The sequence below is a fragment of the Nocardia sp. 2TAF39 genome, from assembly GCF_052114905.1.
Lineage (GTDB): Bacteria > Actinomycetota > Actinomycetes > Mycobacteriales > Mycobacteriaceae > Nocardia.
Genome location: NZ_JBFRFQ010000019.1, coordinates 55,256 through 111,860 on the forward strand (window position 1 = coordinate 55,256; position 56,605 = coordinate 111,860).

At 66.3% G+C, this 56,605-nt stretch carries 56 protein-coding genes (2 of these 56 cut by a window edge); 28 read left to right on the forward strand and 28 right to left on the reverse strand.

Annotation, left to right across the window (positions count from 1 at the left end; genetic code table 11):
- The 5 genes from AB4Z47_RS14660 to AB4Z47_RS14680 all read right to left on the reverse strand — a co-directional run.
- Window positions 1-363: the beginning of an alpha/beta fold hydrolase gene (locus AB4Z47_RS14660; RefSeq protein ID WP_441951151.1), read on the reverse strand. It extends 477 nt beyond the left edge of the window; 363 of the gene's 840 nt are visible here — the first part of the coding sequence; the start codon lies at window positions 361-363; its stop codon lies off the left edge, out of view.
- Window positions 364-393: 30 nt separating this feature from the next.
- Window positions 394-690, reverse strand: a complete 297-nt coding sequence (locus tag AB4Z47_RS14665; protein ID WP_441951152.1) for a hypothetical protein — start codon at window positions 688-690, stop codon at window positions 394-396.
- A 116-nt stretch (window positions 691-806) separates the two neighbouring features.
- Window positions 807-1,532 (reverse strand): amino acid ABC transporter ATP-binding protein, encoded by a 726-nt coding sequence (locus AB4Z47_RS14670; RefSeq protein WP_441951154.1) that lies wholly within the window; start codon window positions 1,530-1,532, stop codon window positions 807-809.
- Entirely contained in the window at window positions 1,533-3,329 is a 1,797-nt protein-coding gene (locus AB4Z47_RS14675; RefSeq protein WP_441951156.1) for an ABC transporter substrate-binding protein/permease, read from the reverse strand.
- A gap of 148 nt (window positions 3,330-3,477) precedes the next feature.
- Window positions 3,478-4,272: an LLM class F420-dependent oxidoreductase gene (locus AB4Z47_RS14680; protein WP_441951157.1), complete on the reverse strand. Its 795-nt coding sequence runs from the start codon at window positions 4,270-4,272 to the stop codon at window positions 3,478-3,480.
- A 155-nt stretch (window positions 4,273-4,427) separates the two neighbouring features.
- On the opposite strand from AB4Z47_RS14680, the gene AB4Z47_RS14685 reads away from it, so the two are divergent.
- Both AB4Z47_RS14685 and AB4Z47_RS14690 read left to right on the forward strand, forming a co-directional pair.
- Window positions 4,428-5,681, forward strand: a complete 1,254-nt coding sequence (locus AB4Z47_RS14685) for a PucR family transcriptional regulator (protein ID WP_441951158.1) — start codon at window positions 4,428-4,430, stop codon at window positions 5,679-5,681.
- A gap of 359 nt (window positions 5,682-6,040) precedes the next feature.
- On the forward strand, window positions 6,041-7,021 hold the full coding sequence (locus tag AB4Z47_RS14690) for a phosphotriesterase family protein (RefSeq protein ID WP_441951160.1): 981 nt from the start codon (window positions 6,041-6,043) through the stop codon (window positions 7,019-7,021).
- Between the two features lie 73 nt (window positions 7,022-7,094).
- Here AB4Z47_RS14690 and AB4Z47_RS14695 read toward each other — a convergent pair whose 3' ends face one another.
- Window positions 7,095-7,313: a hypothetical protein gene (locus AB4Z47_RS14695; protein WP_441951162.1), complete on the reverse strand. Its 219-nt coding sequence runs from the start codon at window positions 7,311-7,313 to the stop codon at window positions 7,095-7,097.
- 457 nt (window positions 7,314-7,770) lie between these two features.
- On the opposite strand from AB4Z47_RS14695, the gene AB4Z47_RS14700 reads away from it, so the two are divergent.
- Window positions 7,771-10,686 carry a helix-turn-helix transcriptional regulator gene (locus tag AB4Z47_RS14700; RefSeq protein ID WP_441951163.1) on the forward strand — a complete coding sequence of 972 codons (2,916 nt, stop codon included), beginning with the start codon at window positions 7,771-7,773 and terminating at the stop codon, window positions 10,684-10,686.
- Window positions 10,687-10,913: 227 nt separating this feature from the next.
- The gene (locus tag AB4Z47_RS14705) at window positions 10,914-11,996 is read left to right on the forward strand and encodes an ABC transporter ATP-binding protein (RefSeq protein ID WP_441951164.1); all 1,083 of its coding nucleotides are present in this window, start codon (window positions 10,914-10,916) and stop codon (window positions 11,994-11,996) included.
- Window positions 11,997-12,206: 210 nt separating this feature from the next.
- Here the strand turns inward: AB4Z47_RS14705 and AB4Z47_RS14710 are convergent, their stop codons facing one another.
- Complete coding sequence (locus AB4Z47_RS14710) at window positions 12,207-12,776, reverse strand: winged helix-turn-helix transcriptional regulator (protein WP_441951166.1); 570 nt, start codon at window positions 12,774-12,776, stop codon at window positions 12,207-12,209.
- 99 nt (window positions 12,777-12,875) lie between these two features.
- Here AB4Z47_RS14710 and AB4Z47_RS14715 point away from each other — a divergent pair, with 99 nt between their 5' ends.
- Window positions 12,876-14,045 (forward strand): thiolase family protein, encoded by a 1,170-nt coding sequence (locus AB4Z47_RS14715; RefSeq protein WP_441951167.1) that lies wholly within the window; start codon window positions 12,876-12,878, stop codon window positions 14,043-14,045.
- A gap of 38 nt (window positions 14,046-14,083) precedes the next feature.
- Here the strand turns inward: AB4Z47_RS14715 and AB4Z47_RS14720 are convergent, their stop codons facing one another.
- Window positions 14,084-14,422 (reverse strand): hypothetical protein, encoded by a 339-nt coding sequence (locus AB4Z47_RS14720; protein WP_441951168.1) that lies wholly within the window; start codon window positions 14,420-14,422, stop codon window positions 14,084-14,086.
- A gap of 44 nt (window positions 14,423-14,466) precedes the next feature.
- The gene (locus AB4Z47_RS14725; RefSeq protein WP_441951170.1) at window positions 14,467-14,637 is read right to left on the reverse strand and encodes a hypothetical protein; all 171 of its coding nucleotides are present in this window, start codon (window positions 14,635-14,637) and stop codon (window positions 14,467-14,469) included.
- A gap of 74 nt (window positions 14,638-14,711) precedes the next feature.
- Between AB4Z47_RS14725 and AB4Z47_RS14730 the strand changes: the two genes are divergently transcribed.
- The gene (locus AB4Z47_RS14730; RefSeq protein WP_441951172.1) at window positions 14,712-15,695 is read left to right on the forward strand and encodes an o-succinylbenzoate synthase; all 984 of its coding nucleotides are present in this window, start codon (window positions 14,712-14,714) and stop codon (window positions 15,693-15,695) included.
- A gap of 300 nt (window positions 15,696-15,995) precedes the next feature.
- Here the strand turns inward: AB4Z47_RS14730 and AB4Z47_RS14735 are convergent, their stop codons facing one another.
- From AB4Z47_RS14735 to AB4Z47_RS14750, 4 genes are read right to left on the reverse strand one after another with little or no spacing between them, the layout of a single operon-like run.
- Entirely contained in the window at window positions 15,996-16,244 is a 249-nt protein-coding gene (locus tag AB4Z47_RS14735) for a hypothetical protein (protein ID WP_441951173.1), read from the reverse strand.
- Complete coding sequence (locus AB4Z47_RS14740; protein WP_441951175.1) at window positions 16,231-16,437, reverse strand: hypothetical protein; 207 nt, start codon at window positions 16,435-16,437, stop codon at window positions 16,231-16,233. Before AB4Z47_RS14740 ends, AB4Z47_RS14735 begins: the two co-directional genes overlap by 14 nt.
- Window positions 16,427-16,621: a hypothetical protein gene (locus tag AB4Z47_RS14745; protein WP_441951177.1), complete on the reverse strand. Its 195-nt coding sequence runs from the start codon at window positions 16,619-16,621 to the stop codon at window positions 16,427-16,429. The genes AB4Z47_RS14740 and AB4Z47_RS14745 overlap by 11 nt, the downstream gene beginning before the upstream one ends.
- Complete coding sequence (locus tag AB4Z47_RS14750) at window positions 16,618-16,794, reverse strand: hypothetical protein (RefSeq protein WP_441951179.1); 177 nt, start codon at window positions 16,792-16,794, stop codon at window positions 16,618-16,620. Before AB4Z47_RS14750 ends, AB4Z47_RS14745 begins: the two co-directional genes overlap by 4 nt.
- 377 nt (window positions 16,795-17,171) lie before the next feature.
- Here AB4Z47_RS14750 and AB4Z47_RS14755 point away from each other — a divergent pair, with 377 nt between their 5' ends.
- Window positions 17,172-18,551, forward strand: coding sequence for a helix-turn-helix domain-containing protein (locus AB4Z47_RS14755; protein ID WP_441951180.1), 1,380 nt, complete (start codon window positions 17,172-17,174; stop codon window positions 18,549-18,551).
- Here AB4Z47_RS14755 and AB4Z47_RS14760 read toward each other — a convergent pair.
- The 3 genes from AB4Z47_RS14760 to AB4Z47_RS14770 form a co-directional block, all read right to left on the reverse strand.
- On the reverse strand, window positions 18,524-19,054 hold the full coding sequence (locus AB4Z47_RS14760) for a GNAT family N-acetyltransferase (RefSeq protein WP_441951182.1): 531 nt from the start codon (window positions 19,052-19,054) through the stop codon (window positions 18,524-18,526). The genes AB4Z47_RS14755 and AB4Z47_RS14760 overlap by 28 nt on opposite strands.
- A gap of 399 nt (window positions 19,055-19,453) precedes the next feature.
- Window positions 19,454-19,966, reverse strand: a complete 513-nt coding sequence (locus AB4Z47_RS14765) for a TIGR04338 family metallohydrolase (RefSeq protein WP_441951183.1) — start codon at window positions 19,964-19,966, stop codon at window positions 19,454-19,456.
- 192 nt (window positions 19,967-20,158) lie between these two features.
- Entirely contained in the window at window positions 20,159-21,016 is an 858-nt protein-coding gene (locus AB4Z47_RS14770) for a DUF2786 domain-containing protein (RefSeq protein ID WP_441951185.1), read from the reverse strand.
- 121 nt (window positions 21,017-21,137) lie between these two features.
- Here AB4Z47_RS14770 and AB4Z47_RS14775 point away from each other — a divergent pair, with 121 nt between their 5' ends.
- From AB4Z47_RS14775 to AB4Z47_RS14800, 6 genes are all read left to right on the forward strand, one after another.
- Window positions 21,138-22,439, forward strand: a complete 1,302-nt coding sequence (locus AB4Z47_RS14775; protein ID WP_441951187.1) for an ABC transporter substrate-binding protein — start codon at window positions 21,138-21,140, stop codon at window positions 22,437-22,439.
- 99 nt (window positions 22,440-22,538) lie between these two features.
- The gene (locus tag AB4Z47_RS14780; protein WP_441951240.1) at window positions 22,539-23,510 is read left to right on the forward strand and encodes a carbohydrate ABC transporter permease; all 972 of its coding nucleotides are present in this window, start codon (window positions 22,539-22,541) and stop codon (window positions 23,508-23,510) included.
- Window positions 23,511-23,718: 208 nt separating this feature from the next.
- The gene (locus tag AB4Z47_RS14785) at window positions 23,719-24,597 is read left to right on the forward strand and encodes a carbohydrate ABC transporter permease (RefSeq protein WP_441951188.1); all 879 of its coding nucleotides are present in this window, start codon (window positions 23,719-23,721) and stop codon (window positions 24,595-24,597) included.
- Between the two features lie 488 nt (window positions 24,598-25,085).
- Window positions 25,086-27,362, forward strand: a complete 2,277-nt coding sequence (locus AB4Z47_RS14790; protein WP_441951190.1) for a transglycosylase domain-containing protein — start codon at window positions 25,086-25,088, stop codon at window positions 27,360-27,362.
- 176 nt (window positions 27,363-27,538) lie between these two features.
- Window positions 27,539-27,997 (forward strand): GyrI-like domain-containing protein, encoded by a 459-nt coding sequence (locus AB4Z47_RS14795; protein WP_441951192.1) that lies wholly within the window; start codon window positions 27,539-27,541, stop codon window positions 27,995-27,997.
- Between the two features lie 9 nt (window positions 27,998-28,006).
- Window positions 28,007-28,432, forward strand: a complete 426-nt coding sequence (locus AB4Z47_RS14800; RefSeq protein ID WP_441951194.1) for a GyrI-like domain-containing protein — start codon at window positions 28,007-28,009, stop codon at window positions 28,430-28,432.
- Window positions 28,433-28,590: 158 nt separating this feature from the next.
- On the opposite strand, the gene AB4Z47_RS14805 is transcribed toward AB4Z47_RS14800, so the two are convergent.
- Both AB4Z47_RS14805 and AB4Z47_RS14810 read right to left on the reverse strand, forming a co-directional pair.
- Window positions 28,591-29,691: an inositol-3-phosphate synthase gene (locus AB4Z47_RS14805; protein WP_441951196.1), complete on the reverse strand. Its 1,101-nt coding sequence runs from the start codon at window positions 29,689-29,691 to the stop codon at window positions 28,591-28,593.
- Entirely contained in the window at window positions 29,684-30,241 is a 558-nt protein-coding gene (locus tag AB4Z47_RS14810; protein ID WP_441951198.1) for a PadR family transcriptional regulator, read from the reverse strand. Before AB4Z47_RS14810 ends, AB4Z47_RS14805 begins: the two co-directional genes overlap by 8 nt.
- An 857-nt stretch (window positions 30,242-31,098) precedes the next feature.
- On the opposite strand from AB4Z47_RS14810, the gene AB4Z47_RS14815 reads away from it, so the two are divergent.
- On the forward strand, window positions 31,099-31,518 hold the full coding sequence (locus tag AB4Z47_RS14815; protein WP_441951199.1) for a DUF5318 domain-containing protein: 420 nt from the start codon (window positions 31,099-31,101) through the stop codon (window positions 31,516-31,518).
- Window positions 31,519-31,612: 94 nt separating this feature from the next.
- Window positions 31,613-34,366, forward strand: a complete 2,754-nt coding sequence (locus AB4Z47_RS14820; protein ID WP_441951200.1) for a transglycosylase domain-containing protein — start codon at window positions 31,613-31,615, stop codon at window positions 34,364-34,366.
- 251 nt (window positions 34,367-34,617) lie between these two features.
- Here the strand turns inward: AB4Z47_RS14820 and AB4Z47_RS14825 are convergent, their stop codons facing one another.
- Window positions 34,618-34,878 carry a hypothetical protein gene (locus tag AB4Z47_RS14825; protein ID WP_441951202.1) on the reverse strand — a complete coding sequence of 87 codons (261 nt, stop codon included), beginning with the start codon at window positions 34,876-34,878 and terminating at the stop codon, window positions 34,618-34,620.
- 205 nt (window positions 34,879-35,083) lie between these two features.
- Between AB4Z47_RS14825 and AB4Z47_RS14830 the strand changes: the two genes are divergently transcribed.
- On the forward strand, window positions 35,084-36,787 hold the full coding sequence (locus AB4Z47_RS14830; RefSeq protein WP_441951242.1) for a glycosyltransferase family 87 protein: 1,704 nt from the start codon (window positions 35,084-35,086) through the stop codon (window positions 36,785-36,787).
- A 4-nt stretch (window positions 36,788-36,791) separates the two neighbouring features.
- Here the strand turns inward: AB4Z47_RS14830 and AB4Z47_RS14835 are convergent, their stop codons facing one another.
- On the reverse strand, window positions 36,792-38,372 hold the full coding sequence (locus AB4Z47_RS14835) for a TerD family protein (protein WP_441951203.1): 1,581 nt from the start codon (window positions 38,370-38,372) through the stop codon (window positions 36,792-36,794).
- A gap of 32 nt (window positions 38,373-38,404) precedes the next feature.
- A complete protein-coding gene (locus AB4Z47_RS14840) occupies window positions 38,405-39,796 on the reverse strand; it encodes a TerD family protein (RefSeq protein ID WP_441951204.1) in 1,392 nt (463 codons plus the stop codon).
- 100 nt (window positions 39,797-39,896) lie between these two features.
- Between AB4Z47_RS14840 and AB4Z47_RS14845 the strand changes: the two genes are divergently transcribed.
- Window positions 39,897-40,088, forward strand: a complete 192-nt coding sequence (locus AB4Z47_RS14845) for a hypothetical protein (protein ID WP_441951205.1) — start codon at window positions 39,897-39,899, stop codon at window positions 40,086-40,088.
- Complete coding sequence (locus tag AB4Z47_RS14850) at window positions 40,085-40,534, forward strand: hypothetical protein (RefSeq protein WP_441951207.1); 450 nt, start codon at window positions 40,085-40,087, stop codon at window positions 40,532-40,534. The genes AB4Z47_RS14845 and AB4Z47_RS14850 overlap by 4 nt, the downstream gene beginning before the upstream one ends.
- A gap of 78 nt (window positions 40,535-40,612) precedes the next feature.
- Here AB4Z47_RS14850 and AB4Z47_RS14855 read toward each other — a convergent pair whose 3' ends face one another.
- Window positions 40,613-41,410 (reverse strand): MBL fold metallo-hydrolase, encoded by a 798-nt coding sequence (locus AB4Z47_RS14855; RefSeq protein WP_441951209.1) that lies wholly within the window; start codon window positions 41,408-41,410, stop codon window positions 40,613-40,615.
- Between the two features lie 47 nt (window positions 41,411-41,457).
- On the opposite strand from AB4Z47_RS14855, the gene AB4Z47_RS14860 reads away from it, so the two are divergent.
- On the forward strand, window positions 41,458-41,856 hold the full coding sequence (locus AB4Z47_RS14860) for a MerR family transcriptional regulator (RefSeq protein WP_441951211.1): 399 nt from the start codon (window positions 41,458-41,460) through the stop codon (window positions 41,854-41,856).
- A gap of 102 nt (window positions 41,857-41,958) precedes the next feature.
- On the opposite strand, the gene AB4Z47_RS14865 is transcribed toward AB4Z47_RS14860, so the two are convergent.
- The 4 genes from AB4Z47_RS14865 to AB4Z47_RS14880 are packed head-to-tail and all read right to left on the reverse strand — an operon-like array spanning window position 41,959 to window position 47,828.
- Window positions 41,959-42,738: an HAD family hydrolase gene (locus AB4Z47_RS14865; protein ID WP_441951244.1), complete on the reverse strand. Its 780-nt coding sequence runs from the start codon at window positions 42,736-42,738 to the stop codon at window positions 41,959-41,961.
- Between the two features lie 56 nt (window positions 42,739-42,794).
- The gene (locus AB4Z47_RS14870) at window positions 42,795-45,386 is read right to left on the reverse strand and encodes a phosphoribosyltransferase (RefSeq protein WP_441951213.1); all 2,592 of its coding nucleotides are present in this window, start codon (window positions 45,384-45,386) and stop codon (window positions 42,795-42,797) included.
- A complete protein-coding gene (locus AB4Z47_RS14875; protein WP_441951214.1) occupies window positions 45,383-46,597 on the reverse strand; it encodes an HpcH/HpaI aldolase/citrate lyase family protein in 1,215 nt (404 codons plus the stop codon). Before AB4Z47_RS14875 ends, AB4Z47_RS14870 begins: the two co-directional genes overlap by 4 nt.
- Window positions 46,598-46,610: 13 nt before the next feature.
- Complete coding sequence (locus AB4Z47_RS14880) at window positions 46,611-47,828, reverse strand: hypothetical protein (RefSeq protein ID WP_441951216.1); 1,218 nt, start codon at window positions 47,826-47,828, stop codon at window positions 46,611-46,613.
- Between the two features lie 144 nt (window positions 47,829-47,972).
- On the opposite strand from AB4Z47_RS14880, the gene AB4Z47_RS14885 reads away from it, so the two are divergent.
- The 3 genes from AB4Z47_RS14885 to AB4Z47_RS14895 all read left to right on the forward strand — a co-directional run bounded on the left by AB4Z47_RS14885 (window position 47,973) and on the right by AB4Z47_RS14895 (window position 50,523).
- On the forward strand, window positions 47,973-48,548 hold the full coding sequence (locus tag AB4Z47_RS14885; protein ID WP_441951218.1) for a TerD family protein: 576 nt from the start codon (window positions 47,973-47,975) through the stop codon (window positions 48,546-48,548).
- A 159-nt stretch (window positions 48,549-48,707) separates the two neighbouring features.
- Window positions 48,708-49,805, forward strand: a complete 1,098-nt coding sequence (locus tag AB4Z47_RS14890) for a DUF475 domain-containing protein (protein ID WP_441951220.1) — start codon at window positions 48,708-48,710, stop codon at window positions 49,803-49,805.
- A gap of 94 nt (window positions 49,806-49,899) precedes the next feature.
- The gene (locus AB4Z47_RS14895; RefSeq protein WP_441951222.1) at window positions 49,900-50,523 is read left to right on the forward strand and encodes a TerD family protein; all 624 of its coding nucleotides are present in this window, start codon (window positions 49,900-49,902) and stop codon (window positions 50,521-50,523) included.
- 1 nt (window position 50,524) lies between these two features.
- Here the strand turns inward: AB4Z47_RS14895 and AB4Z47_RS14900 are convergent, their stop codons facing one another.
- Entirely contained in the window at window positions 50,525-51,430 is a 906-nt protein-coding gene (locus AB4Z47_RS14900) for a DMT family transporter (protein ID WP_441951223.1), read from the reverse strand.
- A gap of 83 nt (window positions 51,431-51,513) precedes the next feature.
- Here AB4Z47_RS14900 and AB4Z47_RS14905 point away from each other — a divergent pair, with 83 nt between their 5' ends.
- Window positions 51,514-52,047 (forward strand): CGNR zinc finger domain-containing protein, encoded by a 534-nt coding sequence (locus AB4Z47_RS14905; protein WP_441951225.1) that lies wholly within the window; start codon window positions 51,514-51,516, stop codon window positions 52,045-52,047.
- Here the strand turns inward: AB4Z47_RS14905 and AB4Z47_RS14910 are convergent.
- A complete protein-coding gene (locus AB4Z47_RS14910) occupies window positions 52,044-53,435 on the reverse strand; it encodes a glycosyltransferase family 87 protein (RefSeq protein WP_441951227.1) in 1,392 nt (463 codons plus the stop codon). The two genes, AB4Z47_RS14905 and AB4Z47_RS14910, sit on opposite strands and share 4 nt — an antisense overlap.
- Before the next feature lie 297 nt (window positions 53,436-53,732).
- Here AB4Z47_RS14910 and rpsF point away from each other — a divergent pair, with 297 nt between their 5' ends.
- The 5 genes from rpsF to dnaB all read left to right on the forward strand — a co-directional run.
- On the forward strand, window positions 53,733-54,020 hold the full coding sequence (rpsF, locus tag AB4Z47_RS14915) for a 30S ribosomal protein S6 (RefSeq protein WP_327110998.1): 288 nt from the start codon (window positions 53,733-53,735) through the stop codon (window positions 54,018-54,020).
- Between the two features lie 92 nt (window positions 54,021-54,112).
- Window positions 54,113-54,652, forward strand: a complete 540-nt coding sequence (locus AB4Z47_RS14920; protein WP_441951229.1) for a single-stranded DNA-binding protein — start codon at window positions 54,113-54,115, stop codon at window positions 54,650-54,652.
- Window positions 54,653-54,709: 57 nt separating this feature from the next.
- Complete coding sequence (rpsR, locus tag AB4Z47_RS14925; protein ID WP_327121395.1) at window positions 54,710-54,961, forward strand: 30S ribosomal protein S18; 252 nt, start codon at window positions 54,710-54,712, stop codon at window positions 54,959-54,961.
- Window positions 54,962-54,978: 17 nt separating this feature from the next.
- A complete protein-coding gene (gene rplI / locus AB4Z47_RS14930; RefSeq protein ID WP_441951231.1) occupies window positions 54,979-55,431 on the forward strand; it encodes a 50S ribosomal protein L9 in 453 nt (150 codons plus the stop codon).
- Window positions 55,432-56,146: 715 nt separating this feature from the next.
- Window positions 56,147-56,605, forward strand: partial view of a replicative DNA helicase gene (gene dnaB / locus AB4Z47_RS14935; RefSeq protein ID WP_441951246.1) — the start only. 1,278 nt of this gene lie beyond the right edge of the window; only the first 459 of its 1,737 coding nucleotides appear in the window; the start codon lies at window positions 56,147-56,149; its stop codon lies off the right edge, out of view.

The window sequence follows — 56,605 nt, forward strand, 5'->3', positions numbered from 1 at the left end:
GAGCGTGCGGACCCGACCCGGCATCCGGTCCGCAACCGCCCATCCCACCAGGGCTCCGCAGTCGTGGCCGATCAGATCGAACCGCTCCCACCCCAGCCGGTCGGCGATCGCCACGACATCGCCGACCAATTCCTCGAGCCGATACTCGGCGGTCCGCTCCGGCCGCACCCTTGGCGAATACCCGCGCTGGTCGGGCGCCACGGCGTGGCATCCCCCTCCGCCGAGCGCGTCGAGCTGGAACTCCCACTCGACCGCGGCCTCAGGGAATCCGTGCAGCAGCAGCACTTCCCGGCCGCCGGGCGCTCCGGCGGCCAACGCGTCGAACGTCCCCGCCGCGGTCTGAAGCTCGAGTTGTTCGATCACCCGCCCGACTCTAGGGCCGGATACCGACAGTCAGTGCTCGTCGTAGTGCCCGTCATGGGGCGCGTGGCGGTGGCCGTCGTGCAGGTAGTCCACATGATCGCCGTGCTGGACCGCGTCGTGGCCGCAGTTGGGCCCGTGCTGGTGCGGGTGGTCGGCGTGTTCGGAATGCCCGGACGGCTCGCACTCGTCGTAGTGACCCTCGTGTTCACGATGCAGGTGGCCTTCGTGGGCATAGTCGACATGGTCTCCGTGCTGGACCGCCGTGTGACCGCAGTCCGGGCCGTGCTTGTGGTCATGACCGGTGTGCTCTACGTGTGCTGTGGCCATCAGACTTCCCCTCTTTCCTTGCTCGGAGAGCTGGGTACGTGACTCATGACACATTACCAGGTGCGCATCTATGCAGGTAGCCAGCGATGTGCTGGCTGAGCGGGAAGGGACGCGATTCAGAGCACCTGGGAGAGGAACCGCTGCAACCGCGACGTCTGCGCGGCGTCGAACAGTGCGTCCGGCGAACCGGTCTCGACAACCTGTCCCTCGTCCATGAACACCACGCTGTCGGAGACCGTGCGGGCGAAGCCCATCTCGTGCGTCACCACGATCATCGACATACCGCCGGAGGCGAGGTCGGCCATCAGGGCGAGCACGCCCTTGACCAGCTCAGGGTCCAGCGCCGAGGTGGCCTCGTCGAAGAACATGATCTCCGGCTTCATGGCCAGCGCCCGCGCGATGGCGACGCGCTGCTGTTGGCCGCCGGAGAGGTTGGCCGGTCTGCTGTCTGCCTTCTCGGCCAACCCGACGATCTCCAACTGCTCGACCGCGAGTGCCCGCGCCGCGTCCTTGGACAGGCCGCGCAGCTTGCGTGGCCCGAGCGCGACGTTCTCCGCCACAGTCTTGTGCGGAAACAGGTTGAAATGCTGGAACACCATGCCGATGCGCTGACGCAGCTTGTCCGGGTCTTCGGTGAGCACGGACTCGCCGTCCAGCAGCACGTCGCCCTGGTCCGGCTCGTGCAGCCGGTTCAGCACGCGCAACAGGGTCGACTTGCCGGAGCCGGACGGTCCGATGACGGTGACGGTCTTGCCCGCGTCGACATGGATGTCGATGCCGCGCAGCACATGGTTGTGCCCGAGCGTCAGGTGCAATCCGGTACCGGTGAGGGAGGCACTCATCTATCCGCGCCCTTCCGTGATCGTGGCCGCCTCGACCGGGTCGATGGGCCGGTCGGGGCGTCCGGTGCGCATACGGCGGTCGATGTAGTTCACCAGATGGGTGAGCGGGACGGTCAGCAGCAGGTAGACCAGGCCCGCGGCCACCAGCGGCGAGAGATTTCCGGTCTGCGCGTTGAGATCTCGGCCCACCGCGAACAGCTCGCGCTGGGTGGCGAGCAGACCGAGGAAGTAGATCAGCGAGGAATCCTTGATCAGCGCGATGAACTGGTTCATCAGCGCAGGCAGCACCCGGCGCACGCCCTGCGGGATCACCACAAGCGTCATCGACTGCCGGTAGCCGAACCCGATCGCGCGCGCCGCCTCCAGCTGACCGGCCTCGACCGATTGGATGCCGGAGCGGAAGATCTCGCCGATGTAGGCCGAGGCGAGCAGCGCGAGCGCGACGGCGCCGAGCCAGTACGGGTTGTTCCCGGTGACGTTGCGCGCCACCGGACCGATGCCGAGGCCGATCAGCAGGATGATCACCACGGCGGGCAGACCACGGAAGATGTCGGTGTAAACCCGGGCGGGCCAGCGCAACCAGCGGGTCCGGGAAATACCCGCGACCGCGAGCAGCATGCCGAGGACGGTGCCGAGCCCACCCGAAACCACCGCGAGGATCAGAGTATTCGGCAGCCCGGTCTTCAACAGATCGGGAAAAGCCTTGCGGTACAACGACCAGTCGAAGAACGTGTCCTTCAACTGACGCACCGTGAATTTCGGCGCGTTCTGCGCAGTGTCACCCTGCTGTTTTCCGGCGGCGAGCGCGGCGAAGTCCGGCAGCTGTGGCGGCGGTGCTGCCTTGGATCCCGGCTTCCAGCCCGGCGGCAGCTGGCGCGGTACCCAGTCGCTGTAGAGCCTGGCGTAGGTACCGTCGGCGATCACCGCGTCCAGGCCGCTGTTGAGCGCGTCGATCAGCGGCTGGTTGTTCTTGGCGACCGCCCAGCCGACGAAATTGTCCAGGCTGAAGGTGTTCTGCGATACCGACGTTCCGTCACCCGGCGCGATCGCGCCCTCCGCCTGCGCGGATGGCGCGACCCAGGCGTCCACCTGGCCGGACTTCAGGTTGGCGTAGGCGGTGTTGTAATCCGGGAACTTCACCGGGTCCAGGTGCAGCTGGTTCACCACGAACTCGTCCTGGACGGTGCCCTGTACGACGGCGATCCTGGTGCTGCGATTGAGGTCCGAAAAACCTTTGACCGCACCGCCGTTCGGCACAACGAGGGAGAAGTAGCCGAAGTCGTAGCCGTTGGTGAAGCCGACCAACCTGCGGCGCGCGTCGGTGGTGGTGATGTTCGACGAGCCGACGTCGAAGCGGCCGCCGGACACCTGGGCGAGCAGTCCGGCGAACTCGGTACCCGAGAATTCCACCTGCAGGCCGAGCTTGGCGGCGATCGCCTTCAACAGCTCGTTGTCGAAGCCGGTGAACGTCCCCTGTCTGTTGACGCAGATACTCGGCGGTGCGTCCGACAGGGTCCCGACGCTGAGCTTGCCCGGGGTGATCAACCCGAGCTTGGTGACATCGATCGATGGCAGCGGCGCGGTCGTGGCGGTGGTGTAGCGGTCGCTGCCCGCGGCTTCCGACGAGGCCAGGTTGGTCGGGGCGGCCGATGCGGCGGCCAGGCCGGGCGGGGCGCACAGGTTGCGCTCCGTGGACGCGTCATCGGAGCCGGAACCGCAGGCCGTGACGCTGAGACCGACAGCAAGCAATATCAGGGCGATCAACGAACGAGACCGCACAGCGGGCAGACGAGCCATGCTGGAACCCTAGCCGGATGAACCTGTTGATCCTCGGCTAGCCGAATGACTACGGCGTGAGAACCCTCGGCGCGCACGGCGGTCGATAGTTCGAATCACCCTGATTCGAACTCCGCGCCGATGTGCGTCCGCCGACCGGCGATCCGGCTCAGGCCAGCCCCCTGACCGGCTCCGGGTTGACCTCGTCGCGCCAGCGGACAGCGCGCTCGACCTCGCTCAGGTCGTAGTCCGGTCCGCTCACTCCGATGGTGAACGTCGTCACGCCCGCCGCCACGAACTCCGGCGCCTTCGCCGCGCCCGGCCACTGCACGGAGCGTTCGATACGCCCCTGGTCGGTGCCGACGGCGGCGCAGTGCTCGGCGAGCACCTTGTTCTTGTGCGCGAGCGCGTCCAGGTCGGCGAAGGTGTGCCAGATGTCGGCGTACTCGGCGACCAGCCGCAGCGTCTTCTTCTCGCCGCCGCCGCCGATCAGGATCGGGATCTCGCGAGTCGGCGGGGGGTTCAGCTTCCGCAGGCGGGCGGTGAGCCGGACCAGATTGTCCTTCAGCAGGGTGAGCCTGCTGCCCGGCGTACCGAACTCGTAGCCGTACTCGTCATAGTCCCTCTGGAACCAACCCGCCCCGATACCGAGTACCAGCCGACCGCCGCTGATGTGGTCGACAGTGCGCGCCATATCGGCGAGCAGGTCCGGATTGCGGTAGCCGCCACCGGTGACCAGCGCGCCGATTTCGACACGCTCGGTCTGCTCGGCCCAGGCGCCAAGCATCGTCCAGCACTCGAAGTGCGCGCCGTCCGGGTCGCCGGTGAGCGGAAAGAAGTGATCCCAGTTGAACACGATGTCGACACCCACGTCTTCGGCGCGCAGAACCGCGTCGCGGATGAGCCCGTACTCGGGCGCGTGCTGCGGCTGCAGCTGAACTCCGATACGAACTGGACGACTCATGACGTGCTCCTCGTCGTTCGATGAATACCCCGATCGAGGCTACCGGCGCGGTGGTGTTCACGCAGAGGCCCCGGCGAACACCGCACCCCGGGTGGACTGCCGCGGATTAGGTTGAGACCTCGATGGGCCCGAGATGGCGGACGGAGGTGTCGGGTGTGGCCGGGAGCAGCGGCGATGTGGTGCGCGGAGTCGTGCGGGAGATTCTGCGGAATCGCGACCAGTTGATCAGCGATCTGTCGTCGCAGATTCGCGCACAGGTGGAGGCGCTGGACCTGGACACACGAATGCGGGCGCTGTTCGAAGCAGCCACGACCGACAACCTGATGGCGGTCCTCGACTTCGTACAGAACGATGCTGCCGAGAAAGACGTGCAGGCTCCGACCAGGGCGCTGGTCTATGCGCGAACCCTCGCACAACGTGATGTCCCGGTGTCAGCGTTGATTCGGGGCTACCGCATCGGGCACGCCGAGTTCCTCGATGTCGCGATGCGGTTGGCCGTGGAGTTGGGTGGCGCCGACGGCGCAGCAGCCATTGTCCGCCTCGTCAATCGCACCGCTGTCTACATCGACCGGGTCTGTGAGCAAGTCGGGATCGCCTACGAGCAGGAACGCGACCGGTGGGTGGGCAGCCGCGGCGGGCTGCGTCACGAGTGGGTGGCGCGCGTGCTCGACGGCTCGGTCGCCGATATCGGTCAGGCCGAGCAGGTACTGCAGTATTCGCTGAGCGGCAACCACGTCGCGCTGAATGTGTGGACCGATCCCGAGATCTCACCGCGGGCAGCGGTCGATGTCCTGGATGCCGTTCGCGGTGCGCTGATTCCGCTGTTCGACGGTTCTCGGCGGCCGTTGCTGGTGCCGACCGACGAACGCGAGGTTCGGCTGTGGTTCTCGGTTCCCCGCGAGTTCGCGATCGACGTGACCGCCATCGAGCGCGCGATATCAGCGCTGCCAGGACGCGTGGCGATCGGCGATTGCGGAGTTGGTGTAGCGGGTTTCTGCCGTAGCCTGCGCCAAGCCGACCGGGTTCGGGAGATCGTGCTCCTGGCCGGCGAGAGCGCTCCCCGAGTGGTGTCACACGCCCAGGTGGCGGCCGTCGCACTGATGGTCGGGGATCTCGAGGCGCTGCGCGAGTTCGTAGCCGACTGCCTGGGTGAACTGGCCGTCGACAACCATCGCAACGTGTGGTTGCGGGAAACCCTGTGCGTCTTTCTGGCCAACAACCGCAGTTTCGCCGCCACCGCACAGGAATTGGCCGTGCACCGCAACACCATCCAATACCGCGTGCGGCAGGCGCTGGACGTGATCGGGGACGTGTTCGACGATCACGACCGCACACTTCATCTGCATCTAGCGCTCCAGGCCGCACGCTGGCTCGGGCCCGCGGTTCTCAGACCGACCGCAGCTCGCTGACCCGACAATCGACGAACCCGTCGGTGCGGAATGCGAAAGAGCGACCGTCAACTATGTGCTCTCCGCACAAAAGATGGACGAACTTTCATTCGCACAGGATATGGTCCGGCTCACACCACGGCCTCTAGCATGTCATACACCCAGCTCAACGTGGGTGCGCAAAGGAGAAGCCATGCATCACCCAGCACCGTGAGTTATGCGTTCCACCCAATTACGGGCTAGGCGATCCGCCGAACTGAATGCTCTTTCATTCCGCGAACCATTCGATTCGGAGGGGCAAGCGCTCGTGGAGTTGGGCCTTGCCCTGCCGCACAGCCGGCGGCTGGTAGAAAACCCTTTCCCCTAAGGAGACAACCGCTGTGACACGGATCGAAACCGTCCGCGGAGCTATCGACACCACCAATCTCGGCGTGACGTTGATGCACGAGCACATCTTCGTGCTCACCGGGGATCTCCAGCAGAACTACCCGGCGGAATGGGGTTCCGAAGACGAACGCATCGCCGACGCCGTGCAGCGCGTGCGCAGCGCCTACGACGCGGGCGTACGCACGATCGTCGACCTGACGGTGGTCGGCCTCGGCCGCTACATCCCGCGCATTCGGCGGATCGCCGAAGAGGTTTCGGTCAACTTGGTGGTCGCGACCGGCGTCTACACCTATGACGACGTCCCGTTCTATTTCCACTACCGGGGGCCGGCCCTGAACGCGATCGTGGGCGCGCGGGTCCCCGACCCCATGGTCGACATGTTCATCGGCGACATCCGTGACGGTATCGCAGGCACCGGGGTCAAGGCAGGCATGCTCAAGTGCGCCATCGACCAGCAGGGGCTGACCTCCGGAGTCGAACGTGTCATGCGCGCGATCGCCAAGGCCCACCTCGAAACCGGCGTGCCGATCACCGTGCACACCCACCCGAACTCCCGCACCGGCCTCGACGTGAAACGTGTCCTGTGCGACGAAGAAGGCGTCGACCCCGGCCGAATCGTGCTCGGCCACAGCGGCGACACCACCGACTGCGATCACCTCGCCGAACTGGCCGACGCGGGCTTCGTCCTCGGCATGGACCGCTTCGGCATCAACCTCGACACCACTTTCGAGGCCCGCGCGGACACCCTCATCGAAATGGTGCGGCGCGGCTACACCGACCGGATGGTGCTTTCGCAAGACGCGAGCTGCTACATCGACTGGATCGAACCGGCCGCGATGGCCGCCCTGCCACAGTGGCACTACACCCACATATTCGACGACGTGTTCCCCTACGTCCTCGAACGCGGCGTCAGCAAGGAGCAAATCGACACCATGCTGATCGACGTGCCACGTGCGTTCTTCGAAGGCCGCTGAACGCGCCTGACCGAACGAGAGGCACCCGGGCCGCGAGCGGCCTCTCCGTGGTGTACCGAACGACGTCCGGATGTCACCGTTCCAGGAACAGCCGTTCATTTGCCATCCGGGGCAACCCTCCGGTGTCACCGGGGAGCACTTTCACGTCGTCAGCGTAACGGCAGCGCAGATGCTCTTGGATGAACACTTTCGCGGCGGTCAGGCGGGCGGCGAAATGGAACTGGATACCGCGCAGAGACACGCACAGATGTACGTCCGGCTCGTCAGGCAGTGGTGAAAATTCGGTACTCAACTGCTCTCCTGCTCACCGCGCACGGCGGCCGATCAGGGACCACACCCAAGTCGGCGTGCCGGCGCCGACTTCGTGCGCCAGTGTGTCACGCATTGCGATCACGTCCGTTCGAACACGTCGGATGATGGCCGTACAGTGCCCGCCTCGTCTTCCTTGACGCAGCATCGTGTCGGCCACGACCCGACACTTCCACATCGCTGACCAGAGCGGCATGGGGGAAATCCCTACCCTTTCCCCGCGACCGGACACCTGAGCCGGGATCAGGTGCGCGGGCGGTGCCCAGCCCGAGCGTTGGCCAGCCGTATGCGCGCTACCTCGGCGGTAAGGTGAAATAAGAAATGTCGGTCGGTGCGTCGAGATCCTGGTCACACGACTTCAGGATCGGCGTCCGAAAGTAGGGATCGCTGAAAGGGTCGGCCACGGTCGTTCCGCATAGCTGCATCGTTCGGGAGTCTCGATGGCCCTGAGCTTCGTTGGCGAGGATCCGGACGCGAAGCTGGTCGGCAGGGCACCCGAACTGCTGAATATCGCAGAGGTGCTGGCTTCTGCCGGAGCGGGCTACGCGGAGGCTGTGACCGTGCTGGGCGAACCCGGCATCGGCAAGACGCGCATGCTCGGTGAGCTGTGTGAGCAAGCCTCCGCGGCGGGGTTCGACGTTTTGGCGGGGCGTGGGTCGGAGTTCGAGCAAGAGGTGCCCTACGGTCTGGTGGTCGACGCCCTCGATGAGCGGTTCCGGGTACTCGGGGCCGAGATTACCGCAGGCTTGGGGCAAGACCGATTGGCGGAGCTCGCCGCGGTACTGCCATCGTTGTCGGGACGTGGTGGCCGGTTGGCGACCCGACTGGAGGTGGAGCGATTCGAGTTCCATCGCGCGGTTCGAGCCACGTTCGAGCAGCTCGTGCGCGATCGGCCACTGCTGTTGGCGCTCGATGACGTGCACTGGGCAGACCCGGCTTCGGTGGAGCTGATCGGCTTCCTGCTGAGACGCCCAGTGCCCGGCGTTGTTCTGGCGCTGGCCTACCGGCCGCGACAGGCGCCGCGCCTGCTACTCGGTACCGTCCAGCAAGCCGGACGCGAAGGTCTGCTGCACGAACTCGATTTGGCGCCGCTGACCATGGACGAGGCGGCTGACCTGCTGGGGCAACGGTCAGGCTCGGCACTCGTCCGGTCATTGCATGCCGAGAGCGGCGGAAATCCTTTCTACCTCGAGCAACTAGCACGGTCGGCAAACAAGCCTGCGGCACCGACACCCCGAGCGTGGATCGGCGGCAAGCCCGAGACCGACATTCCTGCCGCAGTGCGCGCGGCGCTCGCCCAAGAATTGGCCATCCTGCCTCCGCACACGCTCGAGGTGCTTCAGGCTGCCGCCGTCGCAGGCGATCCGTTCGATGTGGACCTGGTAGCCGAGATCGTGGCTACCGACAAGACTCCGGTGTTGGAACGCATCGACTCTCTCGCCGCGGCCGACCTGGTCAGGGCAACCGATGTGGCAGGGTGGCTCCGCTTCCGACATCCGATCGTGCGCCATGTGGTGTACGACGGTGCGATGCCGGGCTGGCGCTTCGGTGCCCACAAGCGGGCGGCACGCGCACTGGCCCGCAGCGGTGCTTCCCTCGGCGTACAAGCGCACCATGTCGAGCGCTCGGCCACCGTCGGCGACGAGAAGGCTGTGGCGATCCTGACCGAGGCGGGGCACGCGGTGGCGGCCCGTGCGCCCGCGGCGGCTGCCGACTGGTTCGAGGCCGCGCTGCGGCTCCTGCCGGAAACCAGCGGGTCCGAACGGCTATTGCCGTTGGCGATCGCGCGTGCCGGTGCCCTCGCCGCCGCCGGCCGTTTGCGCGACAGTCGCACGGTGCTGGAGCGGGCACTGGAGTTCCTTCCGGCCGACGCGCTCGAGGACCGAGTGCGGATCATCGGGATGATCGTCCGAGCCGACCACGGATTGGGACGGGCCCAGGAGGCCCGCCACCTCCTCACCACAGCTCTCGAGCAGGCGGCCCCAGGCAGCCCGGATGCCATCGCCCTGCGCCTCGATCTCGCCGAGAACCACCTCATGATGGGCCGGGGGGCGCAGGCGGTCGAGACGGCTGCGGCGGCCCGCACCCAGGCGCAGGCCCTCGGCAAGCCGATGCTATTCCTCGCCGCGACCGCAAAACTTGCCCTGTTCACCAGCCAGCTGGGCACCATCGCCGAGACACAGGAACTGGTCGACTCGGCCGCCGATGGCATGGACGCACGTGATGCAGAGCTCACTCCTGCGCTGCTCGACGCGCTCGCGGACCTGGTCTACACGGAGCTGTCCACCGACCGCTTCCACGACGCGTGCCGCCATGCCGAACGCGGCCTGCACGTCAGCCGTACCACCGGCCACGGATACTTGTACGGCCGCTTCACCATCGGTGTGGCCGCGGCGAAGCTATGGCTCGGTCAGCTGTACGACGCGAAGTCCGCCGCGGAGAGCGCGGTGGAAGCGGCGGTCTTGCTGGACAATGATCAACTGCTCGCGACCGCAGAAGGCACGCTGTGCTGGATCGAGACCACAAGAGGCGATCTGTCTGCCGCGCTGGCCGCCGGGCGCGCTGCGGTTCGCGCGACCGATCGCCAGCCGAAGGCATTTTTCGCATGGGTCGCACACGCGTGTTACGGCGAAGCGCTCATCGAAGCCGGCGAGTTCGAGCGAGGCCGCCAGGAGATCTTGTCCATCGGCGGACCAGAGTCCTTCAACCTGCCCCCCACCGCCCGCCCAATATGGCACCAAGCGCTGGTCACGGCCGAACTGTCCGCCGGCCGGATCGACACGGCCGAGACGGTGGCCCAGCGCATAGCGGACGCTGCGCCGGGGCTGGGCTCCCGTGGGGGAAGTGCACGCTACGCACAGGCCCGCATCCAACTCGCTCTGGGCAACTTCCAGACAGCCGCAGCGTTTGCCTATGAGGCCGTGCAATGCTTCGACGCCCTGGGGATGCGTGTATGGGTCGGTCGCGCCCGGCTGGTCGCGGGACGCGCCCGCGCATTGGCCGGTGAGCACGCGGCGGCGGTACGCGAACTCGAACTGGCTCACGGCATCCTCAACGACACAGGGGCCGAACGGCTGCGGGACGAGGCCGCGAAAGAACTCAGGACCTTGGGAAGACGTGTGCGGCGACAGTCCACCGCCGACGAGCCGGCAGACGCGCCGATCTTGACCGAACGCGAGCAATCCATCGCCGATCGGGTCGTGCAGGGGTTGACAAACCGCGAGATCGCCGCAGAGCTGTTCGTCAGCCCGAAGACCGTCGAGAAGCATCTCGGACGGATTTTCGCCAAGCTGGGTATTTCCTCCCGCGCCGGTGTCGCCACAGCATTGAACCGCCGTCACACCGGCGCACGGTAGTGCCGATCGCCGAAACCAGACTCCCTGCGAGCGGCAGCTCGGCGAAATCACCTGTTCTTCAACAGTCAACGCGACCACGGATCGGTCATGGCCTTCGTCCGATGTGACGGCCGCTCCGAGCCGAGCCGACGAGCGCTCGCCGAAACACCGGCCGCCCAGTAGTATCACTCCCCGCCCTTACTCGGATCGTCCGGCACGTTCCTGCCGGGATGGGATGTGCATTCATCATGGCCACTGTGACCTTCGACCGTGCGACGCGGCTCTACCCCGGCGCTACCAAACCGTCCGTCGACCAATTGGATTTGGAGATCGAGGACGGTGAGTTCCTTGTTCTGGTCGGTCCGTCCGGCTGCGGCAAATCGACCTCGCTGCGCATGCTCGCCGGGCTGGAGGAAGTCAACGACGGGCGCATTCTGATCGGCGCCAATGACGTGACACACTCCGAACCCAAAGAACGCGACATTGCGATGGTGTTCCAGAACTATGCGCTCTACCCGCACATGACCGTCGCGGAGAACATGGGTTTCGCGCTCAAGCTGGCCAAGGTCGCCAAGGCGGAGAAAGAGAAGCGGGTCCTGGAAGCGGCCAAACTGCTCGATCTGGAGCCCTACCTGGACCGCAAGCCGAAGGCGCTGTCCGGCGGTCAGCGGCAGCGCGTCGCGATGGGCCGGGCGATCGTGCGTCAGCCGCAGGTGTTCCTGATGGACGAGCCGCTGTCGAACCTCGACGCGAAACTGCGTGTGCAGACCCGCACCCAGATCGCGCAGCTGCAACGTCGGCTCGGCACCACCACCGTGTACGTCACGCACGACCAGGTCGAGGCGATGACCATGGGCGACCGGGTCGCCGTGCTGAAGGACGGCCTGCTACAGCAGTGCGCGACGCCGCGCGACCTGTATCGCGATCCGGCCAACGTGTTCGTCGCGGGTTTCATGGGCTCGCCCGCCATGAACCTGTTCACGCTTCCGATCACCGACGGTGGCGTCGAGCTGGGCGGACACGCGCTCCAGGTGCCACGTTCGGTCGCGGACGCGGCCGGGAACACCGTGACGGTCGGCATTCGGCCCGAGCACTTCGAGCTCGGCGAGGGCTCCGGCATCGAGATGGAGGTCGACGTGGTGGAGGAGCTGGGCTCCGACGCCTACATCTACGGCCGCACCGTCGCCGAGGGCACGACCAGTGGCGCGGGGGAAACCATTGTGGCGCGCGCGGATTGGCGCAACCCGCCGGCCAAGGGCACCAGGCTGCGACTGTCCGCCGACACCGAGCACATCTACTTCTTCGGCACGGACGGCGCCCGCCTCAACTGAGTTCGTCGCCGAACGGCCCGTTCGCCCAACGCCATATGGGCGGGCGGGCTCGATCGGAACAACGCTGCCCGGCTGATCGGCGTGCAGGCGGCTCCGGCTTCCACGCCGGACCGACCGCGGTCAGCGTGGTCCGGCGGCCCAAGGCGGTCGGACTTCCACACCGGATCGACCACGGTCAGCGTGGTCCCGCGGCCCAAGCCGGTCGGACTTTCACGCCGGACCGACCGCGGTCACGTCTTCCGGCGCGCAGGCGGGTCGGTTTTTCGTGCCGGAGCGCCGCCGCACCTCCCTGACGTACTCTTCGTTGAGCCGCACGCCCAGCTCCTCCAGCTCGAGCGCACGCCCGGTCTCGCTGCGGACCTGCACCCGCACCGGAGCGCCGGTGGCCTCCTCGACCAGCAGTAACGGCGCGGGGCCCGATTGCAGATAGGCGTCGCCCCACTGCATGAGCGCGAGCACGGCCGGAAGCAGATCCCGTCCCATTGCGGTGAGCACGTACTCGTGCCGCGTGCGTTTGCCCTCCTCCTGGTACGGCCGCTTCGTCAGCAATCCGGCCTCGGTGAGTTTGCGTAGCTGGCCCGCGGCGGCAGCGTCGGTGATCCCCACCCGGCTGGCGAACCCGTCGAACCGCCGGGTCCCGTAATACGCCTCGCGCAGGATGAGGACCGCCGAGCGGGTGCCGACGATCTCGAGCGCCTTCGCGATCGAGCACTCTTCGGCTTTCCATGAGCTGAGATCGGCCAACGGTCCTTCCATCACTGCTGCCATGACGAACATCATACCGATGCTGACTTGCCTTAACTATTGCCAGAGGTAATCTGACTATGCGTTGATAGAGCCAGGCATCGTCGCCCGGCTCTCGGTCCGAGAGGAAGCACCATGAGAGACGCGGTGATTGTCGAAGCGGTACGCACCCCGATCGGCAAGGGCAAGCCGAACGGCGCATTGCACAACGTCAACGCGGTAGACCTGCTGGCCCACAGCCTGCGCGAGGTGGTGGATCGCAGCGGCATCGATCCCGTGCTCATCGACGACGTGATCGGTGGCATCGTCACCCAGGTCGGCGAGCAGGGCGCCAACATGACCCGGCGGGCCGCACTGGCCGCCGGATATCCCGAGTCCGTCCCCGCGACCACCGTGGACCGGCAGTGTGGCAGCAGCCAGCAAGCAATCCACTTCGCCGCGCAGGGCGTGATCGCGGGCGCCTACGACATCGTCGTCGCCGCGGGCGTGGAGTCGATGGGACGGATTCCCATGGGCGCCAACCTGATCGGCTCCGAGGACATTGCCGGCGTCGGTTTCGCCGAGCGATACCCGGAAGGTCTGGTGCCGCAGGGCATCAGCGCCGAGCTGATCGCGGCCAAGTGGGGCCTGACCCGCACGCAGCTGGACGAGTTCGCGCTCGGCAGTCACGAGAAAGCCGCACTCGCCACCAAGAACGGGTTGTTCGCCAGGGAGCTGGCGCCGATCAACGGGCTCAGTACCGACGAGGGCATCCGGGTCGGCAGCACGCTGGAAACCTTGGCCCAGCTACGCCCCGCCTACTACGACCCGGCTATGGCCGCCCGCTTCCCGCAGATCGGCTGGGAAATCACCGCGGCGACCGCGAGCCAGGTCAGCGACGGCAGCGCGGCGGTGCTGATTATGACCAGCGACCGCGCCGAGGAGTTGGGTCTGAAGCCGCTCGCCCGGCTGCACAGCTTCGCCGTGGCCGGTGACGACCCGCTGCTGATGCTCACCGCGGTGATCCCGGCGACCGAGAAGGTGCTGCAGCGCGCCGGACTTCAGCTCTCCGATATCGACCTGATCGAGATCAACGAGGCCTTCTCGCCGGTGGTGCTCGCCTGGGCGAACGACACCGGGGCCGACCTCGGCAAGGTCAACGTCAACGGCGGCGCTATCGCGATCGGGCACCCCCTCGGCGCGTCCGGCGCACGCCTGATGACCACGCTGGTCCACGCGATGCAGGATCGTGGTGCCCGGTATGGCCTGCAAACCATGTGCGAAGCAGGCGGACTGGCGAACGCCACGATCCTCGAGCGGCTTTGAGTTCTCGCGCGGTACCCGTAGCGGGTCGGGTACCGCGCTCAGATCGAGACGAGCACCATCGCGATCACGAATCCGACCAACCAGGATTCGACGATCAGCGGCACCGCCACCAGCGGGGTCCATGCGATCGGCCTGCCGTCGCGCATCTTCTCCACCATCGAGACCGCCGCGGCGATCACCGAAGCCACGATCCCCGTCCACGCGACGACCTGCGCCCACGGCAGGTACCCGACGCAGCGAGAGCCGTCCGCGTCGCGGGCGAGCATTTCGTAGAGCGGGACAAAAGAGGCGATCAGCCAGCCGAATCCGACGGCGATCACCGAGCCGAGCGCCGCGCGCAGGATATCGGTCAACCGCCGCCGTGGATGCCGCGCCATACCTTCAGCATGACTTGTCGACGGCCGCACGGCATCTCGACCATTCACGGTCCAATGTGGACCTGGGCAGCCAGCGCGACCCCGCCGAAGAACGAGCCGACGATCAGCAGTATCGCCAGCACCGGCCATAACCAGAGGTACCAGCGCTTGGCCACTGCTACGACGAGCAGCGCGAGAAAGCCGAGCAACGCGAGTGCGGTGCCGCCCCAGGACACGACGAAAGCCCAGGTGAGGTACTCGGTGCAGCAGTTGTCCTGCGTGCGCGATATCTCGAATAGGCTGGGCGGCGATGAGCGATTCCGCAGCGCAGAGCGTCGTCTACGCCATTCCGATGCGCACCCGTTTCCGTGGCATCACGGTGCGCGAAGGGATGCTGATCCATGGCCCGCTCGGATGGGGCGAATTCTGCCCCTTTCCCGAGTACGACGACCGGGAGGCCGCGGGCTGGCTGTCCACCGCGCTGGAGCAGGTCACGGTGGGATGGCCGAAGCCGATACGGGATCGGATCCCGATCAACTGCACCGTGCCCGCGGTCGATCCGGAGCGGGCGCATGCCATCGTCGCCGGGTCCGGGTGCCGCACCGCCAAGGTGAAGGTCGCCGACCATCCCGAATCGCTCGCGGAGGATGTGGCCAGGGTGGAGGCGGTGCGCGACGCACTCGGCCCGGACGGTGCGATCCGCGTCGACGCCAACGCGGTGTGGGACATAGACACCGCCGTCGCGCACATCAGCCGGATCGACAAGGCCGCGGGCGGTCTGGAGTACGTCGAACAGCCGTGTCGGACCATCGAGGAACTCGCCGCCGTGCGTCGCCGGGTCGAGGTCCGCATCGCCGCCGACGAATCCATCCGCCGCGCCGAAGACCCGCTGCGGGTGGCGGTCGCCGGGGCCGCCGATATCGCCGTACTCAAATGCACGCCGCTGGGCGGCGTTCGCCGCGCCCTTCAGGTGGCTGAGTCCGCGGGCCTGCCCTGCGTGGTCTCCTCTGCCTTGGAAACCAGCGTCGGCCTCGCCGCCCAGCTCGCGCTGGCCGGTGCGCTTCCCGAACTCGACTTCGCCTGCGGCCTCGGCACTTTGAGCCTGCTCACCGGCGACGTGGTACCGGACTCTTTCCGCCCAGTGGACGGCTACCTCACCGTCCCGCGCACCCCGCCCCAACCGGACCCAGCACTAGTGGAGCGCTACCGCCACCCCGACACCGCCCGCACCGCCTGGTGGCAGGAGCGATTGACCCGCGTCTCGGCACTGGTTCGGCAGAGCCCGAAGGCATAGCGCTGACGACACACAACCCGGCCAAACCACAAACGAATCGACCTTCAGGAGGCGATATGGCGTCCGTTCCGTCTGCGCCGGGGGTTTCGCGCGCCTGGTAGAAGGCTTCGGATGGACACCCTTCGGCGAGCTCAGTCCTGGCCGTCGTCGTCCGCGTTGGCTTGGACGTTCCAGTCGGTCCAAACGTCGATCGAGGCACCATCAGGACCAAGACCATAAAGCTCGTTCATGCGGTCTCCTAACTCGGTTCTTCACTGAATCCCGACCATTGCCGGGACGTTCTATGGAGGGCTGCCGAACTCAGGCGTTGGCGGTCCGGTATTCGCGATAGGGGCGTGTCGCGGCGAGACGTCGGCCGCAGTCGGTGATCTGCCAGTAGGTCGGAACCCTGTCGGTGCTGCTCGCCCACCCGTCGTAAGCGAGGAATGCCGCCGCGGCCCGTGCAGTCGCCGTCGCGAGACCTGTCCGGAGGCTCAGTTCCTGCGTAGTCATCGGCTCGCCCTGGGTCAGAGCGCCGAGCACCTTCGCCTGCGATCTACTGAGCGCCATCTGATTTCCTCGCCAGCGCGCACAGAGCGTCAGAGACTCGTTGGAGCAGCTCCAGCGACTGGCCGCCGCCGGTGTCCCTGATCAGCTCGGCGGTTTCCTCGGGGCTGTACGGCCAGCCGTCGGCGCCGATGATCGACCATGTGCCGTCGATGTGGCTCTGCCTGATGCCGATTGGCTCGTTGTCACTCGGCATGTTCGGCTCCGTCCCCGGAGCCCATGATGTACGCGGTTGCGGCGAAGTACTGGAGGCAGGTGTGCCCGTGACCGGCGTGGACGTTGGTCACGAATCGGGCCTGGTCCAGCGAACGAATTGGGGTCTCGGCGTAACAGCTGCGGTGGAAGTGCCGCCACTGTTCGGCGTCGGCGAGGGTGGTCATCGGACGGCCCGCCATGGCTTGACGATCTTGGCTTCGATGAGGACGTCGAGTGCGGCGGCTTTGTCGGCGCACGTTTCGGTGTCGCAGCCGATCCGCGCCTGCCACACCAGATGTGCGTCATCCGGGGTGTACGGAGTATCGGGTGCGGTATGGCACGTTTCAGTGCTTCTCACGGGCCGATCGAAGAAACAGATCGTGCCGTAGAAGACTGCAGCAACGGTGAAGGCGATCAACAGAGCTATAGGCATTTGGTCTTTACCCCCAGGCGCGTCGTGTGTGTTCTGTTGGTGGGCACCCGACGCCGGACCGATCGCACGGAACCTCTCTCCGCCAACCGGTTTCGTGTATCCGGGATGACGGATCGCCCGCAACTCCCGGCGACGGATGCTGATTCAGCGTGGTTGACGGCGGTGGAAGCAACCAGAACGTAACGGTGCAGTCCCCGTGCAGTTTCAGCCCGCACGCATCTGCCGAATACATGACGTACTTGGTTGACCGGGTGTAGCTTTCGATCCACAACGGCGGCACGAGCAGGGGTGGAGCTGGGTCGATGATTGTGTATCGCTGGACAGGCATTGAATCCAAGGCGCTGCGTGAGGCCATGCTGCTCAGCGTCGACAAGTTCGCCGAGAAACTGAGGATTGCGCCGCGAACGGTCAAAACTTGGGAGCTCGAGGGGAAGGCCGCGAGATTGCGGCCCTCCAGCCGCCTCATCCTCGAAGATGCGCTCGCGGCGGCATCAAGCGAAGCTGTCGCACGGTTCGAGCAGGCATTGACGGGCTACGGCGAAGACCACAACGAAGTCGATCCGAGTTCGCCCGGGCCGGTTACGCTGGCGAGTGACACTCTCGGTCAGCTCGCGCCGACCGTGTTGGGTGTCGATGATGCCGACCAGGTCTGGGTTCCGGCCCGAACCGCCTCTGGAGAGGTCGTCCTCGTGTCACTATCACGTCGCACGGTAGTCACTGGTATCGGAGCCGGAGCCCTGGCCGCCGCCGTCGGCACCAAGCCTGCGCAATCGCCAGTCGATGAGCAATTAGTGGCGAGCATCGAAACTGTATTGGAATCCGCGAAGCGGCAGGATGACGCACTCGGAGCAGCTGCGGCACTCGGTACTGTCCTTGCGCAGGCACGTCTCGTTGATTCGCTGCTTGGCGACTGTCCGGTGCGGTTACGGGCGCGACTGATCAGCTTATACGCTGACCTGTGTCGATTTGCTGGATGGCTCCATTTCGATCTCGGAGATTTCACTGCGGCCGGTCTCTTGTATGAAAAAGCACGGATCGCCGCTCACGAAGCCGAGAATGTAAACGTTGCGGTATTTGTTCTTTCGCACATGAGTCATCTAGCTACCTGGCAGGGGAACTACCGGGTGGCCGTGGATCACGCCGCTGCTGCGATGCACTGGGCAGAGCTAAGCGATGATCCCCTACTTCGAGCAGATACCGCCGAGATGGCAGCGCGTGCGTACGCGGGTATCGGCGCGGAGCATGCCTGTTTGGCCGCCTTGGAGATAAACGCCGCAATGACCGACGTTCCCGATCATGCACGTGCGACATCGCTTGCCTATTTTTACAGCCCAGCGTTGAGCTCGGCCGCCCACAGCCATTGCTATCTCAAACTTGGAGATGCACACAAGGCGGAGGAATCCGCGAAGCTATCAATGGCAATAACCGATAATTCATTCATTCGCGACCGCGCGTTCTCCATGCTTGATCTGGCCCAGGCTCAGGTAGCACTAGGTAACGTCGACGAGGCTGTCGATAATCTTGGAAAAACCGCGGAAGTTGTCGCCGCAACCCGCTCAGCTAGGCTCGCCGCCAGTCTTCGGCAAGCACGGTCGAGCTTGAACAATTGTGCTGATGCAACCGCAGTCAAGGAACTAGACAGTCTGCTGGCCAGTTACAAGTTGGACAGTTTGATCGAATAGATCTCAAGGAATTCGATTGGCGACGGGGGAGCCAAGTGTTTCCGGCCGACGAACCGCCACCCGATGCTCGAGTAAAAATGTTGTGCCTCAGTAGCGTTCGGTAGAACGGCCACGGCGGCCCACTCCTTGCCGCAACTGTCGAGAAGTTGAGCAAGCATTCGGCGGCCGAGTCCGTGTCGACGCCAAGGCACGTCCACCGCTATCCCACTGACCGTAAATGTGTCCTTTTCGGAAGCACTCATCGGATGAACGTCCTTCCACCAGCGGCCGTCAGCGGGAAACCCATACGCGGCTGCCACCATACAGTTCGCTGCGCGAACCACGATCAACATGAACCCGGGCTCCTCTGCGCGCGAGGCCAATACCGCGCGGTGCCGCTCCGACTGGACTAGGCCCCAACTGTAAGGCGGCTCGGCAAACACTCGATCGAACAGTGCACACACCTCATCGAATGATGTGAGTTGACTGCTCGCTGTCCAATCGATATCCACATCATCGAGCATGCTTCCCACGATAGAGCCGAAAGAGGCTGTGCTCGGTAACGACAACAAACTATTCTATGAGCGAGGGCAGGCTAGGGTCAGTAGCGGTCGATATCAAGCAGCGGCAGTGGGCCGCGTAACCGGTCGCAGCTTCCTCGAGCATCTCGAGGATTCGGGAGGACGAGGCGGGCAGATTCGCCCACCTTGTACGCGACGTCGTCCACGAGGATTCGCAGCACGGTCTCCATCCCACCCCGCAGCTCCGTCCAACCGAACCCCGGGCAACCACACGGCCCGGCCGGCCGAAGGCGCGGCTCGGCCCGACACCCGTAGCTGCGGCGAACCGCACAGCGCGGCAACCAGTCCGCCCGACGCGCAGCCCACCCGACTCGTGGATCCAGACGGCCCAGCCAAGCACACTCACCCGAGTCGCACGCCGCAGCCGAGCATGGTGGCGCGCAAGAGCAGCGCCGCTTCGGGGCCGACGACGCCGTCGACCAGGTCCAGGTACCGGCCGCAGAATTCGGGACCGTGCGGGGCCACCGCGGCGGGGGCGGACTCGAGATGATGCGCCAGTTCGTGCAGAACCACCAGCTCGCGCAGGGCCCAGGCAGTACCGCCGGTGTGCAGCGGCACCGCGAGGACCGCGTCGCCCGCCTCGTAATGGGCGGCGGCCGCTCCAGCACGGGAGCGGACGCGAACAGAAACGGCGGCGCGAGGCCATTGCGCTCGAACCCAATTGAGGGCAAACACCTTGTCGGCATAGCTCTGCACCGACTCGACGGAGGCGAAGCGGCGCTCGATCGGCAGCGTGAGCTGGGAGCCGTAGAGCTCGACAGTGCGGACGCCGTGCTCATCCGCGCGGTCGAACATCCCGCGCACCAGCTGTTCGGCGTCGTACACCTTGGCGCGCTGGCTGTCGCGCACGGTCACCGGCACTGCCCTGCGCCTGTCGCGACCGACTCAGGACGAGTCGCCACTCGCGAGCCGACGACGAACACCCGAGGTACACGCGCGGCGGACCGTGCGGTCGTCATCGCGGAGTACTCGCAGCGTGACTCGGGATCGGCACCCGTAACGAACGGCTGCCGGGGCCAGCCGTGCTGTCGCCGTCATGCACAGTACTCACGCGGATCCACCGGGCGAGTCAGGCGTAGCCAATTGCCCACGGGCAGCGGGAAGTTCGGGCGACATACCAATCCGTGCGGCCTTTCCCGCGCGGTCACCCGCCTGTCGCGCCGCCGCGGAATGCCCGGCAGAGGCCTGCGGCCCGCGCCAGGTGCCGCGGGCCTCCGAAGTCCGTGAGTAGAAGTCGGTGAGCTGGATTTCCTTGTCGCGCAACGCCAGCGCGGTACCGGTCGCCGTGCTGTCCTCGGGCAACGCCTCCGCTTCCACCTCTGCCTTCACCGCGGCCAACCGCTGCCCGATCCGCGCCGCGAACGCCATCTGGAAGTTCAGCCGCGCCGTCACTCCCGCGAGCGGAGCCTGCACCCGGCGTCGTACCTGCCGCCCCCACCGCTTCTCCACGACAACCTTCTCCACGGTTGCCGACCGGTAGGCCCCCGACTTGATGTACTGGTCGGACGCGCGCACCATCTGCACCAGCAGGCTCGTGTACAGCGCCTCGCAAGTATTGATGTCCGAGTCGAAGCCGAAGGCGTAGACCTGCGTCGACGTCCTGGCGACATCGCAGCGCACGTCGTTGGCCGACGCGATCGCGACGAACAACTGGACGTAGGTGCGCAACCCGCGTTTGCCCGGCTCGCCGATCGGGATGATCCGCTGCACCGGCGTCGGTCTGCGCTCACGTCCCGCGACGTGTGCCCGCGCCACCGCGAGGTCGATGGAGGATCTGGTGGCCAGCCGCTGGGCCGCCGCGAGGAACGCCTCGGCCTCGTGTTCGTTGTCGGTGGATTCGGCCTTGCGCAGCAGTCCACCGATGCGGGTGAGCATCCGATCGGGGACCGCGTTCGGCGAAATCATCACACGCAAGCCTAGCGAGGACTTCCCGCCGCAACCCCGCATGTCACATCAACACCATGTATGTTGCCTTGTGCACCGGCAGGGTGTGCTGCCGCTCACGAATGATTCTGGAGTGTCCGCGATGGCTGTGAAAAAGGTGTCGACCCTACGTTCGTCGCTCGTACCGCGCGCCGCGGTGGCGGCCGCGTCGGTCGCACTGCTGGCCACGACGTTCACCAGCGCCTGCTCCAGCGACAACAGCGGCAGCCCGACCAGCCAGAACCTCACCGGCCGCGGCCCGATCACCTACGTCGAGGGTAAGGACACCTCCGAGACCGGTGCGGTCAAGCAACTGATCGAGCGTTGGAATGCCACGCACCCGGACGAGCAGGTGACGTTCAAGGAGCAGTCGAACGACGCCTCGCAACAGTACGACGACCTGGTCGAGCACATGCGCTCCAAGCAGTCCAACTACGACGTGGTCGCCCTCGACGTTCCGTGGACTGCCGAGTTCGCCGCCAAGGGCTGGATCCAGCCGCTGAAGGACTCCTTCACGATCGACACCTCCACGCTGCTCTCCCCGCCGGTCGCCAGCGCCACCTACAACAACACCCTCTACGCCGCCCCGCGCAACACGAATGGCGGCCTGCTGTTCTACCGCAAAGATCTGGTGCCCAACCCACCCAAGACCTGGAACGAGATGCTCGCTCAGTGCCCCATCGCGCGCGAGCAGAACATCGGCTGCTACGCGGGCCAGTTCGCGCCGTACGAGGGCCTGACCGTGAACGCGGCGGAGGTGATCAACGCCTACGGTGGGAGCTTCGTCGGCGCCGACGGCAAAACACCCACGGTGAACAGCCCGCAATCGCGCGCCGGACTCAACGTCCTGGTGGACGCGTACAAGAACGGCGACATCCCGAAGGAAGCCATCACCTTCAAAGAGCCGGAGTCCAGCAACGCCTTCGCGCAAGGCAAGCTGATGTTCCTGCGTTCGTGGCCGTCTACCTTCGGTGATGTGGGCGGCGAGGCGTCCGAGGTGAAGGACAAGTTCGCGGTCGCGCCGCTCCCCGGCGAGAACGGCGTCGGTGCCTCCACCCTCGGCGGCTACAACGCGGCGATCAGCGCGTACTCCAAGAACAAGGCCACCGCCCTCGACTTCCTGCGCTTTCTGATCGGCGAGGACGCACAGCACATCGTCGCCTCCGGTGCTCTGCCGTCGGTGCGCGCGTCGATGTACGACGACCCCGCCCTGATCGCGAAGATGCCGTACCTGCCCGCGCTCAAGGACTCCATCTCCAGCGCGGTGCCGCGCCCGGTGACCCCGTTCTATCCCGCGGTGTCGAAGGCAATCCAGGACAACGCCTATGCTGCGTTGAACGGAACCAAGTCCGTCGACGACGCGATCACCGGTATGCAGAAGGGCATCGAGACCGCCGGATCGTAAGCGGTGAGCGCAACGGACCCGACAAACCCGCAGGAGAGAGAACCGGTGTCGGATCCCTCGGGAGCGGCGACCAGCGTGCCGAAAGACGAGTCCCTTCCGATCAGACCCGGCTTCGGCGCGACGGTGGCCCTGGAGCTGCGACGCTCCGGCAAGGCCTGGCTGTTCGTCACGCCCGTGCTACTCGCACTCGCGGTTGTCATCGGGTATCCGGTGTTCCGGGCGCTGTGGATGTCCTTCCAGAAAGACCCCGGGCTCGATCCAGCGACCGGCATGTTCGTCGAGGGCGGCAGCGCCGGGATTTCGAACTACACACACTGGCTGCTGCAGCAGTGCCAGGTCGTCGGCGGCGAGGCGGTGTCCTGTCCGACCGGCAACCTCGGCTCGCAGTTCTGGCTGGCCATCGGGGTCACGCTGTTCCTCACGGTCGTGACCGTGACGCTCGAGGCGACGCTGGGCCTCGGCATGGCCATGGTGATGGGCAAGACCTTCCGCGGCAGGGCGCTGCTGCGCGCGGCGGTGCTGATTCCGTGGGCGATCCCGACTGCGGTCACGGCGCGGCTGTGGGAGTTCATGTTCCAATACGACGGCGTGGTGAACCGGGTTCTCGGCACGCACATCCTGTGGACCTCCGACGCGTGGCCCGCGCGGTTCGCGGTGATCGCGGCCGACGTGTGGAAGACGACGCCGTTCATGGCGCTGCTTCTGCTCGCCGGTCTGCAAGTGATCCCGGCCGACGTGTACGAGGCCGCGCGGGTCGACGGCGCGTCGGCCTGGCAGCGGTTCACCCAGATCACGCTGCCGCTGCTGAAGCCCGCGCTGCTGGTCGCGGTGCTGTTCCGCACCATGGACGCGCTGCGCATGTTCGACCTGCCCGCGATCATGACGCTGGGCAACCCGTCCACCCGCACGGTGTCGATTCTGGTGGTCGAGCAGGTGCGGCAGGGCCCGAACAGCGCGGCCGCATTGTCGACGATCACCTTCCTTCTGATCTTCGCGGTGGCGTTCGTGCTGGTGAAGATTTTGGGCGCCAATGCGGTTCGGACCCAGGAAGAGCAGCGGAGGGCAGGATGAGACACCATCGCGCAGCGCTCATCCTGCCCGACCGGGTGCGGGTGTCCCGCATGACACCGCAGGGCAGGATGAGACACCATCGCGCAGCGCTCATCCTGCCCGACCGGGTGCGGGTGTCCCGCATGACACCGCAGGGCAGGATGAGACACCATCGCGCAGCGCTTGTCCGGTCCGACCGGATGTCTCGCATGACACGGAAGGCGCGCTGATGTCCGTGCAGACGACGAGAAAACCCGCCACTCGAACGGTTGCGTGGACCAAGCGGATCGGCTCGGTCCGGCTGTATCTCGGCGCCCTGATCGTGCTCGTCTGGGGTCTCGCGCCGTTCTACTGGATGGCGGTCACCGCGTTCCGCGACCCCGACTACACCTTCGACAACACCCCGTGGCCGACGCACATCACGTTGGAGAACTTACGCAACGCGTTCGACACCAGCCGCGGCAACGACTTCGGCAAGGCGCTGGTGAACAGCGTGCTCATCGGCGCGGTCACCACGGTGATCGCGCTGGTGATCGGCGTGTTCGCCGCGTACGCGCTGGCGCGGCTCACCTTCCACGGCAAGTACCTGGTGTCGGGGCTGATCCTCAGCGCATCGATGTTCCCCGTTGTCGTGCTGGTGACGCCGTTGTTCCAGCTGTTCACCAGCATCGGCTGGATCGGCGAGTACCAGGCGATGATCATCCCGAACATCTCCTTCGTACTGCCGATGACGGTCTATATCCTCGCGTCCTTCTTCGCCGAACTGCCGTGGGAGCTCGAGGAGGCGGCGCGGATCGACGGCGCCACCAAGATGCAGGCGTTCCGTCTGGTCATGCTGCCGCTTGCCGCGCCGGCCGTTTTCACCACCGCGATCCTTGCGTTCATCGCGGCGGTGAACGAATACCTTTTGGCCCGCCTGCTTTCCAGCGACAAGACCGAACCCGTCACCGTCGCGATCGCCCGCTTCTCCGGCAACAATCCGCTGGTGCAGCCGTACGCCGCGATCATGGCGGCGGGAACGATGGTCACGATCCCGCTGGTTATCATGGTCCTGCTGTTCCAGCGCCGAATCATCTCGGGCCTCACCGCAGGCGGCGTGAAGAGCTAGCGCACCCCGGCGGACACACCTGCCGCCAGACGAATTCCGCACGGCCCGAGACAAACGGCGACGACCGCCCACGACGACGCGAGCCACGAGCACCCGCTCCGTCCAGGCTCCCATCACGCCGGCCCGCCCTCTCGCGACAAAATCGCCAGCGGCGGAAGGACTCCGGTCGACACCCGGCGACCCGTCAATCACCGCACTACAAGCCGCCTACAGGAAAGCGCCACCATCCCACCGACCATTGCCCCACCGCAAAAACATACCGCCCGTTTTCGCCCCACCAACCCCCCCGAAGTGCGAGTCTTACGAGCACCGTTCGCGGCCCGACTCGCGTCCGAGTGGGCGAAGCGCGTGCGAAGCAATCGCGAGTCTCGCCCGCTCGAACGCGAGCCAAGAGGGGGCCGCGAACACGCAGCGCCGCAGGCGCTGCAAAATAAACACAGCTCGTTTCCGATCGTGTGTGCAGGTGTTGTCCGACGCTCCGGGAGGAGATGATCGTGAGCTCGTTCCGCAAACCGCGAGAGCATAGGCGCGGCTCCAAGGGCACTCCCCCGACCGCACCGTATGCGTCGATCGCGGGCTGGAGCGAACGGCCGAAGGCGACAAACCGGAACGCCCGGCCGATACGCGAACAGAAGGCAGCTCGCCGAAAGTCGCGACCTCCCGCCACACGACCGGCACCAGACCCGAATCGGCGGCCGCCCAGCAGAGGTGAACGCTTCCGCCGGCTGCTGCTGGCCTTGTTCATCCTTTTCGGCGTGGTGCCCGCACTGATGTCGGTGCTCGTGTACTGGAGTGCGGAGATACCGGACCCGGCCGCGATGCAGACGAATCAGGCCGCCACCATCCTGGCCGCAGACGGCAGCACCGTGATCGCGAAGGTCGTTCCGCCGGAGGGCAATCGGACCCCGATCCTCCTGTCGGAGGTGCCGCGGCCGGTGCGCGACGCGGTGCTCTCCGCCGAGGATCGCAACTTCTACACCAATCCCGGCTACTCGAGCTCCGGCTTCCTGCGCGCCGTTCGCGACAATGTGCTCGGCCGCGACGACGCGGGCGGCGGCTCCACGATCACCCAGCAGTATGTGAAGAATGCCTTCCTCGGCTCCGAACGCACGGTCACACGCAAGATGCGCGAGCTGGTCATTGCGGCGAAGATGGCGCGGCAGTGGAGCAAGGACGACATCCTCGCCGCCTACCTCAACACCATCTACTATGGCCGCGCCTCTTACGGGATCGCCGCGGCGGCACGGGCCTACTTCGACAAGCCGGTGAACCAGCTGACCCTCGCCGAGGGCGCCGTGATCGCGGCGCTGATCAGGACGCCGTCGATCCTGGATCCGGAAACCCATCTCGCGGACCTGAAGGCGCGCTGGGCATACGTGCTCGATGGCATGGTCGAGATGGGTGTGCTCGCACCGGGCGATCGCGACGCGGTGGTGTTCCCGTCGATCATCTCGATCGGGCAGATCCCCGACGACAGCGTGGCCCGTGGTCCGGAAGGACTGATCCGCAACCAAGTGTTGCGCGAGCTGCGCGCCTCCGGCATCAGCGAGCGCGAGCTGAATACCGGCGCACTGCAGATCACCACCACTATCGACGCCAGGACCCAGCAGGCGGTGCTCGGCGCGGTGCACGACCGGCTGGCCTCGCAGCCGCCGCAGCTACGTGCCTCGGTGGTGTCGGTCGACCCGCGCTCCGGCGCGGTGCGCGCATACTTCGGCGGCGACGACGGCATCGGTTACGACTTCGCCCAGGCGCCGCTGCAGACCGGGTCGGCGTTCAAGATCTTCGCGGTGATCGCCGCGCAGCAGCAGAGCATTCCGCTGACCCGCGTGCTGGACAGCTCGCCGCTGACCGACGACGGCGTCAGGATCACCAACGTGGACGGCGAGTCGTGCGGCAAGTGCACCATGGCCGAGGCGCTGAAGCGCTCGCTGAACACCAGTTTCTATCGGCTCACCATGTCGATGTCCGACGGGCCACAGTCGATCGCCGACGCGGCGCACGCGGCGGGCATCCCGGAGGAGATCCCCGGTGTCGCGGGCAAGACCCTGGCCGAGGGTGGCGGAAAGCCGCTGAATGGCGTCGTTCTCGGCCAGTACGTGGTCCGTCCCATCGACATGGCTTCGGCCTACGCCACGGTCGGCGCGTCGGGCGTCTACCACCAGCCGTACTTCGTGCAGCGGGTGGTGACCGCCGACGGCCGGGTGTTGCTGGATCGCGGCGCGCCCGACCGGCAGGTCGGCAAGCAGATGCCGCCGGGACAGCAACGTATCCCGCGCGCGATCGCGGAGAACACCATCCAGGCGATGACCCCGATCGCTGCCTACTCCAACGGGCACGCGCTGGCGGCCGACCGTCCCTCGGCCGCAAAGACCGGAACCACGCAGCTCGGCGAGACCGACCTGAACAAGGACGCGTGGATGATCGGCTTTACACCCTCGCTGTCCACAGCGGTGTGGATCGGCACCGAGCAGTCGGAGCCGATCCGGACCGCGCGCGGCGGCGACATCTACGGCTCCGGCCTGCCCGCCGACATCTGGAAGCAGGTCATGGACGACGCGCTGGACGGCACCCCGATCGAACAGTTCCCCGGCACGCCGAGCCCGGCGCAGCCACTCCAGAGCAAGCCCTCCGGCGGCGCCTACGACATTCTGAACCCGCCGCAGACGTCCGCGCGCGAACCCGCCGTCGTCATCCCGCCGACCACCGAGGCGCCGAAGGAAGTCGAGATTTTCCCCGGGCTGAGCATCCCCGTGCCGGGATAGCGATGATGCTGTGACCTTCCGTGGCCCGGGGGAACGCATGACATGGCAGCATCGTTTGCCAGAGTGAGAGCGAACAGCGAGTGCGTCGGAAACAGGCCGACGCCGATACCGCGGGAACGATGCGGGAGGATATGCGCTCGAGCGACGACGGAAGACGAGACATAGGGGCTACGCCGGTGGATTTCAATGTCGTTGACCAACCCGAGACGCTGGTGGCGGGAACTGTGCTTCGCAGCCCGGCGCTCGCGGTCGAGGGTCCGCGCCGCGCGAAAGTCGAAGAGGCGTGGAAGCGCAATCTGGCTCGCAAGCTGCCCGGGCCACCGACCACGGCGTACGTCGACCATGCGCCGGAAATCAATTCGTACCTGACCCATATCGTCGGCTACCGCTGTCACAGCCTTGCCGATTTGCTGCCTGGTGATGTGCTCGCCCGGGTGCCCGGCGGCCGGTTCGCCCGGTTCATCGCCAGCGGGGACGATTTGGGTGACACCATCGTGAGCATCTGGCGGTCGGTCTGGGACGCCGAAGCCGCCGGCCGACTTGTGCGCGCCTACACCGGCGACTGGGAGCATTATCCCGACGCCCGCACGGTGGAAGTCTTCGTGGCACTGGCAGACGATCAGGTCAACGGGTAGGAACGGACTGTGGATTTCGAGATCGTCACTTTGGAACAGAGCATGGTCGCGGGACTCACCATTCCGCTCGCCGGCCGCGAGGTGACCGCGCGCGACCTCGACCTGGTGAACTTCACCTGGGACCGGTATCTGGCGCGGGATAAGAACGTGCCGAGGGTGGCCGCCTATATCGACCAGAACGACCATGCCGTCGCCGTGCTCGGCTACGAGGTCGCGGCCATGACGGACATGGACGCGGGTGACGTGCTCACCATCATCCCGCAGGGCCGCTATGCGCGGTTCGTCGTCTCGGACAAGCCCTACGACCTGCTGCGCACCGCATGGGCCCAGGTCGCGAAGGCGGAGAACGCGGGAACCATCACTCGCTCACATACGGCCGAGATCGAGCGCTATACCGGACCCGCCTCGGTGGAGGTATACGTCTCGCTGGACTGAATTATCACCGAGCGCCTACCGGGTGGACAACGGCGTGCTGGTGATCCTCGGGGTGAAGGTCGGCTGGCGCAAAGACGCCTACCGGGGCCGGTAGCACTCGGCAAGTCGGCCGAAGGCATTTCGCCTCCGGCCGACACCTCGTGACATAGTGCGGTGAATTACTCCGCGCCGATAATGAACGACTCGAGCTGGGTGCGGGCGATGTCGTCGGCCAGCTGCTTGGGCGGAGACTTCATCAGGTAGGCCGAGGCAGGGATGACCGGTCCGCCGATACCGCGGTCTTTGGCGATCTTCGCCGCGCGCACGGCGTCGATGATGATGCCTGCCGAGTTCGGCGAGTCCCACACCTCGAGCTTGTACTCCAGGTTCAGCGGCACATCGCCGAAGGCGCGGCCCTCCAAGCGGACGTAGGCCCACTTGCGGTCGTCCAGCCAGCCGACATGGTCGGACGGGCCGATGTGCACGTCGTTGGCGCCGAGCTCCTTCTTCAGGTTGCTCGTGACGGCCTGGGTCTTGGAGATCTTCTTCGACTCCAGGCGCTCGCGCTCGAGCATGTTCTTGAAGTCCATGTTGCCGCCGACGTTGAGCTGCATGGTGCGATCGAGCTGCACGCCGCGGTCTTCGAACAGCTTGGCCATCACGCGGTGGGTGATGGTCGCGCCGACCTGGCTCTTGATGTCGTCGCCGACGATCGGGATGCCGGCCTTGGTGAACTTCTCCGCCCACACCGGGTCGGAGGCGATGAACACCGGCAGCGCGTTGACAAAGGCGACGCCCGCGTCGATGGCGCACTGCGCATAGAACTTGTCGGCCTCCTCCGAGCCCACCGGCAGGTAGGACACCAGCACGTCGACGTCGTTGTCCTTCAGGACCTTCACCACGTCGACCGGTTCCGCCTCGGACAGCTCGATGGTCTCCGCGTAGTACTTGCCGATACCGTCCAGGGTGGGGCCACGCTGCACAACGACGTCGCTCGGGGGCACGTCGGAGATCTTGATCGTGTTGTTCTCGCTGGCGAAGATCGCCTCGGCCAGATCGAAGCCGACCTTCTTCGCGTCCACGTCGAACGCGGCGACGAACGTGACGTCGCGGACGTGGTACGGCCCGAACTTCACATGCATCAGGCCGGGAACCGTCGCGGAATCGTCCGCGTCCTTGTAGTACTGCACGCCCTGGACCAGCGAAGAGGCGCAGTTGCCCACACCTACGATGGCGACGCGAACTTCTGTGGCGTTGTCAGCCTTATTGACGTCACTCATGGCCGATATTTCCCTCTTTCTGTGGTGCCGCCTTCGTCGATTGCTCCGCCGCAATCAACTCGTTGAGCCAGCGCACTTCGCGCTCGCTTGATTCGAGTCCGAGTTGATGGAGCTGCCGGGTGTAGCGATCGAAGGACCCGCTGGCCTTCTTGATCGCCTCCCGAAGCCCCTCTCGGCGCTCCTCGACCTGACGCCGCCTGCCCTCCAGGATTCGCATCCGCGCTTCCGCCGGGGTGCGACTGAAGAAGGCGAGGTGAACGCCGAAGCCGTCGTCGGTGTAGTTCTGCGGTCCGGTGTCGGCGAGCAGCTCGCTGAACCGCTCCCGGCCGGTCGGAGTCAGTTGGTAGACGCGGCGCGCACGGCGTGTCGTCGCGCCCGCCGGCATCTCCTCGGCGATCAACCCGTCCGCCTGCATGCGGCGCAGCGTCGGGTAGAGCGACCCGTACGAGAAGGCCCGAAACGCGCCGAGCAGGCCCGTCAGCCGCTTGCGCAGCTCGTAACCGTGCATGGGCGATTCGAGGAGCAGCCCGAGAATTGCCAGTTCGAGCACCGGGCTTCACCCCCTGACTGTGTACAGACCTAACCAATGGATGCGACTTTCCACTATATCGGAGCGATACATCTGTGTCTTTGGCCGCGCGGGCGCGGCGGGTTCGCGGCCCCCTTATGGCTCGCGTCCGAGCGGCCGCCGCTGGCGACTTCGTCGCGGACGCGTCGGCCGCTCGGACGCGAGCCGGGCCGCGAACGGAGGCAATGCTCGGTCTCGCTGCGCTCGGAACCGGGGGTCGGGCCGATGTGGATGCGTTGGGTGGCAGCTTGTGGTCACCACTGCGCGATGGTGTCAGGCAGAGGACGGGAGACCCGAAGTTGGCTCGCCCGTGCAGGTGGCTGTCAAGTACCCGGACGCGCCGCTCTTGTTCGGCACATAGATCTTCAGCACCGGATCGGACAGCTGACCATCGGCGCGGGGAGGTATATCAGCTCGCGGGTAGTGGCGCGATCACCATCGCGTAGCCCCGTGTGACGAGGATAACTTTCGGTAGATCCCGTGCGGCGCAACGCTTTTCGCGTGATCGACGACCGATCGACGCTGAGTTACCGAGCGTCGGCCCGCGTCTGTGGATCGGCGGTGAGTCATGCAGTTCGCCAATCGTTTCGCGACCACGTACTCCGCCATTCGGTCGTGGTATTCGTCGGCGCCGAGCGGTTCCTCGGCATAAGCGGCATCGTCAGTCCGGACGTGTTGGCGCGGTCGAGAACACGCGTTCGTGTGTGCCCTGAGGTTGCGATGGACATCGACGAATCGCAGTTCGACTGGGCGCCTGTTGCCCGTTCGAGCACGCATCTAAACCAGCCAATCTGCACAGCCTGGGGCGGGGGGATTGCAACACCGCTACTCTGGTTCTCGTGCGAATTCAGCGGCAAGTGGTCGACTACGCCCTCCGGCGCCGGTCGCTGCTGGCTGACGTCTATGCGGGCCGTGTCGATGTCGCCGAGGTGTGTGATGCCAACCCTTACCTACTGCGGGCGGCGAAATTCCACGGTCGGGGGAGCGAGGTCACATGCCCCATCTGCCGGAAAGAACAACTGACGCTCGTATCCTGGGTCTACGGCGACGGCCTCGGACCGGTGGCTGGATCGGCTCGCACGCCCGAGGAGCTCATGCGCCTCGCCGAGACTCGCGAGGAGTTCTCGGTGCATGTCGTCGAGGTATGCCGGTCCTGCAGCTGGAATCATCTGGTGCAGTCCTATGTGCTCGGCACCACGCCGGCACCGTCGCGCCGCCGCCCGGGGACGCGAGCGAACCGGCGCACTGCCGCCGAATGAAGTACCTGGTCATCAGCCCGTCGGGTGACTCGCGGAGCCGGTACGCGTCCGCCGCGATGCGTACGACCGCTAGCCACCTCGACCGTTACGAGTTATGGAGATCTTGTCAGTGAATTCGCCCTACGAGACTTCCCCCTACGGCGATGAACCGCATGGCGGCCGTACTCAACGGAGTTCACACCCAGGTCCCGACCCGTACCAGAACCCCCGTCCCGGGCCCCCGCCCGGCGCCCGGCCCGGCCCACCGCCCAGCCCGCGTCCCGGCGGACCGATTCCCGGCGATCCGCGCGGGCCGCAGCCGCCGCGTCGTCCCGGCCCTCCGCCGCATGGCGTTCCTCCGCAGCAGGGCCGTCCGCCGCAGCCGAATCGCGCCGCGCCCCCCGGCCGCCAGGAAACCCAGAAGATCCAGCGCCCCGGTTCGCTGACCGAGGCGGTGGCCGAGCGAAACCGGCGCGGTCCAGCCACCGGGCCGAGTCCGGCCACCGGCCCGCGCCCCGGTGTCGACCGTACGGCCCGTCGCGTCCCCGGCAACGGCACCACCGGCGAACGCAGACAGACCGCCGGCGGCCCCCCGTCCGGCCCACCTCCACGCCGGGGCGGCGGTAGCGGCGGCTCCGACGGGCCGGGCAGGCGTCGGCCCGCGCAGAATAAGAAGTCGCCTTGGCGCATCGTCCGCCGCACCATATACGTCTTCCTCGTGCTGGCCATCCTGGTGCCCAGCGGCATCTTCCTGGCCGCGTACACGACGGTGTCGGTGCCCCAGCCCGGTGATTTGAAGACGAATCAGGTCGCGACCATCCTCGCGACCGACGGCACCACGGTGATCAGCAAAGTCGTTCCGCCGGACGGCAACCGGACCGACGTCACGATCGACCAGATCCCGCCACATGTGCGCAACGCGGTGATCGCGGCCGAGGACCGGGACTTCTACACCAATCCCGGCTTCTCGATCTCCGGCTTCGCGCGGGCCGCCAGGGACAACGTCCTGGGCAGGGAGAGCGCCGGCGGTGGCTCCACGATCACCCAGCAGTACGTGAAGAACGCGCTGGTCGGTGACGAACACTCGCTCTCACGCAAGATGCACGAGCTGGTCATCTCGGCCAAGATGGCGCGGCAGTGGAGCAAGGACGAGATCCTCGCCGCCTATCTGAACACCATCTACTTCGGCCGCGGCGCCTACGGCATCGATGCCGCCGCCAAGGCCTACTTCGGCAAGCCGGTACAAGAGCTGACCGTCGCCGAGGGCGCGGTGCTCGCCGCCACCATCCAGCAGCCGTCCGGTCTGGATCCGGAGAAGAACCCGGAGGGCGCCAAGACCCGTTGGAACTACGTGCTCGACGGCATGGTCTCCGGCGGCAACCTGGCAGCACCGGAGCGGCAGAGCCAACAGTTCCCGCAGGTCGTCCCGGTCAACTCGACCAAGGACAAGGGCTTGGACAGCGGTCCGGAAGGCCTGATCAAGACACAGGTGCTCAAGGAGTTGGCGGCCGCGGGCATCAGCGAGCAGCAGATGAACACCGCTGGCCTGGAGATCACCACCACGATCGACCCGAAAGCCCAGCAGGCGGCCGTCGATGCGGCGACCAAGAAGCTGGAAGGCGAGCCGGAACATCTGCGCACCGCCGTCGTCTCGGTGGATCCGCACAGCGGCGCGGTCCGCGCGTACTACGGCGGCAGCGACGGCCAAGGCTACGACTTCGCCAACGCGGGTCTGATGCCCGGTTCCTCGTTCAAGGTCTTCGGCCTCGCCGAGAACCTGGAGCTCGGCATCCCGCTCTCGCAGATGTACGACAGCTCACCGATCACCGTGAACGGCATCAAGATCACCAACGTCGAGGGTGAGCAATGCGGCACGTGCACCATCGCCGAGGCGCTGAAGCGGTCGCTGAACACCAGCTTCTACCGTATGCAGATAGACATGCAGAACGGCCCGCGGAAGATCGCCGACATGGCGCACAAGCTCGGCATCCCGGACACCATTCCGGGCGTTGGCAAGACGCTCACCGAGCCGGACGGCTCCGGCCCCAACAACGGCATCGTGCTCGGTCAGTACCAGGCCCGCCCGCTCGACATGGCTTCCGCCTACGCGACCTTGGCGGCCTCCGGCGTCTACCACGCACCACACTTCGTCCAGAAGGTGGTCTCCGCCGACGGCCAAGTGCTGCTCGACCGCGGTGAGGTGGCGGGCGAGCAACGCGTGTCAGCCGCGGTGGCCGACAACGTGACGGCGGCGATGAAGCCCATTGCGGCCTGGTCGCGCAACCACAACCTGGCGGGCGGCCGCGAGTCGGCCGCAAAGACCGGCACCGCTCAGCTCGGTGACACCGGCGAGAACCGGGACGCGTGGATGGTCGGTTACACCCCGTCGTTGGCGACCGCGGTCTGGGTCGGCACCGAGCAGGGTGATGCGCTGCGCAACTACAGCGGCGGCATGATCTACGGCTCAGGCCTGCCCTCGGACATCTGGAAGGCCACGATGGACGGTGCCCTGCAGGGCACCACCAACGAGACCTTCCCGAAGCCCGCGCCGATCAAGGGCCAGGCCGGTGTCCCGGAGTGGACGGCGCCCTATACCCCGCCCTCTGCCGTCGATTCGCCACTCCTGCCCCCGGTCGTGGTCGCGCCGACCCAGGTGGAGATCTTCCCCGGAGTCAACATCCAGGTCCCCGGCATCCAACCCGCCCCGCAGCAGCAGCGTCCGCAACAGCGTGATGAGGGCCCTGGCCCGCTTCCCGGTCAACCGATCGCACCGACGGACGGCTCGTCACCGACCGTCACGGGCGCACCCCGGCCAGGCAATAACGGCAACTCGGGTCAGGACGGAACTCCACCGACTCGCGGCAGGTAGTCCGACGTCACGAAGTCGACGTCGGCCGCCTTGCCATAATGCGCAATAGCGCCGCGCAATTCGCCTACCGCCACTTCGTCACAACGACATCATCCCCGGTCTGCGCTATATGTCAGACCGGGGATCATGTCGTTATTCTTACGTAACAGCTCTACCGTAATTCGGCAACCACCGATAATGCCGTCATACGAAAAACATCAGTCCGCACGAACATTGTTCAGGCCGATCAGGGCCGTCGAGAATGTTCGGACTCACTTAGGCGTCTTGTACCAGAAGCCATTCGGATCCTGATAGCATTGCTCCAGCGCACCGGCATCGCTCAAGCAATCGGTAAACTGCCAGTAGCCCCGCACGACCACCCACGAGCCATCCGATATCTGGACGCACTTGTCCGCCACCCCCTTCCCGTTCAGGCAGTCCGCGTAAGACGGTTGCCCGGCCGCGACATTGCCGGCAAAGCCGATCAGAGCCACACCGGCAACAGCCACTGAAACAATGAATTTCGTGAACATACCCACCCCTTTATCGAATGACCGGCGCTCCCCCAATGAGGACCGATCGATCGAATCCTAACATCCGCGAAATGCTTTCGGAAGGTAATATCCATTGCATGGCCTGCCTTTGCATGGATGAGCGGAGACGACTCGCTCCGAACCAAGAGCCGCGCTCCAGGTAGCCTCGGGTGCCGTGACCGATCAGGAACTGGTGGACCAGCGGATGAACGGGAGCGTGCCGCAGACGAGTAGGGCGTCTTCCGACGGTCCCCACTATGTCGCCCCTGGCCCGCTCGCGCCGGAGCTTCGATCGGCGGACGCGCGAGATCGGCCGAGCCGCAACGATTCACTGACCGCCCAGCTGTCCACGGCTATCGGGGGGCCGGTCGGCGATCACGCCCTGATCGGGCGGGCGCGGTTCTGGACGCCGATGCGGGTGCTGATGGCGTTCGCGGTGGTGTTCCTCGCGCTCGGCTGGTTCGGCAAGGCGGGCTGCATCCAACAGACCACCGGCACGGACGGCGGCCTGACCCTCGACTGGAGTAACGGCCGCCAGTACGTGGCCATGTGCTATTCGGACACCGTTCCGCTCTACGGCGCGGAACGGCTGAACGAAGGTGCATTCCCGTACAAGAAGCAGTGGACCGAGTCGGCCCCGGACGGTGGCCTGGAGACGCGGTACATGGAATACCCGGTGCTCTCGGGCCTGTACCAGTATCTCTCGATGCGGATCGCCAAGAGCTGGGATGCTTCACCGCTGCCGGGCGCGCTGCAGGTGGTCGTCTACTTCAACGTCGTCGCGTTCGGCCTCGCGATGGCTTGGCTGGTCACCGTCGGGGCGACCGCCCTGCTGGCCGGTAGGCGGATCTGGGACGCGGCGCTGGTCGCCTGCTCGCCGCTGGTGATCGTGCACGCGTTCACAAATTTCGATGCCCTCGCAACGGCTTTCGCCGCGACCGGCCTGCTCGCCTGGGCCCGGCGTAAACCCGTGCTTGCCGGACTGCTGCTCGGTCTCGGCGGTGCCGCCAAACTGTATCCGCTGCTGCTACTCGGCCCCATCCTCGTGCTGTGCCTGCGCGCCGACCCGATGCAGCGCACGCCGCGCACCCACCTCGGCCTGCGCATCCGCGATATCGACTGCTGGTCCACCGCCATGGCGTGGGTGCGGGAGACCCCATACCGAGTGCAGTTCCTCAGCGCCCGTCCGCTCGGCGCGGCGATTGTCACAGTCGTCGCGGCGCTGACCACCTGGGTGGCGGTGAACCTGCCGATCGCCGCGCTGTACCCGAGCGGATGGCGAGAGTTCTTCCGGCTCAATACCACCCGGCACGCCGATCCCGACTCGATCTACAACGTGGTCACGTCGTTCACCGACTGGCCCGGCTTCGACGGAGCGCTCGACTACGCACAGCAGCCCGTCATCCTGAACGCGGTCTCACTGCTGGTATTCGTCGTGGCGTGCGGGCTGATCGGCTACATCGGCCTCACCGCGCCGCAGCGGCCGCGGCTTGCGCAACTGTGCTTTCTGGCGGTCGCGGCGTTCCTGCTGACGAACAAGGTGTGGAGCCCGCAGTATTCGCTGTGGCTGGTCCCGCTGGCTGTGCTCGCGCTGCCACACCGGCGCGTCCTGCTGGCCTGGATGACCATCGACGCGCTGGTCTGGGTACCACGCATGTTCTACTACCTCGGCCTGGACCACAAGGGCCTGCCCGAGCAATGGTTCACCGGCACGGTGGCGCTGCGTGACCTCGCGGTGGTCGCCTTGTGCGCAGTGATCGTCCGCCAGATCTATCATCCGGAGGAGGATCTGGTGCGGCGCGACTACGTCGACGACCCGGTCGGCGGCATCGTCGACCGCATGCCCGATCCACTGCTGCCCTGGCTGCCCGAGCACCTGCGACCGCGTGTGGCGCTCACGCGCGGCTGAGCGCTCACCGGGTGCGCATCAAGCGCGCCCGCCGTTCCGGCTCCTGCGGCAACATGTCCAGATCCAGCTGCCACGCGCTGCCGGTCCATGGATCGAACAACGGGGTTCCGCCGACGGTGGGCAGGTGCCTGCAGGACTGCGAGAGCATCGCCACGGTCGTGTCGGTCGAGTCGGATTCGTTGGTCCCGACGATCACCGTGGACAATCCGATCAGGTCACCACGGGTGATCAGCGCACCGATCCGTTGTGCGTCCGAGGCCTGGTACCCGTGCGGGAAATCCGCGGCCAGCAGCACGCGATGCTCGCTGGGCGGGGTGAAAGCTCCACTGGTGTAGGCCAATTCAGCAAGTTCGGCGGCGTCGACCAATGCCTGCAACCGCGCCGAGATATCACTGTGATCGGTGATCGGCGATCCGTTCAGCACCGGCGCGAGCAGGCTGGTGAACCCGCTGAACGCGTCGGTGAGGTCGATGATGTCGACCACCGCCTGTCGCTCCGGCGCCGCGGCGAGCAGCCGCGCGAGCAACGCGCCGACCACAGGCACGACCGCGCGAGTCGACTCAGTATCGATCCACAGCGGACGATTCAGCGGCACCGGAACGCAATACGGAATCCGCAGCGGCCCGCGGTCGAGCGCGTAGAGCTCACCGAGCCGAAGGCCGTCGCTCGGTGCTACCGGCTTGTCCCAGGCGGGTGCGTCCCAGGACGCCAGCGACGGCGGCAGCACCTGGTCGGCGTCGGCGAGCTCGCGCATCAGCTGCTCGGTGTCGCGCTGGTGGTTGCGCTCTGCGGTGGCGATCAGCTCGTCACTGCGTTGCTGTGCAGCGCGGCGGGCTTCCTCGGCCGCCGGGGTGTTCCTCGTCGCCGGATCGGAAACGGCGAGCGACAGTTCGTGATCCAGCCGCTTGGCCGCATACTCCCGCGCGGAGACCAACGCGGCGGCCGACCGCGCGGCGTCCTCGAAGACCATCCACAGCCGTTCCAGCCCATGTCCGACCTCCAGCGGCGCACCCGCTGCGGTCCGCGCGTCGCCCGCCATGGAGCCCGTCATTGCGTGCTCCCCCGGACGGGGTTGCGTGGGCTGGCTCTGCGGCGACTCGCCGTCGACATCGACACCATGCGCCGTGAGCAGCACGGCAAGACCGCCCGCGTAGCCCTGACCGACGGCACGCAGCTTCCAGTCGGCGCCGCGCCGGTACACCTCGAGGCAGATCAGCGCCGTCTCGCCTGCCGACGGTGTGATCCCGAATTCGGCTGCCACGGTGTCGTTCTCGGACAGCGTCGCGGTCACCGACCCGAGCCCTTCCGCGCGCGCGGGCGCGGCAGGGTCGGCGCTGACCACCAACAGCACCGCCTTGGCGTCGGCACGCACCTCGGCGAGGGTGACCGTGACCTCGTCGGCGGCGGACAGGACGATCCCGGCCGTGGTGGTCTGGTTGTAGAAGACGAAATCATCGCTGGAGAACACCTTCAGGTTCTCCGCGACCACCAGCGCGGAAACATCGAGGGCAGCCTCGGCTTTCGCACTGAATCGAACGACATCGCCGGTCAGCGGAATGTTCTGACCGGCCTTCAGTTGAATCACGTTGTCTGCCTTGCTGTTCGCGCCGCCCCCGGTCAACCGTTCACGAGGAACCGGCCGAGCTGCGGCACCGCCTCACCGGGATGCTTGGCCTGGAAGCCCTCGCCGAGCGCCTGCAGCTTCCAGTCGTTGCCCACCCGGAACAGCTTGGCCATCGCCATCCCGGTGAACGGCATGCCGCCTGCCAGCGTGTACCTGGCCAGTTCACCGTTGTTGACGCCGTCGACCAAACGGCAGAACGCGTTCTGCACCTGTTCGAAGGTGTGGCCCTTGTAGGAGGTCACGATGAACACCAGCGTGGTCACGTGTGCCGGGATACGGGTCAGGTCGACCAGGATCACCTCGTCGTCGCCCTCGCCCTCACCGGTGAGGTTGTCGCCCTGGTGGCGGATCGAGCCGTCCTTGGAGATCAGCTGGCCGTAGTAGGCGACATCCACTGGGTTCATGTCGGCGAACAGGATGACGGCCGCGTCGAGGTCGATGTCGACCGTACGGTTGCCGAACATACCTCGGCTGCGCACCGGATCCCAGCCGAGGCCCATTTTGACGAAGGTCAGCGCGTTGCCCTCCTTGCGGAGGGTGACCCGCTGGCCCTTGACCAGGCTGACCGGGCGGTCCTTGCTCAAACTGATCTCGGCCGGTGGCTGCTGCGGCACGGGCTGACCCGGAGGTGGGTAACCGGCCCCTGGGCCCGGCGGCGGGTAGCCAGGACCGGGGGGCGGGTAGCCAGGTCCGGGAGGCGGGTAGCCAGGACCGCCTTGCGGTGGCTGACCGGGGCCGGGCGGCGGCGGGTACGCACCGGGCGGCGCGTACTGGGGAGCCTGCTGCTGCGTCGGGTAGGCCGGGGTGGTCGGCGGCGGATAGTTCGGCGGCTGCTGCGGAGGCGGCGGCGCTTGCGCAGGCTGCGGGGCCTGCGTAGGCGAGTCGTCGACGGACACGCCGTGATCGGTGACCAGGGCGGCGAACCCACCCGCGTAGCCCTGTCCGACCGCGCGCACCTTCCATGCGCCCTGACGCCGGTACAGTTCGAGCGCGATCACGATCGATTCGGAGTTCAGCCCGTCGATCCGATACTCGTACAACCGATTACCGGCCGAGTCCGACACAATCGCGGTCGGCGCGGGGAAACGACCGAAGTTGCTGTTCGCATCGTCCAGCGTGATCACCGCGCGGATCTGGTCGATATCGGCTGGTACCGCGTTCAACGACACCGCAAGCGATGCGGGCTGTCCGGCAGGCGCGGGCTGTAGGTTCACGCCGGGGCCGGTCGGCTGGTTGAAGAAGACGAAGTCCCCGTCGGAACGGACCTTGCCGCGCTCGGTGACCAGTAGCGCGGACAGATCCGCGGGCGCCGTGAGCTGGACGGAGATCACCACGTCGTTCATGGCCAGCGGACCGTTCTGGCCCTTGGCGAGTGTTGCGGACAAGTTCGACCCTTCGCTTGTCGGTGCGTTCGCCTGACACTCTACGAGAAACGCGCTTCCCGCCGCTCGTAGGTAACGGCCGCGATGATCGGATACCCGCGAAATGATCGGTTGGTATGGCGGCACGCAGATGCTGTATGGCAACCTCAACCAGTCGTTCGTCACCGACATCTCATGGCGGACCGCGATCGGCCATGATGCGGGCGCGGCGTTCTCGCTGTCGCGAGGTCACCGAAATACCGTGGTGGTCAACGGTGTGATGCGTCGGCTCGGAGTAATGAGGTGGACCCTGTGAGATGTTACGACGTAACCGCCGACGATTCGAAAGCCTGGACCGCGCTCACCCACAGCTTCCTGCCGCTGGACTATCAGTATCCCGACCGGAGCCGTTGGCACGCGCGACTGACTGCGCAGGAAACAGCCGCCTATCGTCTGATGCGCTGGGATCAAGGCGGTGACTACTTTGCCTGCCGATCGCCATCGCATGTCCGCAGGGACCCCCGCGTCGAGTTCTATTGGGTCGTCGTCCCTGAACAAGGCCCCTACTCGGTCCGGTACGGCGACAAGATCACGCGGGTCCCACCCGGCCGCGCGCTGATAACCGGGTTCGACGAGACGTGCCAGATGTACGTCCCCACGTCGTCGGCGCACGTCGTTCAGGTGCCCAGCGCGGAAGTGGACCATCGGGTCCGGCCGGCCGGCTCCGTACCGAACACACCGAACCCGTGTCACTTCACCTGATACCGAATACACCCCGGAGACGCACATCTGGTGTGGCAGGCGCGGATCGGCCGCGACGTCGATGACCACGGCTTCAGGTCAGCCGACGCGCTGGAATTCCCAGGGGTCGTGGGCGCTGATCAGGGTCACCTCGTCGCCGTGATCGCGGTGTAGTTCACGCAAGCGCGCTTGGGTGCCGAGACGCAGGTCGCGGTGCACCTCGGAAGTGGTCTGCACGATGTCGAGTACCGGGTGCGGCTGCGGGGCGGGATCGAGTTCGCGGTGGTAGTAGTAGGCGTCGCCGCAGTGCAGGAGCCAGTGATCACCGTTGCGGACGGCGACTCCGGTATGGCCTGCGGTGTGGCCGCCCAGTGGAATCAGCTGGAAATCCGCGGAAAGGTCCTTCGGTTGAATCGCGATGAAACCGAACCAGTCTCCGGTCTTCTCCGATGGATAGGTGACCCAGCGCGGGTCATGCGCCCAGTGCGCGGGGCGGTAGCGGAAACTCGGCGCTTCGGCGAGCGCAGCGTCGAGCTCGGCGGCGAGGACATGAACCCGCGCGTGTGGAAAGTCGGGTAGTCCACCGCAGTGGTCTACATCGAGGTGGGTGAGGATGATGTGCCGGACGTCGTCTGCGGCGTAGCCGAGCCGCTGGACCTGCCGGATCGCGGTCTCGTCTTCGGAAAGGACCGCCTGCGACATCGCCACCCAATCCGCGCCGAGAGTGCCCGCCGGGTCACGGATATCGTCCAGCCCGATGCCTGTCTCGACCAGGACCAGCCCGTCCGATTCGGTCTCGACCAACAGACAATGGTTGACGGCGTGGGCAGGCGGGGGCCCGTCGTAGGTCGCCTCGATCTGTCGTACCGATCCGCAATTGAGGTGATGAACTGTCATACGAGCTAGTCTGCGACTTGAAGCGCGGTTCAAGTCAAGGAGACGAGATGACCGACGTCCTGCTCGACATCGCCGAGGTGGCCGACCACACCGACCTCGCCCCCTCCGCCCTGCGGTTCTACGAGAAGCGCGGTCTCATCACCTCGACCGGCCGCAACGGCCTGCGCCGCACCTACCACCCCGACGTCCTCGGCCGCCTCGCCCTCATCGCCTGCGCCCGCGGCGCCGGTTTCACGATCGCCGAGATCGCCCGCTTCCTGCGCGCCACCCCCACCGACACCGAACTCCGCGCCCGCATGGCCGAGAAAGCTCGTCAGCTCGACGAGGACATCGCCCGCCTGGTCCGCATGCGCGACAGCCTCCGCCACGCCGCCACCTGCACCCATGACCCGCTGGTCGAATGCCCGGACTTCAAGTCCACCTTCGAACCGCCGTCCAGCCGGTGACCGAAGCGCTCGAGGCCATTCAAGGAACACTCCACCAGCTCGGAATCGGAGCGGACGATCTCACAACCGAGCAGTACACCGATGCGGTGCTGGCTACTCGAACTATTCCGGGGCAGACTCGAGAAACCAGTTGATGATCTCTTCGCCCGCGAGGATGCCGGTGGCGCGGGTGATGGTGAGGTTGGGGTGGGTCCAGTTGAGTTGTTCCAGTTCGCCGTGGCGGGGGCGGATGGCGAAGTCCGCGGAACGCAGCATCTCGGCGTCGAGAGCGCCGTCACCCGCGGCGAACGTTTTTGCCGCACCGGCAAGTTCACCGGTTTCCCAGAGCCGGCGGCGCACCTCGGCGACCGCGCGACTCTTGCAGACGGCCAGCGGCATGGTGTAGATCTTGCGGCCCTGCTGGGACGCGGACCAGCCGCGTTGACGACACCAGGCATCCCATTCGCGGAGGAAACCCTCCGGGACACCCTTGGGTTTCACCACCAGGTAGCAGAACAGGTGGTCGGCGAGGCGGAACTTGGTGACCCACGAATCATCGATGCGTGCACGCAGCTCCGCGCTCACCTCCGACAGCGTCGCGCCGCCCGCGCGAACCTCGGCATCGACGTCGATGCGCCAGCGCACGTCAGGAACGCCGTCGACAAGAATGTTCCCTCCGTTGCTTGTGACCGCGTAACGCCAAGGCGCACCGGGTAATTGGATGCGACCGAACTGTTTTACAGTGCGGGTGGTGGTGGGAATGACGGCGGCCGGTTCGGTGAGGGACTGCATCCGCAGCGCCGCCGCGGTGGTCATGAACGACAGCGGCGCCCCCTCGAGATGCTCCACACAGACCATCGGCACCTCACCTGTGGCGCTGAAGGCGTTACGTGAGTAGATCATCGTGCGGTCCAGGTCGGTCGCGATCAGTGCCTGTCTTCGTGGTCTTCGGGCCAGGTTCACTGCTGTACGTCCTTGATCAATCCCATGCATGAATACGCCAGGTCGGCGACGACCTCCACCGGCACACCTCGGGCGGCGGCGAGCATCCTGATGTGCGCGTGCTCCGGCGCGTCCGCCTCGCGGACCAGCACTCGCCACGGTACCCGCCGCAGCAGCACCCGGGTGGTCTCGCCGACACCTGGTTTCACAAAGTTCACGCTCGCGATGCCGTACTGTGCGCGCACGTTCTCCACCGAGGCCCATCCGGCCCAGGTCGGCGTCCGGTCACTCGCGCGGAGCGTGGCGACTTCGGTGTCGACCCGGTCGCGGACCGCGGCGAAGGCGCCGCTCACGACGTCGAGCAGCCGCCCGGACACGTCGTCGCCGACCAGCTCGCGGTAGAACTTGGCGCCGTGGAAATCACCGGGACCGATCAGCGTGTCGTTCAATACCGTGCGCGAAATCAGCCCGGACACAGTCGAATTCAGACAGGCAGAGGCGATCAGGAAGTCGTCACGGGTGCCATAGGTGCGCACACAATGTCCCGGATCGGCCAGCACCGCCAGCTCGTCGTCGAACCGTGCGCCACCGGCCGCGTGATACGCGCCGAGCGCTTCGGTGAGCTCGCGGGTGATCGCCCCTTTGCCGGTCCATCCGTCCACGAACACGACCGAAGCCGGATCATGGTGCGCGGCCAAATAGTCCAGAGCCACCGCGTCGATGCCCCGATCCCGCACGATCGACACCGCGTAATGCGGCAGCTCGAGACTCGGCCGCCGCGACCGCAGCCAGCGGCGCATCAGCACACCGATCGGTGTCCCTGCCCTGGCCAGCGACACCAGTACGATGTCCTCGCCGCGTTCGGCGACGACGAGTTCCGACACTGTGGCCACGGCGAGCGCGAGCCGCTCGGCGCTGGCCGCCAGTACCTCGTCGAACAGCATCCGATACGACGCGTCCGGCTGGTACTCGATCGGTAGCGACTCGGCGTAATGAGCCTTCCCGGCTTGGATCTTCCGCTCCCGCTCGGCCACGTCGGCTTCGAGGTCGACATCGGACAGATCCTTCAGCAGCCAGGCGACCTCCTCGGCCGCGTAGGACCCGAACTCCGGACCGTGCAACGGCACAGCGCGCCCCGCTTTCGACGTAACGACAGACTCGGGCAGGTCGGCGACGCGTGACCGCCCGGCGTGCAGTTGCCGCGGGTCAGCGTCCGGCAGCACCGCGAGCAGCACATCCGCGCCGGAGGCGGTCAGCACATCGATCAAGCCGCCGTCCGCGACCAGTTCGGGGGTGTCCGCGGGGGAATCGATCACCACCAGCAACACCGGCTCGCCTGAACCGAAATCCAACTCTCCGGAGAAGGACGCGATATCGCGCGCATCGGTGCCTACCGGTGCGAAATCGCCCGCCGGCGGTTCGGCGACAACGTCACCGGTCGACCCCGCGAACCCGGGGGACCACTGCGCGTTGTACAGGTACCGCGGCTGCCCGGGGTCGGGCTCAGCAGCGCGGAACCGGAAGCCACGGCGCAGCGGATATCCCGGCTCGTCCAGCACGTACGCGGGCGATCGAGTGGTGGTCTGGAATCGGGTCGGAGTCCCGGATTCGGCGAGTTCCACCGCGATCCGCAGCGGCAGGTACATCAATTCCTCGTGCCCGAGCACGATGACCGGGCGCCCCGCGAAATCCGCCGCGAGCCAACCGCGCACCGTAGCGGCGGCTTCGGCGAGCGCCGATTCGAACGCCGCCGCGTCCGAGGAAAGGATGCCGTGCCTGCCTCCCTCCGGCACCGATCCCGGCCACGGAAGCATCCCACGAACGAACACACCGGGCTGCGCGGCGACCGGATTGAGCTCCGGTTCGGGTAGCGCCGCGACCGCCTTCGGCAGACCGTCCGGCAAGACGGTGCGGCCGGACGCCAGGCAGACCGTTTCGATCGTGGCGCCGAGTTCGGCGGCGACACTGTCGAAGACGGCGCGGTCGGCCGCGGTACGCATGTCGACCAGTGCGGCGAGCACGTAGTGTGCCCGGGGGGCGAACGCGTGTAGCGCGCGCACCGCGTCTATCGCCGTCGCGCCGGTGGAGATCTCGTCATCCACCAGCACCAGCGGCAGGTCGTTGACGAAGATGCCGGCGGGCACCGGTTGCAGCAGGTGGGAGGTGGCGTGCGAATGCCCCTCCTCGAATCCGGTGAGCGTGTCCGCGGCGGCGACCACACGGCGCGTCGAGTGCAGGTAGCAGTCCGCCCCGATCCGTGCGGCGACGGTGTGCCCGAGTCCGGTTGCGGTTTCGGCGAATCCGAGCACGACGGCGTCGCGTTCGCCGAGTGTGGCACGGACCAGATCGCCCAGGCGGTCGCCCGCGTCGACCACCACACGTGGATCGGTCGGCAGATGCTTGCCGAGGACCGTCGACACCAACAGATGCGCCCGCCGCGGGTTGCGCCGCAAACCGGGCTGGATCAGCGCGGAAATCGACGGCGCGGCAGGTAGCGCGCTCTTCGATCCGACATCGCCGTGCGACTGCTCGTGATGGAGTTCGATACCTAAAGTTCTTGTGGCCCAAGGAATTCTATGCTGACCGAGCTCGGCCGCGGTCTGGCTCATACGGTGACCAACGCCTGAAGCAAGTCCACGAATGACACTCCTTTGTTCGCCACGCCGAACACCCTGGCGCGCAACAGAGTCTGTCGGGCCCAGCTGCGGTGCGGCCGCATCTCGTTCATCTTGTTTCGGTAACCCGAGGCCGCGACACCGCCGACGTCTGCCCGCAGGATGTCCAGGGCATCCGAGTACTCCTCGTGCGACACCACCGACAGCGCGTGCACCGCAGCGACATGCGACGGATGGATCACCGTCTTGCCCTGGATGCCGTTGGCTCGGTCCAGTGTTATCTCGCGCAGCAGTCCGTCCAGATCCCGGCTGACCAAGTACTGACGGAACGGCACCGCGTCCGATTCCTCGAACGGCGCGGTGCGCAGCTGCGGGCGGAACATCCGCTCGTGGTCGGCGAAGTACTCCCACACCGGCCCGGTGATGACGAAACCGGTCCCGTCCGCGCGCCCCAGATAGTTCACGATGTCGGCGATCACGTCGGCGACCACCCGGACGTCGTAGATCGTCAGGTCGCGATCACGCCGGATACCGAACGTCGAGCACATGTCGGTCGCGCCCACCCGCACCGCCAGCACCCGCTCCCGGTGCGCGGCGAGCAGCGCCGCGATCTGGGCGAGCTCGCCGTCACGGGTCTGCCGGTGCACCAGGCCCGCCGATTCGAGCACCGGCATCCCGTACAACGGCCGGTCCAGTCGCTGCGCGGCCGCGTTCAGAGCGTTCAGGTACTTCGGTCCCGAAATGCTGTCGAACTTCGGCAATACGAACCCGGTCAGCACTGTGGCGCCAGGGCCGAGTTGTTCGACGATCTCGGTGATCGTGTCCGCGTCGCGTACCCGCACGAACAGCAGCGGATTGGCGTCCTGGCTCGCCGCGAGCAGATCGAGCACCGCGACGGTCTGTCTTTTGGCGTACTCCACCTCGTGATCGGCGACGGCGTCCTCGAGGTCGATCACCATCGAGCACACGCCGCGCTCGGCGCGTTTGCTGATCGTCAGCGCGAGATCCGTTCTCGTCGCGGGCGCGTACAGGGTCGCACCGAGCGCGATCGCCAACAGCTCTCGGTCGGTGTGGTCGTCGCCGAACGGTTCGGGCTGCCGGTGGAAAAGACGCCTCGCCTCTGGGCCGTGCAACTGCCGGAAGTGGCGCAGCGGCATTCGCTTCCGCAGGGAAACCTCCTGCTGGACGGCGATGCCTGCGGTCATCCTTGCCCCATCCTCATTCTCGTCGTGGTCCTACTTGTTTTCTCATTCGATCCACTACCCCGGCTATGAATTGTGTGACGGCATCGAGTTCCGCCACATAGGCCCAGTAGTCGGGGTGACGCCCCGACAGTGTTTCGCTGATTCTGTCGATCCGTGCGGCCTGTGCATCGAGCACTGATCCCCACTCCGCGACGAGCCCGCGGCTCACCGCGAGCATCTGCGCATCCCGCAGCCGGAATCGTACGGCCTTGGCCTGTTCTTGCGGGTCGGACCGGACGTCCCGCAGCACCGCGAGCCGTTTGGTGACGGCATCGACCTTCTGCTCGGCCTCGGCGAGGAACCCGCGCGCGGATGTGGTCAGATCAAGTGCAAACTCCGGGTTGTCCTCCGCCGCTGCCGCGCGCGCCCTACTGAGAGCCGCGTCCGCGGCATCGATGGCTCGCTGACTTTCCCGCTCATTGTCAGCCAGATCGGCCGAACTCGCAGCATTGAACTCACGAAGCAGTGCCGAGAACGCGGGCGCGATCCCCTCCGCCCTGGTCCGGACAGCGGCGATGCGGGTGCTCACCGAGGAGATCGCGTTGTTTGCCGCAGCGGCCCGCGATGGGGCATGCGCCAACGCGTCCGCGAGTTCTTTTGCGGCCGCTTCCAGCCGGTTCGCGGCCTCGCGCAGGGTGCCCGCCTGGGCGCCGGAGCCGGCCGATTCCAGGGTGAGCACAGCGTCGTCCACCGCGGCGGCGCGGTCGCGCACCGAGGGATAGTTCGCGAACTCGGATTCGGCGGCCTGCCCGCGCACCGCCGCCGCGGCGATCTTCACCTGCCGCACCAGCTGCGGCACCGTGCCGAGCACGGCGACCGCGTTTTCGAGCTGAGACTGATTGCCGCGATAGAACTCGTCGACGGCCCGGGCCGCGTCGGTCAGCTGCCGCACCACGGCATCGGTGCGGTGCTGGCCGTGCTGCACCGGTGTGCCGTYGCGCTGCGCTGCCTCCAACTCCTCTGTCAGCGCCAGGTATACGCTCGCGGCGTCATAGCACCTGTCGCGCACCGGTTCCCAGCGCGCACCCATCCGCCGCTCGGGGAAAACCTGGTCGGAGGCAAGCACCGCCGCGTCGGCCGCGCTCTGGCGTCGATCCATGTCGAGAAACGCCGATGCCAGCGCCGTACGGGCCTGTTCGATCCACTCGTCGTTCCCGGACGAGCGGAACCATCCACGCTTTCGGCCTGCCACGCCCCGATGGTAGGAGATGTTCCTGTTCGCCGAGGGTTCCGCCGGTTCTTACGAAAGTTCGCGGAAACCTACTACTGTCGTATGACGTACCCGGCGATTCGGACATGCTGGGAACCAATGACGGACTATTGAAAGGGATCCCGCATGGGTGTCAGTTTGTCCAAGGGCGGCAATGTCTCGCTGACCAAGGCGGCGCCTAACCTGACCGCTGTATCTGTCGGCCTCGGGTGGGATGTGCGGACCACCACCGGCACCGACTTCGACCTCGACGCGAGCGCCATCGCCACCGGCGCGGACAAGAAGGTCGTGTCGGACCAGCACTTCGTCTTCTTCAACAATCTGCGTTCGCCCGAGGGTTCGATCGAGCACGTAGGCGACAACCGGACCGGCGAGGGCGAGGGCGACGACGAGGTCATCAACGTCGACCTGACCGGCACCCCGCCCACGATCGAGAGCATCTTCTTCCCGGTCTCGATCTACGACGCCGACTCCCGGTCGCAGTCCTTCGGCCAGGTGCGCAATGCCTACATCCGCGTTGTGGATCGCAGCAACGGCGCCGAGCTCGCCCGCTACGACCTCTCCGAGGACGCCTCGACCGAGACGGCCATGGTCTTCGGCGAGCTGTACCGCAACGGCGCGGAATGGAAGTTCCGCGCGATCGGCCAGGGCTACGCCTCCGGTCTGGCCGGCATCGCCCGTGACTACGGCGTGAACGTCTGAGGAACATTTCGCTGTTCGCAGGGGGCCCGGCGACGGGCCCCCTCGTCATGTGACCGGGCAGGCCGGCGCCCCGGAAGTAGCGTTGGACAACCGGCGGTTCAGCGGCCACGCTGGTAGCAACCAACGCCGACTCGTTCTCACTTCACGAAAGGTCCCAGCGTGGTCCTGCGCATATTCGGCATGTCCTTACTCGTCACAGTGGTCTCGCTCGTCGCGGCACTGCTCTACGGCGGGCCGACCGCCCTCGCGCTCGCCGCGATCCTCGGCATCCTCGAGGTGTCGCTGTCTTTCGACAATGCCGTCATCAACGCCACCATCTTGCAGCGGATGAGCGATTTCTGGCAGCGAATCTTCCTCACCGTCGGCGTGTTGATCGCCGTCTTCGGTATGCGCCTGGTCTTCCCTCTCGCGATCGTGTGGATCACCGCCGGGCTGAATCCGGTGCGGGCCTTCGACCTCGCGCTCAACCCGCCGGCAAACGACGCGCTGACCTTCCCGGACGGCAGCCCGAGCTACGAGAAACTGCTCACCGACGCGCACCCGCAGATCGCGGCGTTCGGTGGAATGTTCCTCGCGCTGCTGTTTCTCAACTTCATCTTCGAAGAGCGCGACATCACCTGGCTGGGCTGGCTGGAGCGGTCGCTGGCCAAGGCGGGCAAGCTGGACATGCTCTCGGTGGTCGTCGCGGGTGCCGGCCTGATCCTCACCGCCGAGTACATCTCCGACGACGCGCACCGCTCGACCGTCCTGGTTTCGGGCCTGCTCGGCATGATCACCTACATCGCGGTCGACGGGCTCGGCTCGATGTTCCACACCGAGGAGCACACCGGAGGACCGTCCGAGCTGGTCAAGGCCACCGGTAAGGCCGGCTTCTTCCTGTTCCTGTATTTGGAGGTGCTCGACGCGTCGTTCTCCTTCGACGGCGTGATCAGCGCGTTCGCCATCACCTCCGACCCGATCATCATCGCGCTCGGCCTCGGCCTGATCGGTGCCATGTTCGTGCGGTCGATCACGGTGTACCTGGTGCGTAAAGGCACCCTGTCGGAGTACGTCTACCTGGAGCACGGCGCGCACTGGGCGATCGGCGCGCTGGCGGTGATCCTGCTCGTCTCGATCGGCGTGCACATCAATGAGATCGTTACCGGCCTGGTCGGCGTCGCGTTCATCGGCGCGGCGTTCATCACCAGCCTCGTCCGCAACCGGCGCGAGGACGACGAGGAACTGGCCAGCGAACGGGAACCGACGCCGGTAGGCTGATTCCCGGCATGCAGCCGAAGACCCTTTGCGGCAGCGGCCCCATCCCGTCGGATGGCCGCTGCCGCTCTCGTTTCAATTGAGGGGGGATCGCGCCATGGCGATCGACCACAGTCCCGGCGGCGTCAACCTGTCCAAGGTGACCTTGTCGAAGGCGACACCCAGCATCAATCTCACGAAGCCTGGTGAGCAGCAGGGAACCATGCGGGTGAACCTGAACTGGTCGAGTGGTTCCAAGGGATTCTTCCGCCGGTCCAAGCCCGTCGACCTCGACCTCGGCTGCCTCTACGAGCTGTCCAACGGCGCGAAGGGCGTCGTGCAGGCGATCGGCGACAATTTCGGTGCATTGGAGGCCGAGCCCTACATCAAGCTGGACGGCGACGACCGCAGCGGTTCCGTCGAAGGCGGCGAGAACATGAGTATCAACCTCGCCCGTCCTGACCTGTTCCGCCGCATCCTGATCTTTGCTCTCATCTACGAGGGCGTGCCGAACTGGGCCGCTGCCGACGGTGTGGTGACGCTGCACCCCACTGCGGGCCCGCAGATCGAGGTCCGCTTGGACTCTCCGGTAGCCGGCGCCCGCTCGTGTGCCATCGCGCTGCTGCAAAACCAGGGGCCCGGAATCACAGTCTACCGGGAGATGCAGTACGTCAACGGCGCCCAGCGCGAGATCGATCAGGCGTACCGCTGGGGCATGCAGTGGCACAGCGCACGCAAGTAGGTCAGCGCGCCACGACCGCAGGCCGCCGTGCCGCAACCGAGGCGGAGGAAGCCGAGGGCTTGCGCGAGGCGAATACCATACCGACGAGGCCGACACTCAGCCCTGTGATCGTGAGCGGCCGCAACGGCTGATCGATCAGCAGCCAGGCCAGGATCGCGGTCACCGCGGGCGTCGCGAAGAACAGCTTGCCCACCCTGGTCGCGTCCCAGTGCCGCAGCATCGCGTTCAGCAGCAGGAATGCCGCCATCGAGTTCACAAGCACCATCCAGGTGACCGATCCGGCGAACCGGCCGACGTCCGACACGTGGACCTGACCGGTCAGCCAGGCCAGCAACCCGGCGATGGGAGCGCTCAGCACCACGTGCAGCGTCGTGGACGCCCGCGGATCGACCGTGGGGACGAACCGCTTCTGGTACACCGTGCCGATGCTCAGGCCGAGTAAGCCGACCACGCACAGCAGCAATCCGACCGGCGAGAAATGGGATTGGTCGAGCACCGCCAGCGCGACCCCGATTCCGCCGATGCCGAAGCCGAACCACTGGCGCGCCGTGACGGTTTCGCCGAGAACCCCGGCGAACAGCGCGATGACCACCGGGTTCAACCCCTGCATCAGTGCGATCACCGCGGCCGAGACATGATCGCTCATTGCTGTGTAGAAGGCGCCGAACTGCACAATTTGCATCAGCAGCCCGGCGACCAGCACGTGCCGTAATTGGCTGCCGCGCGGCCAGGTGGCTCGCACCGTGCAGGCGTACACCGCGAGCAGAACGCCCGCGATGGCGTAGCGCGCGAACAGCACCAGCATCGGTGGCGCCGCACCGACCCCGATTATCCCGGCGATGAACGCGCTGCTCCACAACAGGACGAACAGCGGCTGCGCGACCACCGTCATGAACCGAGTCTGCACGGACCCTCCTGAAATAACTGCCTTGGGTGGTTATCACGGTGACATCTGGCCAACTAACCTGTCAAGCCGGTTATCATGGATGGGTGTTCACCTTCGTGAGCGGCAACCTCGCACTGGACTTCGCAGGCACCGTCAAGGCTCGATCGACCACGTTCGACGACCTGCTCGACACCCCTGCCACGCTCGCCGGTTGGATCGTCGCCGCCGAACTGCTCGACGACGCCCCTCGCTGCGACGCGGGCACGCTTGCGCGCGCGGTTCGGCTGCGCGAGGCGGCCTACCGCATGGCGTTGGCCGCGGCGGAGGACAAACCGTTTGCCGACGCGGACCGCCGGGCAGTGAACGATATGGCCGATGGCAACCTTCCCTCGGTCGCGTTGCGGGCCGACGGCACGATGATCCGAGCGGGAGATGCGGACGCCGCCCTCACGGCCATCGCCCGGTCCGCGGTCGAGCTGCTCGGCGGTGCGGCGCTGATCAAGGAGTGCGGTCGCGCCGAGTGCACTCGCCTGTACCTGGACACCTCTCGCGGCGGTTCCCGCCGCTGGTGCGACATGACGCAATGCGGCAACCGCGCCAAGAGCGCCGCGTTCCGTGCCCGGCGGAGCGGACCCTAGGCCACCGGAATCAGGTCACCGGGGCCGTACCGCGGCACCGGCGGCGGCACCCCGCGATATCCGCGCGGCAGCGCCCACAGGAATACGAAGAACAGCACTACCAGCAGACTCGCGCGGCCCCACACCCCGAACTGGACGATGTTCTCCATCAGGTCCACGGAGGTACCCTGGCCCATCGAGTAGAAATACCGGAACACGCCGATCCCGATGGCCGCGTCGGCGACGAGATAGCTGCCGATCAGCCACCATGGCACCTCGAGCAGCACCAGGAACGGCACCAGCCACAGCGTGTACTGCGGCGAATGCACCTTGTGGAACAACAGGAATCCACACAGCATCGCGCCGCTCACCCCGACCCACGGGTAGACGCCGGTCGTCAGGTATCGGCGCCAGCCGAGCCACATGGCCAGCGCGAACGCGGCGATCACCAGCACCGGCGAGGCGACCGACACCACCTGCTGGAATACCGCCTCGCTCTGGACGTCCTGGCCGAACATCGGCCGGAGCCCCCAGTACCAAATGGAATTCGTGGTGATGTCGGCCTGGCGCAGCTGCTGAAAGGTGATCGACGCGCGCCAACCCTCGTAGCCTGCCAGCGCGAACGGCAGGTTCACCGCGACGACGGTGCCGACGGCCGCCGCGGCGGCGAGCAGCGCGCCGCGGATGTCGAACTCGCGATCCGACTGATCGCGGTCGCGTTCGACGCCCCCGGTGAGCACATACGCCATCAGTGGCAACACGAATATCCCCGGGTACAGCTTCAGGCAGAAACCGAGCCCGAGCAGTACCGCTGCCAGAATTCCCCTGGTGCGCAACGAGTACCGGGTCAGGACGCCCACCACGTAGACGGCCGCGACCGATGTGCATACCACCGGGAGTTCCCAATTGTGGAAGGCGTAGAGCACCAGCGGCGGTCCCGCCGCCCACAGCAGCGCGGCGCGTCCGGCGAGCCGGGCCAGCATCCACGCGGTCAGCAGCGCGAACGGCGCGAGCAACAGGGCGGAGTGCAGCAGGAACTCGGCATCGTTGTGCGCGCCGACCGCGCCGAGCCACATCAGCAGACCGCTGAGCACCGGATATTCCACCGCGCCTCCGACAAGCGCACCACCGTCGGTGATGCCGCCGTCCAGATAGGGGAAGACGTGCTCGTTGATATCGCGGCCGAGCCAGAGAAACTGGATGTCGGAATAGCAGACGTCCGAATCCTTGGCGATGTCGAAGACCGTGCTGCGACCGTCCGCGTCGAACGGCGCGCCCGCACACCGGGCCTTGTTCACATATGCCAGCGCAAGAGTCAGACCGCACAGCAGCACAACTACCGCGGCCAGCGCCGCGCGACGTCGCACGCGCCCTGCGATCAGGTCGCGGGCGACGAGTCCGGTCGGCATGACAACCACCCTAAGCGGCACTGCCAAGCCGTGCCGATGTTCCCCCACCGCAACGACTGATTTCGCGCGCACATGGATAACTCGCCGGGCACCGGCTCACTCACCCGCCACCGCACCGCCAGCCGCCGACGCCGCCGCGGCTGCCGAGTCCGGCCTGAATACGCGGAGAGGCGAGGGGAAGGGAGCGTTTCGCTGCTCACCGCCCGGTCATGTAGCCTTGTCGGGTTGCTGACGCAACGACCCTCCTGCCACGGACCGTCCGTGGCCGTTTCCCAGTCCACAGGAGGTGATTGGTCCGTGCGTCATTACGAAGTGATGGTCATCCTCGATCCAAGCCTGGACGAGCGCACTGTTGGTCCGTCGCTGGACAACCTGCTCAGTGTCGTTCGCACCGATGGCGGCAAGATCGACAAGGTCGACATCTGGGGCCGCCGCAGGCTCGCCTACGAGATCGCCAAGCAGGCCGAGGGCATCTACGCCGTGGTCGATCTGACCGCCGAGCCCGCCACCGTGAGCGAGCTCGACCGGCAGCTCGGTCTCAACGAGTCGGTGCTGCGCACCAAGGTTCTGCGCCACGACAAGTAGTTCCACAACCCTCGTTTGCGTCAGAGCCTATGCCTAGGCTCTAGCGCAACAGCGAGACGTGGACTGCACACCGAGCAGGAGGAACCAACCACATGGCAGGCGACACGGTCATCACCGTCATCGGAAACTTGACGGCCGACCCCGAGCTTCGATTCACGCCGGCGGGACAGGCGGTGGCGAATTTCACCGTCGCGTCGACACCCCGTGTTTTCGACCGTAATTCGAACGAATGGAAAGACGGCGAAGCGCTGTTCCTGCGCTGCAATATCTGGCGCGAAGCCGCGGAGAATGTTGCCGAAAGCCTGACCAGGGGTTCCCGCGTCATCGTGAGCGGACGGCTCAAGCAGCGCTCCTATGAAACCCGCGAGGGTGAGAAGCGCACGGTCGTCGAGCTCGAGGTCGATGAGGTCGGTCCCTCGCTGCGCTATGCCACCGCGAAGGTCAACAAGACCAGTCGCGGCGGCGGTGGCGGCGGCTTCGGGTCCGGCGGCAGCGGCGGTGGCGGTAACTACGCTTCCTCCGGTGGTGGCGGTGGGCGTTCCGGCGGTGCCGAGGACGACCCTTGGGGCAGTGCCCCTGCGGCGGGCTCCTTCGGGGGCGGCAGCCGCATGGATGACGAACCGCCGTTCTGAGAACGGACACATCGGCCCGCATGATCCGGGCCATCAATGATTACGGAGTACACGACCATGCCTAAAGCGCCCGCGCGCGAAAAGGTGCTCAAAAAGAAGGCTTGCGCGTTCTGCAAGGAAAGCAAGACCGGAACCGTTTCGATCGACTACAAGGACACGACGCTGCTGCGCAAGTACGTCAGCGACCGCGGCAAAATCCGCGCCCGCCGTGTCACCGGCAACTGCGTGCAGCACCAGCGTGATATCGCGGTTGCGGTCAAGAACTCGCGTGAGGTGGCTCTGCTGCCTTACGTGTCGACGGCTCGCTGAGAAAGGGAGGCACGCAAATGAAGTTGATTCTGACTGCTGATGTGGACAACCTTGGTGCCCCCGGCGACACGGTGGAGGTGAAGGACGGCTACGGCCGCAACTACCTCCTGCCGCGCGGCCTGGCGATCGCGGCCAGCCGCGGCGCGCAGAAGCAGGTCGAAGGCATCCGCAGGGCGCAGGACGCCCGTCGGGTTCGCGACCTGGACCACGCCAACGAGCTGAAGCAGGCCATCGAGGGCCTGGAGTCGGTCTCACTGACCGTGAAGACCGCGGGCACCGGCAAACTGTTCGGCTCGGTGACCCAGGCGGACGTCGCCGCGGCTGTCAAGTCGGCGGGCGGACCCGTCGTCGACAAGCGCAGCATCGATCTGCCGAAGGCCCACATCAAGACGACCGGCAAGCACGGCATCGTCGTGCACCTGCACCCGGATGTGGTTGCCAGGTTCGACCTGACGGTCACTGCCAGCTGATTCGGGCTTACGTCGAAGGACCACTCCCGTGTCCCCGCACAGGAGTGGTCTTCGGCTGCGCCGTGATGTTCCACAACATCAGTTAGCTGTTCGTTTGCTTATTGCCAGCGTTTCGCTCGGAACATTCTCCGCAAATCGATCGCCGACTGCTTTACCTCCGGTTATTCGACCTGTGGATCAACGGTGAAACCATCCGAAAGCACTGTGATACAAGTCACGCATCGCTTACGTGCCGTTTACTCAACACGCCCGGCTGTTCAACTTGGTCGACACGCCGGTCTTTGATTCATCCACACACGGAGAGATGCGGAAATCCATATCTATCTGGATGTTTGCCCGCAGCGACCTGGGTTTTCCCCAAGTTGTACACAGGGGGTGCACAACGCTGAGTAAACAGTCCCCAACTTATCCACAGCCGTGTGCACAGTCCGGTTTGGTGGACGACTGTCGGGTCACCTAGGTTCGTCGCATCGCCGTGCGCGAGCCGCCTCCCGACCGGCGTTAACCGGCAGGCCACGGCGGTAGCTGGAACCTGGTCGACCGAGGCAAAAGTGTCGGTGCCCGGGAGTAGAACGAGTCATCAATAGGGCAGAACCCGGTCGTGGGGTAGAGAGGACGGTCGAGTCTGGTGACAGCCACCGATGACCGCCGCGAGCACACGAATTTTCCGCCCGAACCCCCCGGCGAAGACTTCGGCCGCCAGCCCCCGCACGACATGGCCGCCGAGCAGTCGGTACTCGGGGGCATGCTCTTGAGCAAAGACGCGATCGCCGATGTCGTCGAGGTGATCCGCCCCGGCGATTTCTACCGTCCGGCTCATCAAGCCGTCTACGACACCATCCTCGATCTCTACGGCCGCGGTGAACCCGCCGACCCGGTGACCGTCGCCGCGGGCCTCGACCGCCGCGGTGAGCTCAAGCGCATCGGCGGCGCACCCTATTTGGTCACGCTCACGCAGACCGTGCCCACCGCCGCCAACGCCGGCTACTACGCCGAGATCGTCGCCGAGAAGGCGATCCTGCGCCGTCTGGTCGAGGCCGGCACCCGCATCGTCCAGTACGGCTACGCGGGCGCCGACGGCCAGGACATCGCCGAGGTGGTCGATCGCGCCCAGGCCGAGGTCTACGAGGTCACCGAGCGCCGCACCACCGAAGACTTCCTCCCGCTCGAGGAA

Excerpts from the sequence above, each read along its gene's own strand:
- AB4Z47_RS14665 (WP_441951152.1), bottom strand. The coding sequence starts at position 690 with ATGGCCACAGCACACGTAGAGCACACCGGTCATGACCACAAGCACGGC.
- AB4Z47_RS14670 (WP_441951154.1), bottom strand. The coding sequence starts at position 1,532 with ATGAGTGCCTCCCTCACCGGTACCGGATTGCACCTGACGCTCGGGCAC.
- AB4Z47_RS14675 (WP_441951156.1), bottom strand. The coding sequence starts at position 3,329 with ATGGCTCGTCTGCCCGCTGTGCGGTCTCGTTCGTTGATCGCCCTGATA.
- AB4Z47_RS14680 (WP_441951157.1), bottom strand. The coding sequence starts at position 4,272 with ATGAGTCGTCCAGTTCGTATCGGAGTTCAGCTGCAGCCGCAGCACGCG.
- AB4Z47_RS14700 (WP_441951163.1), top strand. The coding sequence starts at position 7,771 with ATGGCCCTGAGCTTCGTTGGCGAGGATCCGGACGCGAAGCTGGTCGGC.
- AB4Z47_RS14705 (WP_441951164.1), top strand. The coding sequence starts at position 10,914 with ATGGCCACTGTGACCTTCGACCGTGCGACGCGGCTCTACCCCGGCGCT.
- AB4Z47_RS14710 (WP_441951166.1), bottom strand. The coding sequence starts at position 12,776 with ATGATGTTCGTCATGGCAGCAGTGATGGAAGGACCGTTGGCCGATCTC.
- AB4Z47_RS14715 (WP_441951167.1), top strand. The coding sequence starts at position 12,876 with ATGAGAGACGCGGTGATTGTCGAAGCGGTACGCACCCCGATCGGCAAG.
- AB4Z47_RS14720 (WP_441951168.1), bottom strand. The coding sequence starts at position 14,422 with ATGGCGCGGCATCCACGGCGGCGGTTGACCGATATCCTGCGCGCGGCG.
- AB4Z47_RS14730 (WP_441951172.1), top strand. The coding sequence starts at position 14,712 with ATGAGCGATTCCGCAGCGCAGAGCGTCGTCTACGCCATTCCGATGCGC.
- AB4Z47_RS14735 (WP_441951173.1), bottom strand. The coding sequence starts at position 16,244 with ATGGCGCTCAGTAGATCGCAGGCGAAGGTGCTCGGCGCTCTGACCCAG.
- AB4Z47_RS14740 (WP_441951175.1), bottom strand. The coding sequence starts at position 16,437 with ATGCCGAGTGACAACGAGCCAATCGGCATCAGGCAGAGCCACATCGAC.
- AB4Z47_RS14745 (WP_441951177.1), bottom strand. The coding sequence starts at position 16,621 with ATGACCACCCTCGCCGACGCCGAACAGTGGCGGCACTTCCACCGCAGC.
- AB4Z47_RS14755 (WP_441951180.1), top strand. The coding sequence starts at position 17,172 with ATGATTGTGTATCGCTGGACAGGCATTGAATCCAAGGCGCTGCGTGAG.
- AB4Z47_RS14760 (WP_441951182.1), bottom strand. The coding sequence starts at position 19,054 with ATGCTCGATGATGTGGATATCGATTGGACAGCGAGCAGTCAACTCACA.
- AB4Z47_RS14770 (WP_441951185.1), bottom strand. The coding sequence starts at position 21,016 with ATGATTTCGCCGAACGCGGTCCCCGATCGGATGCTCACCCGCATCGGT.
- AB4Z47_RS14775 (WP_441951187.1), top strand. The coding sequence starts at position 21,138 with ATGGCTGTGAAAAAGGTGTCGACCCTACGTTCGTCGCTCGTACCGCGC.
- AB4Z47_RS14785 (WP_441951188.1), top strand. The coding sequence starts at position 23,719 with ATGTCCGTGCAGACGACGAGAAAACCCGCCACTCGAACGGTTGCGTGG.
- AB4Z47_RS14790 (WP_441951190.1), top strand. The coding sequence starts at position 25,086 with ATGATCGTGAGCTCGTTCCGCAAACCGCGAGAGCATAGGCGCGGCTCC.
- AB4Z47_RS14805 (WP_441951196.1), bottom strand. The coding sequence starts at position 29,691 with ATGAGTGACGTCAATAAGGCTGACAACGCCACAGAAGTTCGCGTCGCC.
- AB4Z47_RS14820 (WP_441951200.1), top strand. The coding sequence starts at position 31,613 with ATGGAGATCTTGTCAGTGAATTCGCCCTACGAGACTTCCCCCTACGGC.
- AB4Z47_RS14825 (WP_441951202.1), bottom strand. The coding sequence starts at position 34,878 with ATGTTCACGAAATTCATTGTTTCAGTGGCTGTTGCCGGTGTGGCTCTG.
- AB4Z47_RS14830 (WP_441951242.1), top strand. The coding sequence starts at position 35,084 with ATGAACGGGAGCGTGCCGCAGACGAGTAGGGCGTCTTCCGACGGTCCC.
- AB4Z47_RS14845 (WP_441951205.1), top strand. The coding sequence starts at position 39,897 with ATGATCGGTTGGTATGGCGGCACGCAGATGCTGTATGGCAACCTCAAC.
- AB4Z47_RS14855 (WP_441951209.1), bottom strand. The coding sequence starts at position 41,410 with ATGACAGTTCATCACCTCAATTGCGGATCGGTACGACAGATCGAGGCG.
- AB4Z47_RS14860 (WP_441951211.1), top strand. The coding sequence starts at position 41,458 with ATGACCGACGTCCTGCTCGACATCGCCGAGGTGGCCGACCACACCGAC.
- AB4Z47_RS14865 (WP_441951244.1), bottom strand. The coding sequence starts at position 42,738 with ATGATCTACTCACGTAACGCCTTCAGCGCCACAGGTGAGGTGCCGATG.
- AB4Z47_RS14870 (WP_441951213.1), bottom strand. The coding sequence starts at position 45,386 with ATGAGCCAGACCGCGGCCGAGCTCGGTCAGCATAGAATTCCTTGGGCC.
- AB4Z47_RS14875 (WP_441951214.1), bottom strand. The coding sequence starts at position 46,597 with ATGACCGCAGGCATCGCCGTCCAGCAGGAGGTTTCCCTGCGGAAGCGA.
- AB4Z47_RS14885 (WP_441951218.1), top strand. The coding sequence starts at position 47,973 with ATGGGTGTCAGTTTGTCCAAGGGCGGCAATGTCTCGCTGACCAAGGCG.
- AB4Z47_RS14895 (WP_441951222.1), top strand. The coding sequence starts at position 49,900 with ATGGCGATCGACCACAGTCCCGGCGGCGTCAACCTGTCCAAGGTGACC.
- AB4Z47_RS14910 (WP_441951227.1), bottom strand. The coding sequence starts at position 53,435 with ATGCCGACCGGACTCGTCGCCCGCGACCTGATCGCAGGGCGCGTGCGA.
- AB4Z47_RS14920 (WP_441951229.1), top strand. The coding sequence starts at position 54,113 with ATGGCAGGCGACACGGTCATCACCGTCATCGGAAACTTGACGGCCGAC.
- rpsR (WP_327121395.1), top strand. The coding sequence starts at position 54,710 with ATGCCTAAAGCGCCCGCGCGCGAAAAGGTGCTCAAAAAGAAGGCTTGC.
- rplI (WP_441951231.1), top strand. The coding sequence starts at position 54,979 with ATGAAGTTGATTCTGACTGCTGATGTGGACAACCTTGGTGCCCCCGGC.